This window comes from Paraburkholderia sp. RL17-347-BIC-D, from assembly GCF_046027915.1.
Classification (GTDB): domain Bacteria; phylum Pseudomonadota; class Gammaproteobacteria; order Burkholderiales; family Burkholderiaceae; genus Paraburkholderia.
This window is the reverse complement of the sequence record NZ_JARESS010000003.1, coordinates 341628-398784: the sequence shown is the minus strand read 5'-3', so window position 1 is coordinate 398784 and position 57157 is coordinate 341628. Positions and strand designations below refer to the sequence as shown.

Sequence of the window (57157 nt, the reverse complement as noted above, 5' to 3'; positions counted from 1 at the left end):
TTTACGGCGAGCGCCTGCTGCGTTACAAGGGCGTGCTGTATATGAAGGGCGTCGACCGCAAGGTGGTATTTCAGGGCGTGCATCAGATGATGGGCAGCGATCTGGCCGCGAAATGGCAGCCGATCGAGAAAAAGACCAACAAGATGGTGTTTATCGGCATCGAACTGCCGCAAGACCTGATCACCGACGGTCTGGACGCCTGCCTCGCGTGATGTGCGTGGCGCCCCGGCTTGTCCGGGGCTTGTCATTCAGTCGGAGCGACAGCCCGCTCGGCGCCGCGCGGCGCGGCATGCACCGTGCTGCCAGGCCCAAAATGGGTGTATTCGTAAAGCGCGCGGCCGCCAAATCATCTGCTGAATCCGCCCGCCGGCAGTCGAAAGCTGACTGAAAAGTCGCGCGTGTGAAAAGCACGTGAAAACCCTGCTGTATTAAAGCGTGCACGACCATCGCTTTTTGATCGTGCGCGCGTTATATTTTCGGGATATCGGGGTGCCGCACGGGGATTTTCACCACTTGCGGTGCTAGATTGTGATTCAGTTACAATACGTGCCCACTGGAGAATGACAACGAATTGCCCCGTCAGCGCGTATTCCGCGCCGGGCCTGAAAGGCGCCGGAAAATCTTATCCGGACGATACGCCGACAATGCCGGCTGGCAGCGCCTGAAAAGGCGCGCTGTCGGCAAGCAATGCCTCAGGAGCATCTGAGAATCGGTTTCCAGAGGAGTTCGGCCCCGCATTAGCGTTGCGACGCCCGGCGTGTGGGCGCCAAGCGCTTCGGCGTCACGACAGTCCATCGTCCGTGCCCGCCTTGGCGCTCCGCGTCCTCGAGGCGCATTTGCGGGCAATACGAAAGTGCGGGCACTATGTAAGAGTTTTGCCTCACATTGAAGAAGTAAGCCAGATGACGACGAAACGACTCTTGACCGAAGCCGAAATCCTGAAGATGAGCGACAAGGATTACATGAATGAGGATCAGCTCGCCTTCTTCAAGAACAAGCTCGAACAGCTGCAGGCGGACATTCTCCGCAATGCCGGCCAGACGACCGAAAACCTGCGCGAAACGGTAATCGTGCCGGACCCGGCCGACCGCGCGACGATCGAGGAAGAGCATGCGCTCGAACTGCGCACGCGCGACCGCGAGCGCAAGCTGCTGAAGAAGGTGCAGCAGTCGATCGCGCGCATCGATTCGGGCGACTACGGCTGGTGCGAAGAAACCGGTGAGCCGATCGGCATCCCGCGTTTGCTCGCACGGCCCACGGCCACCCTGTCGCTCGAAGCGCAGGAGCGCCGCGAACTGCGCCAGAAGCTGTTCGGCGACTGAAGGCTTGCGGCGCGGCTTCGGCTCCGCGCCCTGAAACGCTGCTTCGTCGAGAGGCGCACGGTGAGCCGTGCGCCTTTTTCTTTTGTGTGATGCTTTCTTTCGCGCCGCCTTGACGCTGGCTTTACGCGGCTTCCCGGCGAACGTCCGCTGCGGCTGTCTTTCTGTCTCTTCCCTTGCACGCGGTGCCCACTCTTGCGCGCGTCGTCCGCTCCTCGCACCAATTCGCGTGTTTTTTGTCTTATGCCATTTGCCGGCTCTTGATATGACCGCGCACGCCCTAAAATAAATCGGACATGCGCTGCACGAGCGCGCGCCGGCCGGTTCGTTTGTTAGCGTCGCGCGCCGTCCGCTTTCAGGATTCATGCGGTAGCGCAGTGCGCTGCCGCGTCCTACCCGTTTTGCAAAGAGGAACGCATATGGAGCAATTTCACGGCACGACGATCGTCTCCGTGCGCCGCGGCGATAAGGTCGCGCTCGGCGGCGACGGCCAAGTGACGCTAGGCAACATCGTCATGAAAGGCGGTGCGAAGAAAGTCCGGCGCATCTATAACGGCAAGGTGCTGGTCGGCTTCGCCGGCGGCACAGCCGACGCCTTCTCGCTGCTCGACCGCTTCGAAGCGAAGCTGGAAAAACATCAAGGCAACCTCACGCGCGCCGCCGTCGAACTCGCCAAAGACTGGCGCACCGACCGCATGCTGCGCCGTCTCGAGGCCATGCTGATCGCCGCGGACGCCACCACCACGCTGGTCATCACCGGCAACGGCGACGTGCTCGATCCGGAAGGCGGCATCTGCGCGATCGGCTCGGGCGGCGCCTATGCGCAAGCCGCCGCGAAAGCGCTCTCCGACAACACTGACCTGTCGCCCCGTGAAATCGTGGAGAAGTCGCTGGAGATTGCCGGCGACATGTGCATCTACACGAACCATAACCGCGTTATCGAGACGATCGAGTAAGGACCCACGATGAGCACCATGACCCCTGCCGAGATCGTCTCGGAACTCGACAAACACATCATTGGCCAAGGCCGCGCGAAAAAAGCGGTGGCCGTGGCGCTGCGCAATCGCTGGCGCCGTCAGCAGGTTGAAGATCCGCTGCGTCAGGAAATCACGCCGAAGAACATTCTGATGATCGGACCGACCGGCGTCGGCAAGACCGAAATCGCGCGGCGTCTGGCGAAACTAGCCGACGCGCCGTTCATCAAGATCGAAGCGACCAAGTTCACCGAAGTCGGCTATGTGGGCCGTGACGTGGACAGCATCGTGCGCGACCTGATCGAAATCTCGGTCAAGCAGACGCGCGAAACGGAAATGCGCAAAGTGCGGACCAAGGCCGAAGATCAGGCCGAAGACCGCATTCTCGACATTCTGCTGCCGAGCGCGCGCCCGGTCGGCTTCGGCGCAAGCTCGAGCGCGGCTGATACCGTCGACGAAGGCAGCACCACGCGCCAGACATTCCGCAAGCGCCTGCGCGAAGGCCTGCTCGACGACAAGGAAATCGAGCTCGACGTGGAACAGCCGCAAGTCGGCATGGACATCATGGGGCCGCCGGGCATGGAAGACATGACCGAGCAGATCCGTTCGATGTTCGCGAACATCGGCGGCGGCAAGAAAACGCGCCGCAAGATGAAGGTGAAGGAAGCGCTGAAAGTCCTCACCGACGAAGAAGCCGGCAAGATGCTCAACGACGAAGAGGTGAAAACCAAGGCGGTACAGAACGTCGAGCAGAACGGCATTGTGTTTCTCGACGAGATCGACAAGATCGCCTCGCGCAACGAAGCCGGCGGCGGCGAAGTCTCGCGGCAGGGCGTGCAGCGCGATCTGTTGCCGCTGGTCGAAGGCACCACGATCAACACCAAGTACGGCATGGTGAAGACCGATCACATTCTGTTCATCGCGAGCGGTGCATTCCACCTGGCCAAGCCGAGCGATCTGATTCCCGAACTGCAGGGCCGCTTTCCGATTCGCGTCGAACTGGACTCGCTCTCGGTGAACGACTTCGAATCGATCCTGGTGTCCACGGACGCGAGCCTCGTCAAGCAATATCAGGCACTGCTCGCCACCGAAGACGTGCACCTCGAATTCGCGGACGACGGCATTCGCCGGCTCGCCGAGATCGCGTACTCGGTGAACGAGAAGACCGAGAACATCGGTGCACGGCGTCTCTACACGGTGATCGAAAAGCTGCTCGAGGAAGTCTCGTTTGCGGCCGGTAATCACTCGGGCCGGACGGTGCAGATCGACGCGGCCTATGTCGATCGCGCGCTGAACGAAGTCGCGGAAGACGAGGATCTCTCGCGCTACGTGCTGTGATGTCGATGCTGAGATTGCCTCGAGCTGTTGTGTTCCCTGCTTGAGGCGAAACAGATGTGATGCGTATAAAAAACGGGCTGCCTTTTGATAAGGCAGCCCGTTTTTATTTGCTTACGACAAGCGGAACTAGAACTCCGCGCTTACTGTTTGACCGGCCGCTTCGCCAGCTTGCGTTGCAGCGTGCGTCGATGCATGTTCAACGCGCGCGCGGTAGCGGAAATATTGCCGCCGTGCTCGGCGAGCACGCGTTGAATATGCTCCCACTCCAGCCGCGCCACCGACAACGGCGTGGGATGCTCGATCGCCTCTTCTGCTTGCAGTGCGCTCGCCTCACTTTGCAGCGCCGACAGAATCGTCTCGACGTTGGCAGGCTTGGCCAGGTAATTATCGGCACCGTCTTTCACTGCCTGCACCGCGGTGGCGATGCTCGCATAGCCGGTCAGCACCAGCATGCGCGCGTCGGGCTGCAAATCGCGCAAGGGCGCGACGAGCGTCAGACCGGAGTCGTTGCCGAGATGCAGATCCACCGTGATCTGGCTGAACTTCTGCTGATTCGCCAGCTTGATCGCCTCATCAGCGTTGTGCGCTTCGCTCACCGTGTAACCGCGCCGGGTGAGACCGCGTGCGAGGATGCCGGAGAACACCTCATCGTCGTCGATCACCAGAAAATTCATATCGCTCATGCCTGTTTCTCCGTGTTGGATGGCGCAGCGCCTTGACGGCCTTTGCCAGAAAATTTGCGCCCGGCGAGCGGCAGCTTCAGGACCGCGCGCGTACCACGCGGCTTGATCGTGCTGACATCGGTCAGTTCGATCGATCCCTTCAGACGCGCCGCCGCCGAAAAAGCCAGATAGAGGCCCACGCCGTGTCCACCTTGCGTACTCTCGACCGGCACCGCGCCGAGCGAGCCACGCAACGTGGCCGGAATGCCCGGGCCCGCATCACATACTTCGAATACGATCTGGTCGCCGCGTGACGCCAGTGTGCAGGACAGCGTCACGTGATCGCGGCTTGCACGCGCGGCGTTGTCGAGCAAAATCGTGAGAATCTGGCTCACGGCCACCGTATCGTCAAGACTGACATCTTCCGGCGGCACGCCGATCCGCTCGAATTTCACATGCGGATGACGCAAGCGCCACTGCTCGCCGAACGATTCGAGCCACTCGCCGACCTGCTGCCGGTTGGTGGTTGTCGACGCCCGGCTGCGCAAGCGCGCAAGCGCCGACGTACACAATGTCATTTGTTGTTCGAGCAGTTCGAGATCGGCGCTATAAGCCGCAAGTCCCTTATCGGAACGCGCTGCATCTCGCAATTCTTCGGACAACATGGCAATTGTAGACAACGGCGTACCGATTTCGTGCGCAACGGTAGCGGCCTGCACACCCAGAGCGACCGCGCGTTCGTCGTGAAGCAAGCGCTGCTGCGCGTCTCCGAGCGCTGCGTCACGTAGCCGCAATGCTCGCGACATGCGCGCAACGAACCATGCAATGAGGCCGACGCTGACCATGAAGTTCACCCACATGCCCGCGCGGTAGTAGTCGAACAGGTTCGCGGGATTGTCGAGATTCAGCGGCACGGAATCGAAACCGAGGACCGCGTAGCAGGCCACGGCGAACGCCGCGAGCCATGCCATCAGATGCCACGGCAGCACGGCCGCGGCAATCGCGAGCGATGGCAGGTAGAGCGAAACGAAGGGATTGGTGGTGCCACCGGAGAGAAACAACAATGCCGACAACGCGCCCAGATCGACCCAGATCTGGCCGAACAATTCCATGTTGGATTCGGGGCGCTGCTGCGAGACGCGCCACCATGTAATCCCGTTGAAGATCACTTCGAGCGCGATCACGAGCAGCATGGCGGGCAACGGCAGGTGCACGCCGATGAAGATCTGCACGAACGCGATCGTCATCAACTGGCCAATGATCGCGAGACAGCGTAGCCAGAACAGATGTCCGAGATTGACGCGGCCGGTGTTGGTTATTCGATGCATGACTTTAATTTACCTGTTCGGACTAGTCCGACTTACCTCGCGGCTTCGCGCCGGTAACATGGAATTTTTGCGATAGCGCCTAATGGGGACGATCTTTTCTTCGATTCCTCCGTCGTGCAACCCATCCATGCTACCTACTTCCGACAACGAGGCCGATGCCTCCTCAGCTTTCCTGACTGTTCTGCGACAAGCCGCCGCAGCTCGGCAAAACGGCACGGCACAGGCCGAAGCTGAATGCCTCGACGCCGCGGCGCGAATTCATCCGCTCGACTATGCGTCGCTCGATTCGCTCATCGCCAGGCTACTCGAACAACACCGTTCCGGCGACGCAGTCGAACTCGCCGCCATTATTGCTCAACTCGATCCGCACAACGCGCTTGCGCACTTTCGTCTCGGCCACACGCTGCAGATGGCGAATCGGCATCACGAGGCCATTGCCCCGTACCGTCATGCACTCGCAATCGATCCGCGATTGCCGCGCCTACGCAACAATCTCGCCGCGGCACTGACGTTTACCGGCGGCGACCTGAACGAACAGATCGCGCTTCTGGAAAGCGCCGTCCGCGATGAGCCTCACGATGGCAACGGCTGGACCAATCTCACGCACGCTTACCGCACGAATATGGATCTGCCGCGCGCGCTCGAAGCCGGCGCAAAGGCCGTGCAATGCGCACCGCATAGCCCGCTGGCGCACAACAACTATGCGCTGACGCTGCGTGAGGCGCAACGCTGGGACGACGCGATGCAAGCCGCCCAAACCGCTTGCGCGCTGGCCCCCAACGACGCCTCCATGCACTCCAATCTCTCCATGCTGCAACTCGTGCGTGGCGACTACGCGCACGGCTGGGCATCGCACGAGGCACGCTGGGACGGCTCTTCGGAATTGGGCGGCAACCGTCCTGTGATGCCGGCGCCGCTTTGGCGTGGCGAACCGCTCGCGGGCAAGACGCTGCTCGTGTGGGGCGAACAAGGCATGGGCGACCTCCTGCAGTTCTGCCGCTATATCTCGATGCTGGCCGAGCGCGTACATCGCGAAGGCGGCCGTCTCATCTGGAATTCGTTTCCGCAGATGGGCGCGCTGCTTTCGCGCAGCCTGGGCGGTCATGCAGACGAGTTTTCGGCCGGCGGCGGTGTCGAATCGCTACCCGCGTTCGACTACGAGATTCCGTTGCTGAGCCTGCCGCTAATATTCGACACGCACGAGGAAACGATTCCGGCGGCACCCTATTTGCGAGCGGACCCGGCAGCCGCCAAGTCGTGGCAAAAGCGGCTTGCCGGCGAATCACGGCTCAAAGTCGGACTGACATGGACGGGCAGCCACGGCCATCAACGCAATCCGTTCCGGCGTGTCGGCTGGGAACGCTATGCGGCTTACTTCGGCGGCATGCAGGACATGGCGTTCTATTCATTGCAACCGGGCGCCGGCGCGGACGTGGTGGCAGCGCGCACGGCCGGCTTGCCGATGACCGACTACACCGCCGAATTCGCCACCTTCGACGACACCGCCGCGTTTGTGGGCGCGCTCGATCTTGTCATTACGGTTTGCACCTCTGCGGCGCATCTTAGCGGTGCAATCGGCCAGCGCACCTGGGTGTTGCTCGACGTCAACCCCCACTGGGTCTGGTTGCTCGACCGCGGCGACAGCCCGTGGTATCCAAGCGCCACGCTGTATCGGCAGCCGCAATTCGGTCGGTGGGAGCCGGCGCTGGAAGCCGTCGCGCGTGATTTGAGCGCGCTTGCGGCCCAGCACCGCCGTGCGGCTTGAGCCAGTGACGCTTTCGTGGCTGGTGGCGCTCGTGGCCGGCGCTTTCATGGCCGGTGGGGCGTCCGCGCGGGTCTAAGGCGCTCGCCAAGCCGGCGATGCTCGCGTAGGCCTATGGCGCTACCGTAAGCCGATGCCGCCCGAGTAGGCCGGCGGAGCCATCGTGACGCCTCCGTAAGCCGGCGGAGTCCCCATAAGCCCCTGATACTGCTCTCAAACAGCGCGGCTTCCGTCGGCCGCAACGCCGATCACGCACCGCGCGGCCGCCCCTGAGCCACCCGCGCAATCTCCGCCGCAAGACACTCCGGACACAGACAGCGCCCGCTCGAATCGAGCCGATCCGCCGGCAACGGCGGCATCTCACGGCACCAGCAGTCAAAGGGTTGCCCATGCATGGCGCAATCGAACGCGTTGCCGCAGCGCGGGCAGCGCGCGCTGCTTTCAGAGCGGGAAACGGACGGTTTCATGACGGGCCGGATACCCTCGCTTCAGCCTGGATCAGGAAATGATGCCACGACTGGCGAACCGTCGTGAGTCGTCCGTTCGGCTAGTTCACGGGTGCCTCCAAAGCGCGGTACGCTTCCTCGTCCGGTTGGTGTCCGTGACATGTCATTGCGCGGCGCGCAAACCCGGTAATGCCCGCCGCCCGCGCAACTATCGAAAACCCTGTTGCAGCGCGCCAGTCCTGTACAATTCGCCCTGTTTTAACTGTCCCGTGCCTGAGCCTGCCGCCATGTCCGAGCTTCCCGACCTTTCGCAGATCGCGCCCACCCTGAAGGCTGAAATCCTGGCCGAGGCGCTTCCCTACATTCGTCAGTATCACGGTAAGACCGTGGTGATCAAATACGGCGGCAACGCCATGACCGAAGAGCGGCTCAAGCAAGGCTTCGCGCGCGACGTGATCCTGCTCAAGCTGGTCGGCATCAATCCGGTCATCGTGCACGGCGGCGGTCCGCAAATCGACCAGGCGCTGAAGAAGATCGGCAAACAGGGCACGTTCATCCAAGGCATGCGCGTCACCGATGAAGAGACGATGGAAGTCGTCGAATGGGTGCTCGGCGGCGAAGTGCAGCAGGACATCGTCACGCTGATCAACCATTTCGGCGGCCACGCAGTCGGCCTAACGGGCAAGGACGGCGGCCTGATCCACGCACGCAAGATGCTGATGCCGGATCGCGACAATCCGGGCCAGTACGTCGATATCGGCCAGGTGGGCGAAGTCGAGGCGATCAACCCGGCGGTCGTGAAGGCGCTGCAAGACGACGCGTTCATTCCGGTAATCTCGCCGATCGGCTTTGGCGAAGACGGCCTGTCGTACAACATCAACGCGGATCTGGTCGCGGGCAAGCTGGCGGTCGTGCTGAACGCCGAAAAGCTCGTGATGATGACCAACATCCCTGGCGTGATGGATAAGGAAGGCAATCTGCTGACCGATCTGTCGGCGCGCGAAATCGACGGCCTGTTCGCCGACGGCACGATCTCCGGCGGCATGCTGCCGAAAATCTCGTCGGCGCTGGACGCGGCCAAGAGCGGCGTGCGTTCGGTGCACATCATCGACGGCCGTATCGAGCACTCGGTGCTGCTGGAAATTCTCACCGAACAGCCGTTCGGCACGATGATCCGTTCGCATTGATTCCTGCCTCAAACCCGGCACACGCGGCACGTCAACTCGGCGCGCCCTGTGTGCCGTGCCTTTGCGTCGGCCAGTCGTACGGCGCGCACAGCGTCTTCGGCGGCTCACAACGCGCAGCCATGGCGCGCCTACCCGCTCTCCCTCTTTTTTCATCAGCCGCACCGTGAACCGTTCGCGTTCGCCGCGTGAGGCAACTGTCCGCGCCTGAACGGCGCCCTCCATCATGCGCACTCCCACTTCCCGACGCCGCCGACCGCACATCGCAGGAGGCCGTCCGGTCTGGCTGTTCGATCTCGATAACACGCTGCATCACGCATCGCACGCGATCTTTCCGGCAATCAATCAAGGGATGACGCAGTACATCATCGACGCGCTGCAAGTGGACATCGACGAAGCCAACCGGCTGCGCACCGGCTACACGCAACGCTATGGCGCAACGCTGCTGGGCCTGACGCGCCACCATCCGCTCGATGCGAACGACTTCCTGAAGGTCGTGCACACCTTCCCGGATCTCGGCTCGATGATCCGCCATGAACGCGGCGTCGCACGCCTCGTGGCTGCCCTGCCGGGTCGCAAGATCGTGCTGACCAACGCGCCCGAAGCCTATGCGCGCGCGGTGCTCGCCGAACTGCGGATCGAGCGTCTGTTCGAACAGGTAATCGCCATCGAGCACATGCGCGATCGCCGCCGCTGGCGCGCCAAGCCCGACCACGCGATGCTGCGCAAGGCCATGCGCGACGCGCACGTTTCGCTGAAGGACGCGATCCTCGTCGAAGACACGCGCTCGCATCTGAAGAACTACCGGCGGCTCGGCATCCGCACCGTGTGGATCACCGGCCATCTGCCGCGCAAGCCGCACGCGGAAGGCGTGCCGACGCGCCTGCCGGGCACCGGCCGGCCGCACTATGTCGACCGGAGCATTCGTTCGTTAAAATCGCTACGACTGAGCACCCGCTCGGTTCGATTGAAAAGACAGCAGACGGGACGACAGCCATGCAGCCGATCGACAAGCCTGACGAAGTCTTAGCCGAACACGAACCGACCCCCACGCTCGCCGCGCCGCGCGCGCAGCGCCTGAAGCCGGGCGAGCGCCGCGTGCACATCCTCCAGACGCTCGCCGCGATGCTGGAGGCGCCCAAGAGCGAAAAGATCACCACTGCGGCGCTCGCCGCGCGGCTGGGCGTATCGGAAGCCGCGCTGTACCGTCATTTCGCCAGCAAGGCGCAAATGTTCGAAGGGCTCATCGAGTTCATCGAGCAGACTATCTTCGGGCTGATCAACCAGATCGCCGACAAGGAAAGCAACGGCGTGCTGCAGGCGCGCTCGATCGCGCTGATGCTGCTCAACTTCCCCGCGAAGAATCCCGGCATGACGCGCGTGCTGACGTGCGAGGCGCTGGTCGGCGAGCATGAACGGCTCACCGAGCGCGTCAATCAGATGCTCGAGCGCGTCGAGGCGTCGTTGAAACAATGTCTGCGCCTCGCGCAGATGGAGGCGAACACGGCTGAAAGCGCCGTCCCACTGCCCGCCGGCTACGATCCCGCGATCCGGGCGAGCCTGCTGCTGAGCTACATCATCGGCCGCTGGCACCGCTATGTGCGCAGCGGCTTTGCGCGGCCGCCCGCCGAACACGCCGACGCGCAACTGCTCCTGATTCTTCAGTAGTCCGCGTGGCATGCGCCGCGCCATGCTCTGCGCCCGCGACGTTGCCGCATGAAAATTTCCGCTATACTTTGCGCCTGACTGCGGCACCCCGATGCATGCGGGACCGCTGTCCGCAACACCTGAACACCTGCTTGAAAACCATATACGCGCCGATTTGCTGACTCGATTGCGGGCGCGCGAACTGCCGGGAACATTTCCGACAGTTCACTATAAATGCGGCTAAAGAGGTCGTCAGCCGCGCACACAGTCGTTCCTCCGTGCTTTTGCCGACGCCGTTTAGCCGCCCTGTTTTGATAAATGGCGGAATGAATGGAATCGATCGGTATCGTCGCTCCCCAAAAAATGCATTTCACCGAGCCGCTGCAGTTGCAGAACGGCAGCTCGCTCGCCGGTTACGACCTGATGGTCGAGACCTACGGCACGCTCAACGCCGCGCATAGCAACGCGGTGCTGGTGTGCCACGCGCTCAACGCCTCGCACCATGTGGCAGGCGTGTACGCCGACAATCCCAATGACATCGGCTGGTGGGACAACATGGTCGGGCCGGGCAAACCGCTCGACACCGACAAGTTCTTCGTGATCGGCGTGAACAACCTGGGATCGTGCTTCGGCTCGACCGGGCCGATGAGTATCGACCCGGCCACCGGCCATCCGTACGGCGCGACGTTCCCCGTCGTGACAGTGGAAGACTGGGTCAACGCCCAGGCGCGCGTCGCCGATCAGTTCGGCATCACGCGCTTCGCCGCGGTGATGGGCGGCAGCCTCGGCGGCATGCAGGCGCTCGCGTGGAGCATGATGTATCCGGAGCGCGTCGGTCATTGCATCGTGGTTGCGTCCACGCCCAAGCTGTCGGCGCAGAATATCGCGTTCAACGAGGTCGCGCGCTCGGCGATCCTGTCGGACCCGGATTTTCACGGCGGCAACTACTACGCGCATAACGTGAAGCCGAAGCGCGGCTTGCGCGTCGCGCGCATGATCGGCCACATCACGTATCTGTCGGACGACGACATGGCCGAGAAATTCGGCCGCTCGCTGCGCCGCGCGGAAGGCGCGCTGGACGCGTACAACTTCAACTTCGACGTCGAGTTCGAGGTGGAGTCATACCTGCGTTACCAGGGCGACAAATTCGCTGACTACTTCGATGCGAACACGTACCTGCTGATCACCCGCGCGCTCGATTACTTCGATCCCGCCAAGGCCTTCGAAGGCGATCTGACGGCCGCGGTCGCGCACACGACGGCGAAATACCTGATCGCCAGCTTCTCGACCGACTGGCGTTTCGCGCCGGCCCGCTCGCGCGAACTGGTGAAGGCGCTGCTCGACCACAAGCGCACGGTCACCTACGCGGAAATCGACGCACCGCACGGCCACGACGCCTTCCTGCTCGACGACGCGCGCTATCACAACCTGATGCGCGCCTACTACGAACGTATTGCAAACGAGGTGAACGCATGAACCAGCGAGCACTCGATTACCTGGCGCTGCGCCCGGACTTCCGCGCGATCGCCCGCTGGGTCGAACCGCGCGCCACGGTGCTGGATCTGGGCTGCGGCGACGGCTCGCTGCTCTCGCTCCTGACCGAGGAACTGGACGTGCAGGGCTACGGCATCGAAATCAACGACGCCGGCGTGCTGGCGTCGACGCAAAACGGCGTCAACGTAATCCAGCAGAATCTGGAAGACGGCCTGCGCCTGTTCGAAGACGCCAGCTTCGATTTCGCGATTCTGTCGCAGACGCTGCAAACCATTCATCAGACGGCCGCGATCCTGCGCGAGACCGTGCGGGTCGGCAAGGAATGCATTGTGTCGTTCCCGAACTTCGGCTACTGGGCGCATCGGCTCTCGGTGCTGCAGGGCCACATGCCGGTGTCGAAGTCGCTGCCTTATCAGTGGCACAACACGCCGAACGTGCGGGTGCTCACGATCGAGGATTTCGAGGCGCTGGCGCCGGAAGTCGGCATCGAGATTCTCGACCGCGTGGTGCTGCACGACGGGCAGGTGGTGCGGTGGGGCGTGAACTGGCGTGGTAGTCTTGCGGTCTATCGCGTCAAGAAAAGCTAACGCAAGTTATCCACATGTCGAACCCGCCGCACGAGGCGCCTGCACTTACCGCTCACGAAGAACATCCCGGCTGGCGCGCGTTCCTGAATACGCGCATGCTGATCTGCGTCTTTCTCGGCTTTACGTCGGGATTGCCGCTGTTCACGCTCGTCTATCTGGTGCAGGCGTGGTTACGCTCCGAAGGCGTCAATCTGAAGGAAATCGGCCTCTTTGCGCTGATCCAGTTCCCGTACACCTGGAAATTCATCTGGGCGCCGCTGATGGACCGCTACGTCCCGCGTTTTCCGGGCTGGCGTCCGGGCAGGCGACGCGGCTGGATGCTGGTCACGCAGATTCTGGTGGCCGGCGCCATCGCCACCTTGGGATTCGTGTCACCTAAAGATTCGATCTGGACGGTGGCGGCATTGACGGCGCTGGTCGCGTTTTTTGGCGCAAGTCAGGACATCGTGATCGACGCCTACCGGCGCGAGCTGCTGAGCGACACGCAGCAAGGGCTCGGCAACGCGGTGCATGTGAACGCGTACAAGATCGCGGCATTGGTGCCGGGCTCGCTCGCGTTGATTCTGTCCGATCATTTGCCGTGGACCACCGTTTTCATCGTGACGGCCGCGTTCATGTTGCCCGGCATGGTGATGACACTGGTGGTGCGCGAACCCGCGGTCCACGGCACGCCGCCCAAGAACCTGCGCGATGCGATCGTGCAGCCGTTCAAGGAATTCATTCAGCGCGACGGCTGGCGCGGCGCGCTGTTCGTGCTCGGTTTTATCTTTCTGTACAAGCTCGGCGACACGATGGCGACCACGCTGTCCACCTCGTTCTTTCTCGACATCGGCTTTTCGCGCACGCAGATCGGCGTGATCGCGAAGACCACCGCGTTCGGCGCGAGTCTGGCGGGCGGGATCGTCGGTGGGATCTGGCTGATGAAAATCGGCATCGGCCGCGGGCTGTGGATCTTCGGCGTCCTGCAGATGGTGTCGACGCTCGGCTTCGCGTGGCTCGCGCATCTCGGACCGGCTTCGCCCGGTCTCGTGGCGATCTACGACATCGCCGTCTGGCTGAGCGAGGGCACGACGAAGCTGCTCGCACTGGTGGGCGTCGATTGGGCCGTGCAGCTCGAGCCGCGTTCAGTCGCGCTGGCGCTCGTCTACGGCTTGGAAACCTTTGCCACCGGTCTGACGATGGCGGCGTTCACCGCCTATATCGCCAGCACCACCGATCCGCGCTATACGGCCACTCAGTTCGCACTCTTCACGAGCCTCGCTTCGGTGCCGCGCACGCTGGCTTCGGCGGCGAGCGGCTACGTGGTCGCGCAGATCGGTTGGTTCGATTACTTCATCGTCTGCACCGCGCTGGGGTTGCCCGGCATGTTGCTTCTGCTGCGCATCGCGCCGTGGAGGACGCGGCCGTGAAGACGCATCTTTCGAAGGGCGCGCTGCGCTCGACTACGTCCCGGCGTCCTGCGCTCAAAGCCAGCCGCGTCGTACCGCACGCAGTATGGGCGCTCGGCTGTGTGGGCCTGGCGTTGGCCACGCCATCGAGCGCCTACGCAGCGGCCGCGCCGGCAGCCGCTACCAGCGCGCCCGCAGCGGCTCCGGCGGCTGCGCAGGCCACGACGGCCGCGCCGACGGCGAAGTCCGCAGCGACTGCCGCGAGCCCGGAAAGCGCGACGTCGGCAGCGCAAGGCGCGAATAGCGCCACCAGCGCGCCGGGTGCCGGCAGCGCGCCCGCTGCTGCGACGCCGCCCTCGCCGCCGGCATCGCCCTCGTCACCTCAATCGACGCAGCCGCCGCCGGCCCCGGTCACGGCCAGAACGCCCGCTGCGACAGCTTCGCCTCCCGCGGCCGCCAAGGCGCCTGCCCTCCCGTCAATGCCCGCGCCGGCGTCCGCATCGTACAGCCCGAACACGCAGCTACGTTACGGCGGCTACCTGGTGTTCCGCAATCTGATCCCATCGCCGATGCTCGAGGCGCAAGCCGCCGCAGAGTTCGAACAGATCGCCTACGGCGCCGAACACGCGAACCGTCTGTACGGCGACACCGACGCGCACGTCACGCGCGTGCGGTCGACCGTCGACAAGATGATTCCGTACTCGCTGAAATGGAACGAGCGGGCCAAGAACTGGAAGTGGGATGTGGCAGTGGTGCGCTCGCCCGATATCCGCATGTACTGTCTGCCGGGCGGCAAGATCGTCGTCTACGGCGGCCTGCTGGATCGCGCGCGTCTGAACGACAACGAACTCGGCATGCTGATCGGCCATGAGATCGCCCACGCGCTGCGGGAGCATGCGCGCGAGCGGCTCGGCCAACTGCAGGCGAGCCAGCTCGACTCGTCCGGCACGATCCCGCAGCTGTTCGGGCTCGCCGATCTGGGCGCGGCCCCGCTCGGCATCGGTTCGCGCCTGCTGGAAATGAAGTACGAGAATACCGACGAGACCGAAGCCGACGTGATCGGCAGCGATATCGCGTCGCGCGCCGGCTTCGATCCGCGCGCGGCGGTCACGCTCTGGGACAAGCTGGCGCAGGCCACGCGCAGCAACCGTGATCAGGGCTTCATCTACGTGCATCCCTACACGCCGGCGCGCCGTCAGGACATCATCAAGCGCTTGCCCGACATGCTGCCGCTGTACGCCAAAGCGATTGGCAAAACGGTGGACGCGCTGCCGGACTACGCCGGCATGGGCCTTCCGCGCCGCAAACTGGTCCGCGATTGAATTGCGCGGGCCGAATGCGCCCGCGGATCTTCTCTGACGAGACAAATTCGGCGTTGATTTCAGCATCGCCTGCCACGCCGCGAGTTGTGCTTACTTCTTGACCTTGTGGTCGTAATCCACCGTCAGCGGCGCGTGGTCGCTGAACTTGATATCGCGGAACACGTCGGTGCGTTTCGCCTTGCTCGCGATACCCGGCGTCGCGATCTGATAATCGATCCGCCACCCGACGTTCTTCGCATACGCCTGACCGCGATTGCTCCACCACGTGTACTGTTCGGGCCGCTGGTCGAGCGTGCGGAACACGTCGACGTAACCCACTTCATCGAACAGTTTGGTGAGCCATGCGCGCTCTTCCGGCAGGCAACCTGAGTTCTTCTGGTTGCTCTTCCAGTTCTTGATGTCGATTTCCTTGTGGACGATGTTGACGTCGCCGCACACGATCACTTCACGCTCCTGAGACAGTTCCGCGAGATGCGGCATGAACTCGTCCATGAAACGGTATTTGGCCTGCTGGCGTTCGTCGCCGCTCGAACCCGACGGCACATACACCGAAATCACCGACAGCTTGCCGAAACGCAGTTCGACGTAGCGTCCTTCCGGGTCGAACTCCTCGCTGCCGAAACCGATCACCACTTCGTCCGGCTCGTGACGCGTGTACACGCCCGCGCCGCTATAACCCTTCTTCACGGCGTGCTGGAAATAGCCGGTGAAATTGTGCGGGGCCATGAATTCCGGCGTCATGTCGTCCTGCGAGCATTTGATTTCCTGCACGCACAGCACGTCGGCCTTCTGTTCGCCGAACCAGTCGAAAAAGCCTTTCTTCGCCGCTGAGCGGATGCCGTTCAGGTTCGCGGTAATCACACGCAACATGTCGTTCCTTTTATGTTCGATTCGTTGATGAAGCGAAAGGGCACGGTCACTCGACCTTGATGCCCTTCAGCGATTCTTTGGCAGGCGGATATTCGAGCTTGAGCGCTTCGAACGTGCGCAACAGCAACTCCGCGACCATCACATTACGATGCGTCTTCGAGTCGGCCGGGATCACATACCACGGCGCGTACTCCGTCGAAGTCGCGGCCAGCGCGTCCTGATATACCGCCTGATATTTGTCCCACTGCTTGCGCGCTTCGAGATCGGCGACGTCGAATTTCCAGTGTTTGCTCGGATCGTCGATGCGCGCCTGCAGCCGCGTACGCTGCTCGTCTTTCGAAATGTGCAGCATGCATTTGACGATGGCCGTGCCGCTATACGCCAGCAACTCTTCGAACTGGCGGATGTGGCAGCAGCGTTGCACGAACGCTTGCGCGTCTAGGGTGCCGAGCACGGTGGGCACCAGCAGATCTTCGTAGTGACTGCGATTGAAGATCGTCAGTTCGCCGGCGGCCGGCGCTTGCGAATGCACGCGCCAGAGAAAGTCGTGCGCGAGTTCAACAGGCGTCGGCGCCTTGAACGGCACGATGCGCAAACCGAGCGGATCGACTTCGTGAAACACCGCGCGGATCGTGCCGTCCTTGCCGCTCGTGTCCATGCCCTGCAGCACCAACAATACGCGGCGCGTCTGCTGCGCGTGCAAGCATTCCTGCAAGGTGTCGAGCTTCGCGCCGATCTCCGACAGACGCGCCCTGTCGATGTCTTTCGAACCGCTCGAAAATGGCTTGGCGGCCGGGTCGAAGTCGCTCAGCGAGAACTTGCTTTTTTTCTTGCCGTCGTCGAAATACGGCACGCGGAAATCGTCGAGTTCGGGTTGCTTGGCCATCCACACACTCCGTGATCTGCGTTTAAAAAGACCCGCAAATGAAACGGGCCGTTGCCCCACTTTCGTTTCCGGCAACAGCCCGCGGTGGCTGAAGCGTGACGCCTCAGCCGTGCTTCTCTAGTTCAGCTTCAACTCAGGACAGCTTCTTCTTCAGCAGTTCGTTCACCTGCGCCGGATTGGCCTTGCCCTTGGTCGCTTTCATTGCCTGGCCGATCAGCGCGTTGAACGCCTTTTCCTTGCCGGCGCGGAATTCTTCGACCGACTTCTGGTTCGCGGCGAGCACTTCGTCGATGATCGCTTCGAGCGCGCCGGTATCCGAAATCTGCTTCAGCCCCTTCGCTTCGATGATGCGATCGGCGGCGGCTTCGTCGGTGGCCTTTTCTTCCCAGATCGCGAGGAAAATTTCCTTGGCGATCTTGTTGGAGATCGTGCCGTCGGCGATACGTTGCAGCAGCAACGCGAGTTGCGCGGACGACACCGGGCTCTCAGCGAAGTCGAGACCTTCGCGATTAAGTTGCGACGACACTTCGCCCATCAGCCAGTTAGCCGCGGCCTTGGCGTTGGCCGGCCCGACTTTGCTCACTACCGCTTCGTAGTACGCGGCCATAGCTTTGCTCGATGTCAGCACGTTGGCGTCGTACGGCGTCAAACCGTATTGCGACACGAAGCGCTGTTGAATCGCCACCGGCAGTTCCGGCATCTCGCTCTTCACGCGCTCGACCCACGCCGCGTCGATCACGAGCGGCATCAGATCGGGATCGGGGAAATAGCGGTAATCGTGCGCGTCTTCCTTGCTGCGCATGGAGCGCGTTTCGCGCTTGTCGGGATCGTACAGACGCGTTTCCTGCACCACCGTGCCGCCGTCTTCAATCAGTTCGATCTGACGGCGCACTTCGTACTGGATCGCTTCTTCGAGGAAGCGGAACGAGTTCAGGTTCTTGATCTCAGCGCGCGTGCCGAATTCGGCCTGACCGACCGGACGCACCGACACGTTGGCGTCGCAACGGAACGAGCCTTCCTGCATGTTGCCGTCGCAGATGCCGAGCCACGTCACGAGCGTGTGCAGCGTCTTGGCGTAGGCGACCGCTTCCGCCGCGCTGCGCATTTCCGGCTCGGTGACGATTTCGAGCAACGGCGTGCCGGCGCGATTCAGATCGATGCCGGTCATGCCCGCGAAGTCTTCGTGCAGCGACTTGCCGGCGTCTTCTTCGAGGTGAGCGCGCGTGAGATTGACGACCTTCTCGTACGCTTCCTTGCCCGCCTTTTCATTGGCCGGAACCTGAATCGTCACCTGGCCGCCCTGCACGACGGGAATTTCGTACTGGCTGATCTGATAGCCCTTCGGCAGATCGGGGTAGAAATAATTCTTGCGCGCGAAGATGCTGCGCGGCGCCACCGTCGCGCCGATCGCGAGGCCGAACTGGATCGCGCGCTCCACAGCGCCGCGATTCATCACCGGCAACGTGCCCGGCAAGGCCAGATCGACCGGGCTGGCTTGCGTGTTCGGCGCGGCGCCGAATTGCGTCGCGGTACCGGAAAAAATCTTCGATTGAGTCGACAGTTGCGCGTGGGTCTCCAGACCGATCACGACTTCCCATTGCTTGGCCATGGTGCTCACACTCCTGCCGGTGCTTTGCGGTGCCAGTCGGTCGCACGCTGGAACGCGTCGGCCACCTGCAGCATCCGGGCTTCATTGAAATAGTTGCCGATGATCTGCAAACCCACCGGACGCTGCGCATTCGCGCCCGCGCCGAAACCGCACGGCACGCTCATGCCCGGCAAACCGGCGAGGCTCACCGACAGCGTGTAGATGTCGGCCAGATACATCTGCACCGGATCGTCGCCCTTCGCGCCGAGGTCCCACGCAACCGTTGGCGCGACCGGGCCCATGATCACGTCGCACTGCTTGAACGCTTCCTGGAAGTCCTGCGCGATGATGCGGCGGATCTTCTGCGCCTGCAGGTAGTACGCGTCGTAATAGCCGTGCGACAGCACGTACGCGCCGACCAGAATGCGGCGCTTCACTTCCGGACCGAAACCTTCGGCGCGCGACTTCTTGTACATGTCGAGCAGATCGCGATACTCCGCCGCGCGATGACCGAAGCGCACGCCATCGAAACGCGACAGGTTCGACGAAGCCTCAGCCGGCGCGATCACGTAGTACACCGGAATCGACAACTCCGTTTTCGGCAGCGAGACTTCGACCAGCGTGGCGCCGAGCGCTTCGTATTGCTTCAACGCGGCGTCGATCGAGGCGCGCACGTCGTCGGCAAGACCGGCGCCGAAATACTCTTTCGGCAGCCCGATGCGCAAGCCGGCGAGCGGCTTGCCGGCGCTATCTTCTTTCCACGGCTTGCCGAGGTAGCGCGTGTAGTCCTCGTCGTCGCGCACGAGGCTGGTCGAATCGCGTTCGTCGAAACCGGCCATGGCGTTGAGCAGCGTGGCGCAATCGGCGGCGCTTTGCGCCATCGGACCGCCCTGATCTAGCGACGAGGCAAACGCGATCATGCCGTAACGCGACACGCGGCCGTACGTCGGCTTGATGCCGGTGATGCCGGAGAACGACGCCGGCTGCCGGATCGAGCCGCCGGTATCCGTGCCGGTTGCGGCAGGCGCGAGGCGCGCGGCGACGGCCGCCGCCGACCCGCCCGACGAACCACCCGGCACAGCCTTAACATCCCACGGATTCTGCACGGGACCAAAGTACGAATTCTCGTTGGACGAGCCCATCGCGAACTCGTCCATATTGGTCTTGCCCACGCACACCATGCCGGCCTTCTGCAGACGCGCGACCACGGTCGCGTCGAACGGGCTCTCGTAGTTCGACAGCATTTTCGAGCCGGCGGTGGAGCGCCAGCCCTTGGTGACGAACACGTCCTTATGCGCGATCGGCAGGCCGACCAGCGGGCCGGCGTGGCCGGTATGCAGCAGCGCGTCCGCGGCTTTCGCCTGCGCGAGCGTCAGCTCCGGATCGACCTGGATGAATGCGTTCAGGCTGTTGGCCGCGTCAATCCGCTTCAAATAGAGCTGCGCCAGTTCGACTGCGGAGCATTCCTTGGCCGTCAGTGCGGCGCGCAGTTCGGTCAGACTTTTTTCATGCATTGCGTTTTATCCTGAAGAGCGCGGCAGCGTAGTCACGCTGCCGTGGAGGCGTTCGGCTGCCCGCCGGCAAGCCGAGCCGAGGAAGCCGGAGACGACGGTCATGCAAGCGCCGGAGCCACGAGGCGATATGCCGCTGGTGGCACATCGCCGGAAGGCTGGCTCGCGCGCCGCGCCCGGCTCGATGCGCGGGTTTTACTCGATCACCTTCGGCACGAGGTACAAGCCTTCCTGCACAGCCGGCGCCGGGCGCTGGAAAGCTTCGCGTTCGACCGTTTCGGTCACCGCGTCGTCACGCAGACGCAGCGCGACGTCTTCGATCTGCTCGATCGGATGGGCAAGCGGCGCGATGCCGGTGGTATCGACCGCCTGCATCTGCTCGACGAGGCCGAAAAAATCGTTGAGCTGGACAAGCGTGTGCTCAGCGTCGGCGTCGGCCAGTTCGAGCCGCGCAAGATGCGCGATGCGTTTTACATCGGTCAGGGTCAGAGCCATGCAGTCACCGGAAAATGTGGTGGACTGCCGCAGCACGGAAAAACAACGCTGCGACAGCGGGTTACGACGCTGGAGGAAGACCTCGAAAAAGGGGCCAGCGGAGGCAAAAAGTGCCGTCCGTTTCCTTCAAAACATCCAAAATTATAAGGTATCATTACGCGTTCGACCCAAACCCGGACCGACTTACCAAGGCCTTTCTGAACAATTCCCAAAGATAGTTCGGATTTTTCTGACCTGGCTTTGCACCGGCCTCCGGTAGACTCCCTCGCAGCTTCAAGTTCCTGTGGCGCCGCTTCCGCCCGGTTGAAGCTGTTATTTTTTCCGCTGCCGCCCTGCGCAACCATTGCGAGGCCCGGCTTCCAGCGAGACAGGATTTTGAATGTTCGGTTTTTTGCGCAGCTACTTCTCCAACGATCTGGCCATTGACCTCGGTACGGCCAACACGCTCATTTACATGCGTGGCAAGGGCATCGTACTTGATGAACCGTCGGTGGTCTCGATCCGCCAGGAAGGCGGACCCAACGGTAAGAAAACCATCCAGGCAGTCGGCAAGGAAGCCAAGCAGATGCTCGGCAAGGTGCCGGGCAACATCGAGGCGATCCGCCCCATGAAAGACGGCGTGATCGCCGACTTCACCGTCACCGAGCAGATGATCAAGCAGTTCATCAAAACTGCTCACGAATCGCGCATGTTCTCGCCGTCGCCGCGCATCATCATTTGCGTGCCGTGCGGTTCGACCCAGGTCGAGCGTCGCGCCATCAAGGAAGCCGCGCACGGTGCGGGCGCTTCGCAGGTGTACCTCATTGAAGAACCCATGGCCGCTGCAATCGGCGCCGGCCTGCCGGTGTCGGAAGCCACCGGCTCGATGGTCGTCGACATCGGCGGCGGCACGACCGAAGTCGGCGTGATCTCGCTCGGCGGCATCGTGTACAAGGGCTCCGTGCGCGTGGGCGGTGACAAGTTCGACGAAGCCATCGTCAACTACATCCGCCGCAACTACGGCATGCTGATCGGCGAGCAAACCGCCGAAGCCATCAAGAAAGAAATCGGTTCCGCCTTCCCGGGTTCCGAAGTCAAGGAAATGGAAGTGAAGGGCCGCAATCTGTCGGAAGGCATTCCGCGCAGCTTCACCATCTCCAGCAACGAAATTCTCGAAGCCCTCACCGATCCGCTGAACCAGATCGTGTCGTCGGTGAAGATCGCGCTTGAACAGACTCCGCCGGAACTGGGTGCGGACATCGCCGAGCGCGGCATGATGCTCACAGGCGGTGGCGCACTGCTGCGCGATCTGGACCGCCTGCTCGCCGAAGAAACCGGCCTGCCGGTGCTCGTCGCCGAAGACCCGCTGACCTGCGTTGTGCGCGGCTCGGGCATGGCGCTCGAACGCATGGACAAGCTGGGCAGCATCTTCTCGTACGAGTAAGCGAGCCCGTCTCCATGTCAGTAGCGCGGATCAGGCAAACGGCCCCTTGCGGGCCGGTTTGCCGTTGGCTGGGCCTACCAGCCTCCGCGTGCTGAACGCGCGTCCCTCGCGCGCCGCCGTCTCACCCAACCGCTCACGCCCCCGGCGCCGACCATGGAATACAGTCCGCCGCCCCTGTTCAAGCAAGGACCGTCCGCCCTCGCACGACTCGTGTTTTTCGTCGTGCTGGCGCTCGCCCTGCTGATCTCCGACGCACGCTTCAAAACGCTCGAAATCGTGCGTGGCGTGCTCGGCGCGGGTCTTTATCCGTTGCAACGCGCGGCGCTCGTGCCGCGCGACATGTTCGTGGGCGCCGCCGACCTGGCCGTGACCAGCGCCACCCTGCGCAGCGAAAACGACAAACTGCGCACCAAAGATCTGCAGCTTTCGCAGCAAGCCAATACGGCCGCCGAACTGGCTGCCGAGAACGCGCATCTGCGTGCGTTGCTGCAGCTGTCGCAGCGCTCCACCACGGAATCGCTGCCCGCCGAGATCCAGTACGACACGCGCGATCCGTTTACGCAGAAGGTCGTGATCGGCCGCGGTGCGCAGCAAGGCATCCAGAACGGTTCGCCGGTCGTCAATGAAGACGGCGTGATCGGGCAAGTGACGCGCGTGTTCCCGCTGCAAGCCGAGGTGACGCTGCTCACGGACAAGGATCAGGCGGTGCCTGTACAGATCGTGCGCACCGGCCTGCGCAGCGTGATTTACGGCACGCCGAAGGGCGACACGCTCGATCTGCGCTTCGTGCCGATCAGCGCCGACATTCAAACCGGCGACGAACTCGTCACCAGCGGACTCGACGGCGTGTATCCGCCGGGTCTGCCGGTCGCCAAGGTGGTGCGAGTCGACAAACAAGCCGACACGGCGTTCGCGCGCGTGATCTGCCTGCCGATCGCGCCGGTGCGCGGCGCACGCCAGTTGCTGGTGCTGCATTACGTGAACAATGTGCCGCCGCGTCCGGCCGAAGAGCCCGACGCAGCCACGGCCGCGAAAGACGCCAAAGCGAAAAAGGGCGGCAAACCGGCAGACGGCAAAGCTGCGGTGGACAAGTCTCCGGCAAAAGCAGGCGAAAAACCCGCCGCCGCCGAGAAACCTGCAGCCGCCAAGCCCGTCGAAAAAGCGCCGGCCAAACCGGCCGCCGCGGAGAAAAAGCCCGCCCCCGAAAAGAAACCGGCCGCTGAGAAGAACGCGAAGCCGCCAGCCAAGCCAGGGGCCCAGCCATGAACCGCCCGCAATACATTCTGCAGCCGGTCAATCCCTACTTCATCTCGTTCAGCCTCGCCGCGGCGTTCCTGCTGAACCTGATGCCGTGGGGACGCCTCCTCGGCGTGCCGGACTTCGTCGCGCTCGTGCTGCTGTTCTGGAACGTGCACCAGCCGCGCAAAGTCGGCATGGGCATCGCGTTTTCGCTCGGTTTGCTGATGGACGTGCATAACGCCAGCCTGCTCGGAGAACACGCGCTGGCGTACACGTTGTTGTCGTACGGCGCGATCACGATCCACCGCCGCGTGCTGTGGATGTCGCTCGGCGTGCAGACCTTCGCGGTCATGCCGCTGCTAGTCGTCGCGCAACTGGTGCCGTTCGTGATCCGTCTGTTGACGGGCGCGGCGTTTCCGGGTTGGGGTTATCTGATCGACGGCTTCGTCGAAGCCGCGCTGTGGCCGGTCACCAGCGTGCTGCTGCTGATGCCGCAGCGCCGCCCGGCCGATCCGGACGATACCCGGCCAATTTGATCCCGCATCGAGCCCGCCGGCCGTTCTGATGGAACCCACTTTGCCGGCCCGCTCGACGCGCATCGCTGTTCATGCCTTCCGGTTCCGGCCGGAAAAGGCGCACACTCATGATGGCCGTCAGCCGGCCTTTTGCAGAATCGCATGACCGAATTCAAGGACACTCAGCAACAGCTCTCGAAGTTCCGCCTGCGCGTCGCGGCGGCGGGCCTGTTCGTGTTCGTCTGCTTCGGGCTGATCGGCTTCCGCTTCCTGTTCCTGCAGGTCTGGCACTACAGCAAATACTCGCTGCAAGCCGATGAAAACCGCATCTCCGTCGCGCCGATCGTGCCGAACCGCGGCATCATCACCGATCGTAACGGCGTCGTGCTGGCCAAGAACTACTCGGCCTACACGCTTGAACTGACGCCCTCGAAACTGAACGACTCGCTCGAAAACGTGATCGACAACCTGGCCACGGTCGTCTCGATCGACGCGCGCGACCGCCGCCGCTTCAAGAAACTGCAGGAAGACTCGAAGAACTTCGAAAGCCTGCCGATCCGCACCCGCCTGACCGACGACGAAGTCGCGCGTTTCACCGCGCAGCGTTTCCGTTTTCCCGGCGTGGAAGTGCGCGCGCGCCTGTTCCGCCAATATCCGCTCGGCCCGACCGCGGCGCACGTGATCGGCTACATCGGCCGGATTTCGCAGCGCGACCAGGATCGTATCGACGACGCCAGCGACCAGAACGACAGCGATCCGGACCACTACGATCCGCGTCTGGACGCGAACAACTACAAGGGCACCGATTACATCGGCAAGATCGGCGTCGAGCAGAGCTATGAGACCGAGTTGCACGGCCAGACCGGTTTCGAGGAAGTGGAAGTGACCGCCGGCGGCCGTCCGGTGCGCACGTTGTCGCGCACCCAGGCAACGCCTGGGAACAACCTCGTGCTGTCATTGGATATCGGGCTGCAGCAAGTTGCCGAGCAGGCCTTCGCGGGCCGCCGCGGCGCGCTGGTTGCGATCGAACCATCCACGGGCGACGTGCTCGCATTCGTGTCCGCGCCGAGCTTCGATCCGAATTCGTTCGTCGACGGCATCGACCAGCAGACCTGGGACGATCTCAACAACTCGCCCGATCACCCGCTGCTCAACCGGCCGCTGCACGGCACCTATCCGCCGGGCTCGACCTACAAACCGTTCATGGCGCTCGCCGCGCTCACGCTGCATAAGCGCACGCCGGGCTGGGGCTTTCAGGATCCGGGTTCGTACACCTTCGGCGGCCACACGTTCCGCAACGACGTGCGCTCGGGCCAGGGCTGGGTCGACATGAACCGCGCGATCGTGGTGTCGAACGACACGTATTTCTACATGCTCGCGCACGATCTCGGCGTCAACAATATCGCCAACTTCATGAAGCCGTGGGGCTTCGGCCAGATCACCGGCATCGACATTTCGGGCGAGGCGCGCGGCATCCTGCCTTCCACGGAATGGAAGCGCAAGGCGTACCGAAAACCCGAACAGCAGCGCTGGTATGAAGGCGAAACGATCAGTCTTGGCATCGGCCAGGGCTACAACTCGTTCACCATTCTCCAGCTCGCTCACGCTACGGCCACGCTCGCGAACAACGGCGTCGTGATGAAGCCGCACCTCGTGCGCGACATCGAAAATCCGATTACGAAAGACACCCGGCCGGTCGTGCGCGACCCGAGCGACAAGATCGCGGTGAAGCAATCGGACATCGACATCATCAAGCGCGCGATGGAAGGCGTCGTGACCAACGGCACGGCGTCGAAGCTGTTCATTGGCGCGCAATACCAGGCCGCCGGCAAGACGGGGACGGCGCAGGTCTACTCGCTGCAGGGCGCGAACTACAAAGGCCACGCGATCGCCGAGCATTTGCGCGACCACGCGCTCTTCATCGCGTTCGCACCGGCCGAGCAACCGAAAATCGCGCTCGCGCTGATCGTCGAAAACGGCGGCTGGGGTGCGGAATCGGCGGGCCCGATCGCGCGCAAGGTGCTCGATTACTATCTCGTCGGCAAGGACAAGCCGGGCGCTCAGGCGGCGGCCATCGAGGCAGCGGCGTCGGCGACCGAAGATGCGTCCGCGCCCGAAGTCGGCGGCGCACCGTTGCCGCCGCAAGACGGAGTTCAGCCGGTCAAGGTCGCGGCGGGCTTCACGGCCCTGCCGATTCCCGGCGCGGCTTCGGCGGCAGCAGCGGCCTCCGCTGCGGCGGCCGCGAAAGCTGCATCCGCGGCAGCGCTTGCCTCCGCGCCGGCTGCTGCGTCGGCGCCCGTGGCCGCATCGACGTCCACCGCCGCAAAGAATCCAGCGTCGCGTAAATCCGGCGTCCCGCACAAACCCCGTCCGGCCAGCGCGCCGGCGCCGACTGCCGCCGCTCCGTCGCGCGATGACGGCATTCAGGCCACGTCGCCACGCCAGCCGGTTTCCGGCGGCATCGACGAGTAAGGAGAAAGGCATGCAATTCGACAAGCGCGCCTGGCTCGACCGCATCAAGCGGATGTTCGCGGGCTTCGACCGTCCGCTCGCACTGATCGTGTTCCTGCTGTTGTGCGTCGGCATCGTCACGCTATACAGCGCGAGTCTCGACGTTCCCGGCCGCGTGGAAGACCAGTTGCGCAACATCATGCTGACGTTCGTGCTGATGTGGGCGCTCGCCAATGTGCCACCCACCACGCTGATGCGCTTCGCGGTTCCACTCTATACATTCGGGATCGCGCTGCTGGTCGCGGTGGCGCTATTCGGCCTCACGCGCAAGGGCGCGAAGCGTTGGATCAATGTCGGCGTGGTGATCCAGCCGTCGGAAATCCTGAAGATCGCCACTCCGCTGATGCTCGCGTGGTACTACCAGCGGCGCGAAGGCGTGATGCGCTGGTACGACTTCCTGGTCGGTCTGTTGATCCTCGCCGTGCCGGTCGGCCTGATCGCCAAGCAGCCCGACCTCGGTACCGCCGTGCTGGTGTTCGCGGCCGGCCTCTTCGTGATTTACTTCGCGGGCCTGAGTTTCAAGTTGATCGTGCCGGTGCTGATTGCGGGTGTGATCGCGGTCGCTTCGATCGCGGCGTTTCAGGACAAGATCTGTCAGCCACAAGTGCAATGGCCGTTGATGCACGACTACCAGAAGCACCGCATCTGCACGCTGCTCGATCCGACCTCCGATCCGCTCGGCAAAGGCTTCCACACGATCCAGGCGGTCATCGCGATCGGCTCCGGTGGTCCGCTTGGCAAAGGCTGGCTGAAGGGCACGCAGGCGCATCTGGAGTTCATCCCCGAGAAGCACACCGACTTCATTTTCGCGGTGTTCTCCGAAGAGTTCGGGCTGGCGGGCGGCATCGTATTGCTCACGCTATACATGCTGCTGATCGCGCGCGGGCTGTATATCGCGGCGAATGGCGCGACGCTGTTTGGACGCTTGCTGGCCGGCTCGTTGACGATGGCGTTCTTCACCTACGCGTTCGTGAATATCGGCATGGTGAGCGGCATCTTGCCGGTGGTCGGCGTGCCGTTGCCGTTCATGAGTTACGGCGGTACTGCGCTGACGACGCTTGGTGTCGCCATCGGCCTGATCATGAGCGTCGCGCGACAGAAGCGGTTGATGCAGAGTTAGCGCCGCGAAGCCGCGCGCACGGCACCGACAACACCACAAGCAAAAGGGGCGCTCTTCACACACGGAGCGCCCCTTTTTGTATTCAGCGGCGTAATCAACCGCCTCGGGTTTACTGCGGCTTCACTTCCTTCTGATCCCGCAACTGCGCGCTGAGTTGCTGATACTTGAGCCGCGCCGCCGGATCGCCCTGCGCCGCCGCGGCCGCGTAATAAGCGCGCGCCACGTTGAGATTCTTCTCCACGCCGTCGCCGCCTCGCTCGTAGAACGAACCCGCTACGTATTGCGCGGTCATGTCGCCGCCCTCCGCCGCTTTCTTGTACCAGACGAACGCCTGCTTGTTGTCGCGCTCGGTGCCGCGTCCATCGAGGAACTGATTCGCCAGCGCCAACTCCGCCTGCACGTGCCCTTGCTGCGCCGCCTTCAGGAACCAGCGGTGCGCCTCGACCGGATCGCGCCCGACGAACTCGCCATCGTCGTACATCTTGCCGTACACGTATTGCGCATGCGACATGTTGGCGTCGGCGGCCTTACGCAGCCATTTCTTGCCTTCATCGATATTCGCGGGCGCGCCTTCGCCGTTGAGCAGCATCATCGCGTAGTTGAACTCGGCGAGCCGGCTGCCGCGCTCGGCGGCCTTGCGGAACTCGGCAAGCGCCGCGCCCAGATTGCCGGCGTTGTAGTCGGCGACCGCGGTTTGCGTCTCCGGATCGTTCGACTTCGCAACGCGGCTGTCTTGCGCATAGGCCACCACATTCGCCATCAATGCCGCTGTGACTGCCAGACGCACCACGACGCACTGCACCATCCCCTTCATGACCTCACCTCCTGCAGCGCCTGGCGAGTCGCGCGCAACATCCACATGACGTCCGCGGCCAGAGCGATGAAACGAAAACCGGCATCGCGATGCTGCTTGGCACCCGCGACGTCCATGGCAAAAATACCGGCGGCAATGCCCGCCTTGTCCGCGGCGCTGACGATGCGCGCCATCGCGGCCTGCACGTCGGCGTGCTTCGAATCGCCGAGATGACCGAGGCTCGCGGCGAGGTCGGCCGGTCCGACGAACAGGCAATCGACGCCCGGCGTCGCCGCGATCTTTTCCACCTCCTGCAAGCCGCGCGCCGACTCGATCTGCACGATGGTCGCGATCTGCGCGTTGGCCGTCTGCACGTAGTCGCGCCGCATGCCGTACCCCGCGGCGCGCACCGCGCCGGCGACGCCGCGCTCACCATCGAGCGCTCCGGCGGTCGGATATTGCGTGAGACGCACGGCACGTGCCGCCTCGTCCGCGGATTCGATATTCGGGAACATCAGCGTGCGCGCGCCGGCATCCAGCACGCGCTTGACGAGCCACGCCTCGCTGGACGGCACGCGCACCACCGGCTCGCTCGGCAGATGCGCGGCAGCGATCGCGCGCAATTGCGAGGCGACGTCGCCGCTATCGTTCGGCGAGTGCTCCATGTCGATCAGCAGCCAGTCGTAACCGGCGTGCGCGAGCGCTTCGGCGGCGGCGTCGCTGCCGAGCGAGAGCCATAGCCCGAACAGCGGATCGGTTTCTTTAAGGCGTAACTTGAGGGGATTGGTGAAGGTGCTCATCGCCGCGCTCCGTGACGATGAAGCGGCGCTTCGCCTGAACTGCGGGTAAGCATGCTGGCCTCGTGGGCCAGATGAGCGCGCGGGCCGTGGCGGCCCGGCTGCTTGCTGCGACGCAATGCGGTGACCGGCATGTCTCGCTCCGTGTGGTTGTCGGAGCGATCATACCGTGACAATAACGCGGGGGTTGGCGTTCCCCCGCGGAGTCTTCCTTCGGGGGACGAGGCGCCGCCGGGTTTAGTCGCGGACCACGTCGGCCCAGCAATTCGGCGTCTCGTACAGGCGCAGCTTGTGCAGACGCAGATTCACGCCGTAGTGCGCGTCGTAGACATTCGCGAGAATGTCGAACGCGACAGCGGCAAGATTTTCGACGGTAGGAATGCGATCGAGCACGACCGTCTTGTGGCCGGCCATCGTTTCCAGGAAACCGCGCACCTGCGTGTCGCCTTCATAGACGAGAAACGCATGGTCCCACTTGTCGACGAGATGCTCGACGGCGAGCGACTTCACGTCGGCGAAGTCCATCACCATGCCGCGATCGGGCGCGCCTTCGGTGTCGACCAGATCGCCTTGCAGCGTGATTTCGAGCACATAGCGATGACCGTGCAGATTACGGCACTGGCTGCGGTGATCAGGAATGCGGTGACCCGCGTCGAATTCGAGTTTTCGTGTAATCGTCAGCACGGCAAATCAGGGAATGTTCAGATACTTGTGGGTCTGCATCGACAGGCGCCATTGCGGATGGCGTTTGCACCAGTCGATCGCGAGCTTGGTGTTGATGTCGCGCGACGGACCGTCCATGGGCTGGACGAGGAAATACTCGAAGTCGAGCTTCGCATACTCGGACAAACGCTGGTTGTCCTGCGGAATCACGACCTTCAATTCGTTGCCCTTGGTCACGACGAGCGGCGCGTCGGCCTTCGGGCTCACGCAGATCCAGTCGATCGTCTCGAGCACCGGCAGCGAGCCGTTGGTTTCGATGGCGATTTCGAAGCCGGCGGCATGCAGCGCGTCGACCAACGGCGGGTCGATCTGCAGCATCGGCTCGCCGCCCGTGCACACCACGAAACGCTCCCCCTCGCCTGCCGGCCATTGCGACGCGATCATCTGCACCAGATCGTCAGCCGTGCGGTACTTGCCGCCGTTCTCGCCGTCGGTGCCGACGAAATCGGTATCGCAGAAGCGGCACACCGCCTCGGCCCGATCTTCTTCGCGGCCCGACCACAGATTGCAGCCGGCGAACCGGCAGAAGACAGCCGGACGCCCGGCATTCGCGCCCTCGCCCTGCAACGTGTAGAAGATTTCCTTGACCGCGTAAGTCATGCTGCTTTCTGCCCTGTGTTCCTGAAAATTATTGCCTGAGTTGCGCTGCTGCGCCGAGCGTCATCAGACCGGCGCCTCGGTGACCTTCTCACCCGAGAGATACGCTTCGTAGCCGCGCTTGCGCAAGCGGCACGCCGGGCACTCGCCGCAACCGAAGCCCCATGCATGCAATTCGGCGCGTTCGCCGACATAGCAAGTATGCGTCTCGACACGCACCAGCTCGACCAGTTCGTCGCCGCCGAGCTCGTGCGCAAGGCGCCACGTGTCGGCTTTATCGAGCCACATCAACGGTGTCTCGAGCAGGATGCGCGTGTCCATGCCGAGGTTCAACGCTACCTGCAACGCCTTCATCGTGTCGTCGCGGCAATCGGGATAGCCCGAGAAATCCGTCTCGCACATGCCGCCGACCAGCACCTGCAAACCACGGCGATATGCAATTGCCGCCGCGATGGTCATGAACATCAGATTGCGGCCCGGCACGAACGTATTCGGCAAACCGTTGGCCGTGGCTTCGATCTCGATCTCACGCGTCATGGCGGTATCGCTGATCGCGCCGAGCACCGACAGATCGATCATATGGTCGTCGCCGAGGCGGTCGGCCCACGCGGGGAATGCGCGCGCGACGGCGTTGCGAAACCCCTCGCGGCATTCCAGTTCGACGCGGTGCCGCTGACCGTAATCGAAGCCCAGCGTCTCAACCGTTTCATAACGTTCGAGCGCCCAGGCGAGGCACGTGGCGGAATCCTGGCCGCCGGAAAACAGCACCAGAGCGCTACGTTTAGCGTCGTTGCGGATCACCGTGAAACTCCGTGAATGAAGAGTGCCACGTCGCGCTGCGCGAGGTGCGCCATGCAAGCAACGCGGCGCGACGCGTGCCGGCACTGCTGCCGGCCCAAAGCAGTATAGGCCGCGCCTTCCGCATGCAGAGTCGCTGGGCGCTTATACCGTTAATCGTCGGGCGAAGGGTTCGGTGCTGGTGGCGGCGTTGCCGCGCGGCACTCAGGCGACGCACTCACGTGCAAGTCCTTGAACTGGCGCGATTTTATCACGCGACGCCGAATGCCGCCGAGCGCGCCCTGCCGCATGGCGCGCGAAAACCGAAGCAACGGATGCCCGTCACGCCCGTCACAATAGGGGCACAAAAAGGAAAAGCCCCAGGAATCTTGCGATTTCCTGGGGCTGAATCCTGGTGGCCTGGGACGGAATCGAACCATCGACACGCGGATTTTCAATCCGCTGCTCTACCAACTGAGCTACCGGGCCAACGAAGAACGAAATAATATCAAAGGGTCAGCAGCAGGGCAAGCCCCTCGTCGAAAAAATCTGCGGAAGTGACAACCGCGCGCGGAACGCCGGCTTCACTTCCGCTTGGTACTCACCTTCACTCGCCTTTGTTTTTGCCGAGATCGACGCCGAGTTGCTTGAGCTTGCGATACAAGTGCGTGCGCTCCAGCCCGGTCTTCTCCGCCACGCGCGTCATGCTGCCGTTCTCACGCGCGAGGTGATATTCGAAGTACGCGCGCTCGAACGCATCGCGTGCGTCGCGCAGCGGAATGTCGAACGAGATCGAGGCCGTTTGCGCAGCCAGCGCGCCGCTGCCCATGCCATCGGTCGAGAGCATCGGCAAGGCCGCCGCCGAAGCCACGGCCGAAGCACTCACCGGCAACACCGGCTTGGCTGCCGCGCCGCCGGGCGCACCCACCGCAGTTCCGCGCGCGAGCCCCTGCTCGACGGCCTTCAGCAGCTTCTGCAGCGCAATCGGCTTCTCGAGGAAATTGAGTGCGCCGATCTTGGTTGCTTCAACCGCCGTGTCGATGGTTGCATGCCCGGACATCATGATTACCGGCATGGTCAGCTGCCCTTGCGCGGCCCATTCCTTGAGCAAGGTCACGCCGTCGGTGTCGGGCATCCAGATGTCGAGCAGCACCAGGTCCGGCGCCTGGCGCAAACGGAACTCGCGCGCTTCCTGCGCGTTTTCCGCGGCCTCTACGACATGCCCTTCGTCGCTCAGGATCTCCGAGAGCAATTCCCGGATGCCCATTTCATCATCTACCACCAGGATGGTTGCCATTTACGCTGCCTTTGTCTGCACTGTTGCTTTTGTCTTTCCCTGCGACGCACCGCCGTGCGCCGGACGCGGCCCTGTTCCGGGTGCCGCGGCATCGTCTGCCAGTTGAAGGAAGAGAATCGAAATCTGCGCGCCCTCGATGACATCGCCCGCTTTCATACGATTGCGGATGTCGATGCGCGCGCCGTGTTCATCGACGATCTTCTTGACCATCGCAAGACCCAGGCCCGTACCTTTGGCCTTGGTCGTCACGTAAGGCTCGAATGCACGTGTGAGGATACGCGCGGGAAAGCCCGCTCCGTTATCCGACACCGTCAGACGTACCGCGACGTGTACTTTGCCTTCCGCGTCGGGGTCTCCGTATTCTACTGTCCTCGTCTCGAGCAACACATGTGGATGCTCGAGGTCCGCAACCGCATCCTGCGCGTTCTGCAGCAGGTTGTGAATCACCTGACGCAATTGCGTCGCGTCGCCACGGATCGCCGGCAAAGCAGCGAGCTCCACTTGAATAGCGCCCTTGCCCTCTTCGATACCGTACAGCGTGAGCACTTCGCTGACCAGATCGTTCAGTTGCAAATGCGCGAGCACCGCTGGCGGCGTACGCGCGTAGTCGCGGAAGTTGTCGACCATCTGCTTCATCGCGGCGACCTGGTTCACGATCGTGGTCGCGCCGCGCTTCAACACGTCGGCATCGGATGGCGACAGCTTGTCGGCGAGCTTCATCTGCAAACGTTCGGCCGAGAGCTGGATCGGCGTGAGCGGATTCTTGATCTCGTGTGCGAGCCGCCGCGCGACTTCACCCCACGCGATCGAACGCTGCGCGGAGATCACGTCCGAGATATCGTCGAACACCACGACGTAGCCGGAGGTCTGCATGTCTTCCGCATCGCGGTCAGTCGCGGAGACGAGCCGCGCGCCGCGCACGAGCAAGGTGAGCGGCTCGGTTTCGCCCGGCACCTGCACCGAGAACTGCTGCTGCCAGTGGCCGCGATCGTCGTGACCATCGCCACTCGCCGCTTCGCGATCGGCAAACGCCTTGCGGACCATACCGCCGAATTCGCTCAGCACGCCGATCTGATCCAGCGCCGAACCCATCACCGCCTGGAACGGCTGACGGAAAATCCGCTCGGCGCCGCGGTTCGCGGTGGTCAGCCTGAACTGGCGGTCGAACACGAACACCCCGGCGGTCAGGTTCGCGAGAATGCTTTCCAGATACGCCTTCGAATGTTCGAGCGCAATGCGATTGTTCTCGACCGCCGCGCGCGCTTCGGACAACTGCCGCGTCATCGCGTTGAACGACTGCGTGAGAAAGCCCAGTTCGTCGCGCGATTTGATTTCCCGCTTCGGCGTGTAATCGCCTTCCGTGATTTCCTTGGTGCCTTGCGCCAGCAGGAACAACGGCCGCGCGAGCTGGTTGCCAAGCGCGAGCGCCAGCATCATTGCGATGAAGGTGGCGAGGAACAGCGCGAGCGTCAGCGTGCCGATATACATCTTGCGCAGACCCGTGCGGCCGAGCGCCTTCTCCTGGTACTCGCGATAGGCGCGCTGCACCGCGTCGGCATTACGCGCGAGCGTGGGCGACACCGGCTGCGTGAGTTGCAGGAAGCGTTCGGTGGGCTGCAGCAGCGAGGCATTCGCATCGGGGATACGTTGCACCACGCGCAGCCGCAACACGCCCTTGCTGCCATGCGCGTGAGGATCGCCGTCCACTTCGCCTTCGATCGCCGCATAGCCGCGGCCGCGCGCCTGATCGATCATCAACGGCGTGGGCAAATCGTTCGGCACAAGCGTCGCGTAGTTGCCCGATGCCTGCGCGACCACGTGCATTTCGGGCGTCGCACCGGACATGCTGCGCGTGGGTTCGACGATCGTCGCATCCTGCACGCCGAACTGATCGCGCAGACGCAGCAGCGTAAGCGTGGTGCCGGCGGCATCCGCGCTCGCCAACTGTTCCGACATCAACCGGCCCTTGGTCTGCAGATCGGACAGTGACGCGTCGAGCATGCCGCGCCCGAGATTCAAACCGGACGTGAGCGCTGTTTCGACGTTCACATCGAACCACGACTCGATACTGCGCGACACGAACTGATACGACACGACGTAGATGATCCCGCCGGGCACCACGCCGACCAGCGCCATGAAGAACGCAAGTTTGGCCAATAGCCGCGTGCCGAACTTACCCTTCCTCAGCCGCGCGATGATGATGATGACGAGCGTCGCCACCACCAGCAAAAAGATCATCGCGACCACGAGGTTGGCCGCGTAGAGCCACTGGTAATAGCGGTCGAAGAATTCGGTGTTCGCGCTGGCCGCGGCCAGCAGCACGAGCAGCAACACGGCCGTGACGGCGACCGTCGACACCAGCACGCGCACGACGATGCTGCTGACACTGGTAGCGGAGCGCACTTTATTTAGCACGTTCGGTCACCGTGAAGGTAAAGCGCTTCCATTCGGACGCGAGGTTCCAGTCGCGGTTGTTCACCGCGTCGATCTGGAACGGCTTGGGCATCAGCGCGATGTCGAGTTGCATACGCACCGACGCGTTATAAGTCTCGCCGACACGCACTTCACTTCGGTCGATCACGTGCCACGACGTGATGTGCTTGATCACTGCGAGCGCATCCTTGAGCGTAGTGAAGCCGAGCTGCAAACCGCCGGACGACACGCTCGACACGCGATATTCGCGCGTGAGCGGCTGGAACGACAGGCGAATGCTTTGCGACACGCTCACCGGCTGCTCGTCGAACCAGTACCAGCGCGGCCGGCTCAGTTCGAAGTCGGTCGTGAAATAAAGCGGAATGCCTTTATTGACCGCGTCTTCGAGGTTGCTGTTCAGATCGAAGTCGAAACGCGCGTCGAGATTCCAGCCGGTGTTGTCGGATTGCAGCGACGCACGCTGGACCGCGATCGAGTCAGCGTGCGCCACGCCCGGCGCCGCCAGCCATACGGCCAGCGCGATCCAGAGCACGGCAGCGAGCCGAAGCGGGAAGAAGCGTTTGATGGTCACCGTTTCTGAAAGCGCGCGTAGAAAAATCCGTCGTGGTCTGAGTTCGCGCCGGCGCTGTCTTCAGCGGGCTGTCCGGCATGAGAACCGGCCGATGTGTCGGCGGGCGCGCGAGCGACTGAAGGCAACAGTTGCCCCGGCGCGTCCAATCGTACCGCATCCTGATACTTGTTTCCAAACCACTGCGCCTGCAACTCGCCTTCTTCCGGAAAGATCGAACACGTAACGTAGAGCAACTCGCCGCCTGGCTTCACGAGCGGCCACAGGGCGTCGAGAATGCGGCGCTGCTCGGCGACCAACGCGGGAATGTCCGACGCGCGGCGCAGCCAGCGGATATCCGGATGGCGCCGCACGATGCCCGACGCCGAGCACGGCACGTCGGCCAGAATGCGGTCGAACGGCTGGTCGATGTCGTCGTGCCATTTCGCCGGCGCGCCCGCGTCGCCGATCCGCACTTCCGCTTCGAGCTTGAGGCGCTGCAGATTTTCACCGATACGACGCGCGCGCGACGCATCGCTTTCGAGCGCGACGAGCTGGAGTTTGGCGAGTTCGAGCAGATGGCCCGTCTTGCCGCCGGGCGCCGCGCAGGCGTCGAGCACGCGCATGCCGTCGCGCACGCCGAGCAATTGTGCGGCGAGTTGCGCGCCGGCGTCCTGCACCGAGACGACGCCGTCGTTGAAACCCGGAATGCGGTCGACCGGCATCGGCATGACGAGCTTGACGGCGTAGTCGCCGGCCTTGCTCGCGGCAATGTGATGGTTTTGCAGCACTTGCAGATAGGCGTCGACTGTCGAGTGACGCGCGTTCACCCGCAGCGTCAGCGGGCCTTGCGTGTTGCCGGCGGCGAGCACCGACTGCCATGCGTCGGGCCACGCGCGTTTGACCGCGTCGATCCACCATGCCGGGTAGTTCCAGCACGCCACGTCATCGGCCTGTGCGGCGTTCAACAGCGTTTCGCGCTCGCGCAGAAAATTGCGCAGGACGGCGTTGACGAGGCCCTTCGCAAAGGCGAATTCACGACGTGCGCCGATCGCGTTCACCGCCTGATCGACCACCGTGAACGGCGCGTAGGCAGCGTTCGCTTCGTCGTCGACGAGCAGGGCCAGCGAGCAGGCGAGCACATGGCCGACGTGCGGCGGAGGCGCCTTTTTCACCAGCTTCGCGATCAGCCACTCGGCGGTCGCGAGACGCCGCATGGTGCGGTACGCGATGTCCTGCACCGCGCCACGCGCGGCGGCGGCGTTGCCCTCGGGCGCGGACACGAAGACGGATTGCAGCGCGGCCGGCAAGGCTGCGCCGAGACGCACGGCGCCGACCGCCTGGCCCGCGCAGTCGAGCGCGAAACCGAGCGATTCCGGCGCGAGATGCAGCATCGACAAACGTGATTCGCGCGGACGCGCCGATGAGGAAGCAGTACGCGAAGAAGGCTTTGTGGTCATGAAGAAGGCTAAAGCGGGCCGCGCGGGAGCGCGCGACACAATCAGCACACATTGTAGCGTGGCGCGGGGAGCGGGCCGGCGGGCGGTCTATGAGCGAGCCGACCGCGGATCTGCGACGAACGGGAAAGTGTGGGGCTGGAGGGCGGGTTCTGCGATTTGGTGCGAACTTGGGATGGCGCGACGCACCGGCCCGCGGGCAGTCCATAAGCGTAGCGATTGCAAATCCACGGCAGGCGGGAAGACCGGCATTTGAAGCGCAGGGTCAAAGATCCGGTGCGGACCTTCAGACGCCGGTGACGGGAATGATGTTCACGTGATCCGCAGCGCCATCACTAGCTCACGCTCCGTCGCGCCGGAATAAAAAAGGCGAGTCAGCCGACTCGCCCTTCCTCACACCGCGCGAGTGCCGCGCGGCGTTATTCGAAGCGCCCCGTACGCGCCATTTCCATCAAACGCGCGATGCGCTCTTCGGTGGCCGGGTGCGTGGAGAACAGATTCGCGATGCCGCCGCCCGACAGCGGATTCATGATCATCATTTGCGCGGTGGCCGGATGCTGCTCGGCCGTGGGGAACGGAATCCCGCTCGCGTAACGATGGATCTTGTCGAGCGCCGAAGCGAGCGCTTGCGGGTCGCCGGAAATCTGCGCGCCGGCACGATCCGCTTCGAATTCACGTGCCCGCGAAATCGCCATCTGGATCAACGCACCGGCGATCGGCGCCAGCAGCGCTACGGCGATGCCCGCGATCGGGTTCGTGGAACGGCCGTTTTCGTCGCGGCTGCCGAAGAACATCGCGAAGTTCGCCAGCGCGGAAATGGCGCCGGCCATGGTGGCCGAAACGGTCGAGATCAGAATGTCGCGATGCTTCACGTGCGCGAGTTCGTGCGCCATGACCCCGCGCATTTCGCGCTCGGACAGCACGCGCAGAATGCCGGTTGTGGCAGCGACCGCCGCATGCTCCGGATTGCGGCCTGTGGCGAACGCGTTCGGCGCGTCTTCATTGATCAGGTAGACGCGCGGCATGGGCAGTCCGGCGCGCGTGGAGAGCTCGCGCACCATGCGATAGAACTGCGGCGCACTGGTTTCGTCGACTTCCTGCGCGTTGTACATGCGCAAGACCATCTTGTCGGAGAACCAGTACGAAAAGAAATTCATCCCAAGGGCGATCACGAGCGCGATCGTCATGCCGCGCGACCCGCCGATCATCCCGCCGATCACGATGAAAAGGGCCGTGATCGCGGCCATCAACATCGCGGTTTTGACCCAATTGAACATGTCTGCAACTCCTTGCCCTAACGCGGGGTTCAAATCTGCACCGCGTGATCGCGGCGCTCGATTGTAAGCGAAATGTTAGATATGGGCGCGCAGGGAAAATTCAATCATCTTGATGCGGTGGCGAGCTTGAGGCCCAGGCCGACGAAAGCGCTGCCGACACCGCGATCCAGCCACTTCTTCACCGACGGCCGGCCCGAAAAGCGCCGCGTCACACTGCCCGCGATCCACGCGACAAAACTGTTCCAGAGCATGCTCATCACGACGAACACCGCTCCGAGCGTGAGGAAGGCAAGCGCTTTGTGGTCGCTGCCGGTCGTCACGAACTGCGGGAAGAACGACACGAAAAACAGTACCACCTTGGGGTTCAGCACGTTGGTCCAGAAGCCTTGCAGGAAAAGCTGGTGCAGCGATTTGGGCGCGCCGGCCGCGCGCGCTTCGCCCGCAGCCTGGTTGGCGGCTGGCTTGGCGAAGAGCAGGCGCACGCCGAGATACATCAGATAAATAGCGCCGACGAACTTGATGACCGTGAATGCGGTGGCCGACGCGGCCAGCAGCGCGGTCAAGCCGAACGCGCAGGCGAGCGAGTGAACGCAGCAGCCGGCGGAAATGCCAAGCGCCGACATGAGACCCGCGCCACGGCCTTGAGCGACACTGCGCCCGACGATATAAGCCGTATCGGGACCGGGCGTCACGTTCAGGAGAAAGACCGCGGCGACGAAAAACTCGAAATGGGTGATGCCGAACATGGAAATCCTCGAAATCCGGGCTATTGCATGGAGGATTCTAACGCGCGGCAGGCCTGTCCAGCGGGGTCTTGAACATCGTCCGAATGGACGATGTTCAGGTCGTGCGCGACGGTGTTACTTTGCTTCGGGAAGTTGAAAGCGCTGCCCCACAGCCAGCGTCGAGCCGGCCAGGAATTCGCGCACCGGCAGGCGTTTGCCGCCGGGTTTCTGCAATTGCGTGAGACGCAGCGCACCTTCGCCGCAGGCTACGACCACGCCGTCGGGAGAGATGTCGGTGATCGTGCCCGGTGCGCTCCTGGCTTGCGCGTCGCTGGGAACCGCAGCCCAGAGCTTGATCGACGTGCCGTCTTCAAGCGTGCCGACACCGCCAGGGAACGGGTCGAACGCGCGCACCTGGCGCGCGAGCACCGCCGCCGGGCGGCGCCAGTCGAGCGCGGCTTCCTGCTTGCCGATCTTTTCCGCGTAGGTCACGCCGTCCGCGGGCTGCGGGGTCGCCGCCAGTTTGCCTGTGCGCTCGAGTTCGATCAGCGCCTCGACGATCAGCTTCGCGCCGTCTTGCGCGAGACGGTCGTGCAAGGTGGCCGTCGTGTCGTCGACGGAAATCGCGGTGCGCGCTTCGGAGATCATCGCGCCGGTGTCGAGGCCGACATCCATCTGCATCAGCGTAATGCCGGTTTCGGCGTCGCCCGCTTCGATCGCGCGATGAATCGGCGCTGCGCCGCGCCAGCGCGGCAACAACGATGCGTGAATGTTGATGCAGCCAAGCGGCGCAATATCGAGCACTTCCTGCGGCAGGATCAGGCCGTAAGCGGCCACCACCATGACGTCGTGCGGCGTGGCGCGCAATTGATCGATCGCGGCGGCGGCTTCGGCTGGATATTTGCCGGCGCGGCGCAGCGAAGGCGGCTGGGCGACGGTCAAGCCATGCTCCTGCGCATAGCGCTTGACCGGACTCGCCTGCAATTTCATTCCGCGTCCGGCGGGCCGATCCGGCTGGGTCAGCACGAGCGGCACCGGGAAACCGGCGCTGTGAATCGCGGCCAGCGCGGCCGCGGCGAACTCCGGCGTACCGGCAAAGATAACGCGCAACGAATGACTCATGAACGGGAGTGGTAGGCGAGGTGAACGCGAATTACATTGCGTGGGCGAGTTTCTTCATCTTGCTCTTGATGCGCGTCTGCTTCAGCGACGACAGGTACTCGACGAACACGCGGCCCATCAGGTGATCCATTTCGTGCTGGATGCACACCGCGAGCAGGCCTTCACAGTCCATCTCGAAGGTTTCGCCCTTCTCGTTGAGCGCCCGCACGCGCACTTTCTCGGCGCGCTCGACATTGTCGTAAATGCCCGGCACCGAGAGACAGCCCTCTTCCGACAGCTTCCTTTCGTCGCTCGACCAGATGATTTCGGGGTTGATGAAGGCGAGCAGTTCGTTGTGGTCGTCCGACACGTCGATCACGATCACGCGCTCGTGCACGTCCACCTGGGTCGCGGCCAGCCCGACGCCGGGCGCGCCGTACATGGTTTCGGCCATGTCCTTGACGAGGCGGCGGATGCGGTCGTTGACCTCCGCGACCGGCTTCGCGATCTTGTGCAGCCGTTTGTCCGGGTAGTTGAGGATATTCAGTAAAGCCATGATCTCGAGTGTGATTTTCGGGCGCCGCTGACCGTGGGAAGGCCCGCGTTGGCCTTTCGGCCAGGTTGTGAGCCCGTCGCGTTACGCAGAGGATAGATGGTGTCGAACCGGTTCGATTCAACGCGCCTCGTGCGCCAAACGACGAGCCCGCGCGGGTGGGCGCGGCGCCGCAGTTATTTCGGATGATGAAAATTTTAGCATGGCGCCCGCCTGCCCGCTGGCCCTGCAGGAGGATCGACACGTAATGCACACCTTGCCCGCAACCGAAATTGAACTCGCCGCATGGCTGCGGCTTGCGCTCGCGCCGGGGCTGAAACCCGCTGCGCTGCGCCTACTGCTGGGCGCGTTTGGATTGCCGAAAGCGATTTTCGATCAAACGCCCGAGGCGCTCGCCGAGATTGCTGGTGAAGCCGCGGCACGCGCGGCGCTGGCGCCGACGGGCCCCGGATTCGAGGCCCAGCTGGACGCGGTGATCGCGTGGCGCGAGCAACCCGGCAATCAGGTCGTGACGCTCGACGACCCCGCTTACCCGCCGGCGCTGCTGACCATGCCCGATCCGCCGCCGCTGCTATATATAAAGGGCCGATTGAAACTGTTGCATACGCGAGCAGTCGCCCTCGTGGGAAGCCGCAGCGCTACACCACAAGGCGTCGAAGACGCGGAGCGGTTCGCGCGCGAGCTGTCGGTGGCCGGTGTCACCGTCGTCTCGGGGCTCGCGCTCGGCATCGACGGCGCCGCGCATCGGGGCGGGTTAGAGGGCGTCGGCGGCACCGTCGCCGTGATCGGTACCGGCGCGGACCTCGTGTATCCGGCGGCGCATCACGCGCTGGCGCGCCAGATCGCGGTACAGGGCGCGATTCTCTCCGAATGGCCGCTCGGCACGCCCGCGCGCGCCGCCAATTTCCCGCAGCGTAACCGTCTGATCGCCGGGCTCGTCAGCGGCGTGGTGATCGTCGAAGCGGCGATGCGCTCCGGTTCGCTGATCACGGCGCGGCTCGCCAATGAGATGGGACGCGATATCTTCGCGCTGCCCGGCTCGATTCACGCACCGCTCTCGCGCGGGTGTCATCGAATCATCAAGCAGGGCGCGAAGCTGGTGGAAACGCCGGATGAAGTGCTGGAGGAGCTGGGCTTTGCGCGGCGGGCAGCGCCGCGGGTGGCGTCGGGGTCGGCGCATGCCGTTCTTTGGGGCGGTGTCGATTCACCGAATACATCAGCGGTCAGCGGGACGGTAGCAGGCGAGCCCAAGTCGGCTGGAGCACAGACGGCAGAACCATCTCCGACCGAAGCAGCAGCGGCAGGTTCTGCGACGCCGGTCGCCGCGCCGCCTTGCCCACCGGTCGCCCCGGAAGCACAGCGCCTCCTCGCCGCGCTCGGTCATTCGCCCACCACGCTTGAAATTCTCGCCACCCGCACCGAGATGGAGGACGCGGCACTGCAAACCACCTTGCTGCAACTCGAACTCGCCGGCCAGGTGAGCGTGCTGCCCGGCGGCCGCTTCATGCGGACGAGCCACGGCTGACCTCGCATTGATCAGAGTTGACCACCATTCGGGATCGGCCATGCTACATTCGCGCCAAAGCACCTGACAAAAGTACGCAAGGAACCACCATGCCCGCGCTAAACCTCGACACCGACCAAGACCGGATCGCCGAGCGCGTCAACGAATCCGAGACGCTGTTCGTTGCCTGCCTGTGCGCGGAATGGTGCGGAACCTGCCGGGAGTATCGAGACGCTTTCGACAAGCTGGCCGACCGGCACCCGGAAATCTGTTTCGCATGGATCGATATAGAGACCCATGCGGACCGTTTCGAGGATCTGGATGTGGAGAATTTTCCGACCATCCTGATCGAAGACTCGGTAACGACACGATTCTTCGGCACCGTTTTGCCGCAGGCGGCGATTGTGGAACGGATGTTGTCTGATTTGACGGCCGTGCCCGGCGTCAGCGGCGCGCCGAAACTGCGGCCCGCGCTGGCTGTCGCCTGATTCAGGCTCGCCGGTTTGCGAGCCCAGCGGCCCGGGCGTTGCGAGCGGTGCACAAGGTGTTTGTCGCAGCTTGCCTGATGCCTGAGCACGCAATTATGATTTCGCGCTTTTATCGCACTTGACACGCCGGTCTCGCGCCGTGTGCTATAAAGCGGTCGTTAATGGGTCGCAAAGGTCGCAAACGAGGGTCGCGCTAACAGAAGCGCACTCACGGCCATCAACCCTGATCTACCAACCTCACATCGAGTCATGTCCAAAGCACTGATCATCGCCGAAAAGCCTTCCGTCGCGAACGACATCGCGCGCGCTTTGGGCGGCTTTACCAAGCATGACGAATACTACGAGAGCGACGACTACGTCCTTTCCTCGGCAGTCGGCCATCTGCTGGAAATTGCCGCGCCCGAAGACTATGAAGTCAAACGCGGCAAGTGGAGTTTCGCCAATCTGCCCGTCATTCCGCCGCACTTCGATCTCAACCCGATCGCCAAAAGCGAGTCGCGCCTGAAGGTGCTGACCAAGCTGCTCAAGCGCAAAGATGTCGACCGCCTGATCAACGCATGTGACGCGGGGCGCGAGGGCGAACTGATCTTCCGACTGATCGCGCAGCACGCGAAAGCCAAGCAGCCGGTGCAGCGCCTGTGGCTGCAATCCATGACGGCGGGCGCAATCCGCGACGGCTTCGCCCGTCTGCGCAGCGACGAAGAGATGCAGCCGCTCGCGGATGCGGCGCGCTGCCGCTCGGAAGCGGACTGGCTGGTCGGCATCAACGGCACGCGCGCAATGACCGCGTTCAACAGCAAGGGCGGCGGCTTTTTCCTGACTACGGTCGGGCGGGTGCAAACGCCGACGCTGTCGATCGTGGTCGAGCGCGAAGAGAAGATTCGCCGCTTCGTGCCGCGCGATTATTGGGAAGTGAAAGCGGAGTTCGTCTGCTCGGCCGGCTTCTACGAAGGCCGCTGGTTCGATCCGAAATTCAAGCGCGACGAGTTCGATCCGGAAAAACGCGATTCGCGTCTGTGGGCGCTGCCCGCGGCTGAGACGATCGTCGCCGCCTGCCGTGGCCAGATCGGCACGGTGACCGAGGAATCGAAGCCGTCCACGCAGCTCTCGCCGGCCCTGTTCGACCTGACCAGCTTGCAGCGCGAGGCCAACGGCCGCTTCGGCTTCTCGGCGAAGAACACTTTGGGCCTCGCCCAGGCGCTGTACGAAAAGCACAAGGTGCTGACCTATCCCCGTACCGACGCGCGCGCGCTGCCGGAAGACTATATGGATACGGTCAAAGAGACGCTCGGCATGCTCAACGAGAGCAACAACTATCTGCCGTTCGCCAAGCAGGTGCTCGACAAGGGCTGGGTGAAGCCGAACAAGCGCATCTTCGATAACTCGAAGATCAGCGACCACTTTGCAATCATCCCGACGCTGCAAGCACCGAAGAATCTGTCCGAACCGGAACAAAAGCTCTACGACCTCGTCGTGAAGCGCTTCCTCGCGGTGTTTTTCCCGGCTGCCGAATTCAAGGTGACGACACGCATCACGGAAGTGGTCGGGCATCACTTCAAGACCGAAGGCAAGGTGCTGGTCGAGCCGGGCTGGTTGCAGGTTTATGGCCGCGAGATCAGCGGCGAAGACGCCAACCTCGTGCCGGTGCAAAAAGACGAGAAGGTCAAGACGGACAAGATCGCCGCCCAGCAACTGGTGACGAAACCGCCCGCACGCTACAACGAAGCCACCTTGCTGTCGGCCATGGAAGGCGCGGGCAAGCTCGTCGAAGACGACGAACTGCGCGAAGCGATGGCGGCCAAGGGGCTCGGCACGCCGGCCACGCGTGCGGCGATCATCGAAGGGTTGCTGGGTGAAAAATATCTGATTCGCGAAGGCCGCGATCTGATTCCGACCGCCAAGGCTTTCCAGCTCATGACGCTCTTGCGCGGCCTCGGTGTGAAGGAACTGACGGCGCCGGAATTGACCGGCGAGTGGGAATATAAGCTGTCGCAAATGGAACGTGGCAACCTGCCACGTGACGCGTTCATGCAGGAAATCGCCCGCATGACGCAGACCATCGTCAAGCGCGCGAAAGAGTACGATTCCGACACGATCCCGGGTGATTACGCGACGTTGCAGACGCCATGTCCGAATTGCGGCGGTCAGGTGAAGGAAAACTACCGGCGCTTTGCCTGCTCGAAATGCGAGTTCTCGATCTCGAAAATCCCGGGCGGACGTCAGTTCGAAATCCCGGAAGTCGAAGAGCTGCTGCAGAACAAGACGATCGGGCCGCTGTCGGGCTTCCGCAGCAAGATGGGCCGGCCGTTCTCGGCAATCCTGAAGCTCTCGCTCGACGACGAAATCAAGAACTACAAACTCGAATTCGACTTCGGCCAGGACGCGGGCGGCGAAGACGGCGAACCGCCTGACTTCTCCGATCAGCAACCGGTGGGCGCGTGCCCGAAGTGCAAGGGCCGCGTGTTCGAGCACGGCATGAGCTACGTCTGCGAGAACTCGGTCGCCAATCCGAAGACTTGCGATTTCCGCTCTGGCAAGGTGATCCTGCAGCAGGAAATCGCCCGCGAACAGATGGCCAAGCTGCTCGAAGAAGGCCGCACGGATCTGCTGACGAACTTCAAGTCGTCGCGTACCGGCCGTAACTTCAAGGCCTTCCTCGTCAAGCAGAACGACGGCAAGATCGGCTTCGAGTTCGAGAAGAAGGAGCCGTCGGCAAAGACTGCCGCGAAGACCGCGGCGGCCAAGGCGGCGGCCAACGCAGCGTCGGAATCGGAATCCGAGGACGGTGAAACGCCGGTGGCGGTAAAGGCCGCGCCAGCAGCCAAAAAGGCCGCAGCGAAAAAAGCACCGGCGGCCAAGAAAGCCCCCGCCAAGAAGGCGGTGGCGCGTAAAACCGGCTCGTAATTCGAACCGGCTGCCGGAAGAAGATTCTCTTCCGGCTTGCTTCATCTGGACTTGCCATGAAAAAAGGCGCGATCACATAACGTGACCGCGCCTTTTTGTTTGTCCGCCGGCAAGCGCCTAGCGGCGGCTTTCCCGGCTTGATCGATCCAATACTTACAGCGGCGACAAAGCCGTGGGCCGTGTACGAGGCGTCGTCTTGGCCAGCGTCTTCGGCAGCGGCGATAACTCGCTGTCCAGCAGGCGTGAGAGCGGCTCAGCGCCGTCAAATGCTTCCGGCGGCATGGATTCCGCGGAATCGAGCGCCGTCGTCGTGGCGGCCCGGCCGAGGCCGTCCTCCTTGATCCACTGTTCACCCAGCAGGCTGTTCGGCGTCTGGCTGAAATGCTCGACCAGATGGTCGATGAACGTGCGCACTTTCGCCGGCAAGTGACGGCGGCTCGGATACGCGATGTTGATCTCGACCTGCGGCAACCGGTAATCGCCGAGCAGGCGTACGAGCCTGCCGCGCGTCATGTCACGGCCGATCAGATAGCTCGGCAGAATCGCGATGCCCATGCCCAGCAACGCAAACTGACGCAGCATTTCCGTGTTGTTCGCAACGATCACGTTCGACGGACGCACGCGCACTTCGCCTTCCGGCCCGGTGAACACACGCTCGTCGCCCCAATATTCGGAGGGCAGGCTCAGGCACGGATGCTCGAGCAGATGCTCCGGACGCGTGGGCATGCCGTGCTTCTCCAGATATGCCGGCGTAGCGCACACCGTCATGCAACCCGTGGTGAGACGCCGCGTGACAATGCTCGCGCTGCGCATTTGCCGCGCGATCACCACACCCACGTCGAAGCCTTCTTCGACCAGATCGACCTGGCGGTCGACCAGCGTGACGTCGGGGATGACTTTCGGATAGCGCTCCGCGTACGTCTGGAGCACGGGCGCCAGATTGTGCAGCCCGAACACGACCGGTGCGACGATCCGCAACGTGCCGACGGGCTCGTGATTGCGCGCGACCACCATCTGCTCGACGTCTTCCAGTTCGTCGAGAATCTGGCGCGCGCGCTCGAGATAAACCTGGCCTGATTCGGTCAGAGACAGGCTGCGGGTGGTGCGATTGAGCAGTCGCGTACCTAGACGGCCTTCGAGGTCGGCAACGTGACGGGTGGCAACTGCGTTGGAAATATCCATCGCGCTCGCAGCGCGGGCAAAACTGCCGAGATCCGCCACTCTGACGAAAACTCGCATCGACTGCAAATGATCCATAAGACAACTCCTGCCGTGTTACTGCTTCCTGACAATTAGTGAAAACCAGTGAAGCGAACTTGGAATTCTCCTACGACTCGCGAAATCGTGCAGAAGTTGCCCGCGAAAGCGGAAATATTGTCGATATTTGTGCGACTGTCTTCACCAATGTGGGGCGTGACCATCGATTGTTCCTTGAAGGGAAACAATCTGCTGCAGTGCAGCTTGAACTGTCATTTTTGTTCGAACAGACGCAACAGCCCTTCCGGCATTGCGAAATCAGAAAAAATCGCAGTGCGACGTGGACCGCAAAGAAAAAACCGCCCGAAGGCGGTTTTCGTGCGGAGTGAATACTCACCTGATCACGCGGCAAGTTTCCCTTCGAGCGCGCGTTTGGCCTCCGTTAGCGCCGGCGGCAGGCCTTGCTGCAATGTGTCAAACAGCTCGGCGTGCAGCGCGAGTTCCGCGCGCCAGGCTGCGTCGTCGACGGAAATGACCTGCTCGAACTGTTCGCGGCTGAAATTCAGCCCGCTCCAGTCGATGTCCTCGTAGTGCGGCGACACGCCGAAAGCATGTTCCTCGCCTTGAGCCGAGCCTTCGATCCTGCCGACCATCCAGCTCAACACCCGCATGTTCTCGCCGAAGCCCGGCCAGACGAATTTGCCGTCCGCGCCCTTGCGGAACCAGTTGACGCAGAAGATTCTCGGCAGCTTCGCGTTCAGTTCCTCCAGACGCTCGCCGGTCTTCAGCCAGTGACCGAAATAGTCGCTCATGTTGTAGCCGCAGAACGGCAGCATCGCGAACGGATCGCGACGCACCACGCCCTGCTGGCCGGCCGCGGCGGCAGTCGTTTCGGAACCCATGGTCGCCGCCATGTAGACGCCTTCCACCCAGTTGCGCGCCTCGGTGACGAGCGGCACGGTGGTGGAGCGGCGCCCGCCGAAGATGAACGCGTCGATCGCGACGCCCGCCGGATTTTCCCAGTCGGGGTCGATGGACGGGCATTGCGAGGCCGGCGCCGTAAAGCGCGCGTTCGGGTGCGCCGCCTTGCGGCCGCTTTCCTTCGCGCCGGCCGGCGTCCAGTCCTTGCCTTGCCAGTCGATCAGGTGCGCGGGCGCTTCGTCGGTCATGCCTTCCCACCAGACGTCGCCGTCGTCGGTGAGCGCGACGTTCGTGAAGATCACGTTTTCCTTCAACGTGGCCATCGCGTTGAAGTTGGTCTTTTCGCTCGTGCCCGGCGCCACGCCGAAGTAGCCGGCTTCCGGGTTGATCGCGTACAGGCGCCCGTCCTTGCCCGGTTTGATCCACGCGATATCGTCGCCGATCGTGGAGATTTTCCAGCCGTTCAGGCCTTCCGGCGGGATCAGCATTGCGAAGTTGGTCTTGCCGCACGCCGACGGAAACGCCGCCGCGACATGATGCTTGCGCCCTTCCGGCGAGGTCACGCCGAGAATCAGCATGTGCTCGGCGAGCCAGCCTTCGTCGCGGCCCATGGTCGACGCGATGCGCAGCGCGAAGCACTTTTTGCCCAGCAGCGCATTGCCGCCGTACCCCGAGCCGTAGCTCCAGATTTCCCGCGATTCAGGGAAGTGGACGATGTATTTGGTTTCGTTGCACGGCCACGGCACGTCTTTCGCGCCGGCCGCGAGCGGCGCGCCGACCGAATGGACGCACGGCACGAACTCGCCGTCTTCGCCGAGCACGTCGTAAACCTTGCGGCCCATGCGCGTCATGATGCGCATGTTGGTGACCACGTACGGGCTGTCGCTCAATTCGACGCCGATATGCGCGATCGGTGAACCGAGCGGGCCCATCGAAAACGGCACCACGTACATGGTGCGGCCGCGCATCGCGCCTTCGAACAGGCCGTCGAGCGTCGAGCGCATTTCGGCCGGAGCGATCCAGTTATTGGTGGGACCCGCGTCTTCGCGGCGCTGCGAGCAGATGAAGGTGCGGTCTTCGACGCGCGCCACATCGGACGGATCGGACCATGCGAGATAAGAATTGGGACGTTTGGCGGGATTGAGTTTCTTGAGCGTGCCGGCTTCGACCATCTGCGCGCAAAGCCGGTCGTATTCCTCCTGCGAACCGTCGCACCAGACGATCCTGTCCGGCTTGGTCTTCGCGGCAACGCGCTGGACCCAGTCGAGCAGCTTTCGGTGTTTGACCCACGCGGGCGCCTCGATAGTGGGCTGTCCTTCGAATGAGGGGTGGTTCATCGACTTGTCTCCGTTTTGAAAAAGCAATAGAAAAAACGGTACAAGCCCAGAGACGCTGCATGCGAGAGGCATTCAATTCTTCACGCCGGGTTCCTGCTACCCGACGCACAATTGTGCAGGTCGTTCCGGGCTACACAGCCTGTTGAGCGGAGACGCCAGCCGACGGGCTTCTGCAACCGTCTGTAAAGCGGCTTGCCTCAACACGCAACAAACTGTTAAAAACGATGTCAATCCGCCTTGCCGTGGCGCTGCCATTCTGTGCGGTAGCTACTACGGTAAGGCATTCAGCCAGACCGGCATGTGACCTAGGTCACATGGTGGGACAGTCAGCATAACACTCCGTTCCGCACCACCAAGGTGCGTCGCAAGACACATACCATGAAGATTGCCATCCTCGACGATTACCAGGACGCCGTTCGCAAGCTCGACTGCTTTCAATTGCTGGCCGACCATGAGGTCAAGGTTTTCAACAACACCGTCCGCGGTCTCGGCCAGTTGGCAAGCCGTCTTTCCGAAGTCGACGCCCTCGTCCTGATTCGCGAACGCACCCGCATCAGCTCACAACTCCTCGATAAATTGCCGCGTTTGCGCATGATCAGTCAGACCGGCAAGGTCTCGAGCCACATCGATCTGAACGCGTGTACCGAGCGTGGCATTGCCGTGCTGGAAGGCACCGGCTCACCGTTCGCGCCTGCCGAGTTGACGTGGGCTCTCATCATGGCCGCCCAACGGCGGATTCCGCAATACGTAGCAAACCTTAAGCAAGGAGCCTGGCAGCAGTCCGGCCTGAAGACATCGGCGCTGCCGCCGAACTTCGGTTTGGGCCAGGTATTGCGTGGCCAGACGCTGGGGATCTGGGGTTATGGCAAGATCGGCCGGCTGGTGGCCGGTTATGGCAAGGCGTTCGGCATGAACGTCTTGATCTGGGGCCGCGAGCATTCGCGCGAAGCCGCTCGCGCTGATGGTTTCGGCGTAGCGGAGAGCCGCGAGGCACTGTTCGAGCAAAGCGATGTGCTGTCGCTGCACTTGCGCATGCACGACGACACGCGCGGCATCGTCAAACAGGAAGACCTGATGCGGATGAAGCCGACCGCGCTGCTCGTGAACACGAGCCGGGCCGAACTGCTCGACGAAAACGCGCTGGTGAACGCGCTTTCGCACAACCGTCCGGGCATGGTCGCGATCGACGTCTACGAAAGCGAGCCGATTCTGCAGGGCTACAGCCTGTTGCGCATGGAAAACGTGATCTGCACGCCGCATATCGGCTATGTGGAACGCGAAAGCTACGAGCAGTATTTCACCGCGGCATTCAAGAATATTCTGGCCTTCGACGCTGGCGAAACGGCCAGCGTGGCAAATCCGGAAGCTTTGCAGGGCGGCCGCCGGCGTTAAAAACGCCAGGGCTTCGCGGCGCGAGGAGCGCCGAGCGGATTCATGCGGCGCGGTTGTCGCCGTTTGGATCAGCGCCGCCGCCACTCAACTCATCGCGCTGCTTCGTGCGCACCGGCTTCCAGCAGATCGGGCATGCGTTCCAGGAAAGTCTCGCCGTCGGCACGGCCGAGGTTGTACGCGTGCACCATCTGCGAAGGGCTCGTGTAATCCCAACTCGAAATCGGCACTTTGCGCGACGGCTGCACATAGAGCCGTTGCTGTACGCCGTGCGGCACGACGAACATCTGCGGCCGCGGATAGAGGCGCGTGACCATCACCAGCACGTTGCCCGGCGCCTCGGCATCGAGCGCGCCGACCGGCACGTTATCGACCATTCCGCCATCCAGCACCGGCCGGCCGTTGCGCCGCAGAACCGGCGTGAAAGGCGGCGTACTCGACGATTGCAGGATCAGATCCGCCAGATCCTCGACGCTCGCGCAATCCTGCGCGCGCACGAATTCCGGGTGAAAGCCGAGCGTCTGACCGAGCGTCGGATGCAGCGTCTTGCGCACGTATTTTTCGATGTTGTACGCGATCAAGCCAGCGGCAACCGCGCTACGCGCGCCGAGCCAGCGCGGCAGATGCGATACGCCGATGCGGATTTCCGGCGCGTCGGCGAGCGTCGAAAACTTCTCGCCGTAGATGTCGAGCAGCGCCTGACGGTAGATGCGGTAATGCGGAAACACCGACTCGCCGCACAGCAAATTGCCCCAGTAGGCGTTGCGGGTGTTGTGGCGCAGCGCGTCTTCGTAATAGCGCATGACCCAGTCGGAATCGCGCGTGTAGAGCATGCACGCGGTGGCGGCGCCGGCCGAAATGCCGGTGATGACGCGCGGCCGGATCCGCAATTCCGGCTGGATCACGTCCCAGAAACCCGCCTGCCACCAGCAGCGATTGCCACCGCCGGCGAATACGACCTGATCGAACATCCTGGTTTTTCCTCTAATGCGGCTCTCTGGCCGGTTTTAGTCGAGCAGCGCGTAGGTGGTGGTGGCGTGGACGGCCATGTTGCCGGATTCGTCGAATAATTCGACTTCGCCGAACACCAGATTGCGGCCCATGCGCAACACGCGGGCGGTGATCAGCACGTCGCCCTTGCGCACCGCGCGCATGAAATTGATGTTGAGCGAGACGGTGGTCATCGGTTTGAAACCGCCGAGCGCGGCTGAAATGGCGACGATCATGGCCGTGTCCGCCGCGGCCATGAATACCTGGCCGCAGATCACACCGCCCGCATGACGCAGCCCGCCCGAGAACGGCAGACGCAGCGTGGCGCCCTCCTCATCGACCTTGACCGGCGTCAGCGTGAGCGCACGGACCCATGGCGCGAGGATGCGGTCGAGCAACTCGATAATCTCTTTGTCATCCATGGCAATCCCCGGTCGAAAGCCGCGCGAGGCTTCGTGCGGCAAGGTGTCCGCGACATGATACCGGCACGATGCAGGCAGCGCCTTTTTCACGACAACGCGTCCGTCGAGGAATGCCTCGGGGCCGCGGATGCAAATATTTTTAAGAAATCTGCTAAAGGGACTTGGCAAGCCAAAAAAGTTACTGCATAATTTCGCTTCTGTTGGGGGCGTTAGCTCAGTTGGTAGAGCAGCGGACTCTTAATCCGTAGGTCGAGTGTTCGAGTCACTCACGCCCCACCAAAGAATCAAAGCAAAAAGCCCGGTCCTTGCGACCGGGCTTTTTGCGTTCTGGGCGCCAAGCAGGCACTGTTTAGGCCGCCCCTTGCGCAGCCGGCTTCCGATATCGTGTCGGCTGGCATCGCCATCAACTCGATCGGCGCAAAGCTTTGGCTTCTCAAGCAACGATAAAAACATGAACACAACCGACCGTCCTGCCCGCTCCCGCTCACTCTGGCGGCGGGCTTTGTCATGGGATCTCAACGACCCTCGCCTGACAGCCGCCGCGCGCGTGTGGGTGCCGATCCTATTCGGCCTGTGGTCGCTTTTTCTCGGCCAGGACCGCAATTGGGACGGCTTCAACTACCACCAGTACAACGGCTTCGCGTTCCTGAACGACAAGCTGCATACCGACTTCGCGGCGGCCGGTATGCAGACCTACTTCAATCCAATGCTCGATGTCTTCTACTACGCGTTGAATCGGGCTTTTCCCGCGCCGCTGGCGGGCTTCATCATGGGCGCGCTGCACGGCCTCAATTTCGTGCTGCTGTTGTCGATCATCCGACGAACGCTGCCGGAGCTCGCACCCGAAGATGCGAACCGCACGCCTTTGCTGCTTGCCGCAGCGGGCATTCTGACGGCGAATTTTCTCTCCGGTTTGGGCAATTCCATGGGCGACGACACGACCACGCTATTCGTGCTCGCCTCACTGCTGCTCATCCTGCATCTGTGGGACAGGTTGACGGCGTGGTCGGCGGCCACCGCCGCAGCTCTGGTCGGCGGCGGGCTCATCGTCGGGCTGGGCATGGGCCTCAAGCTGACCAATGCGCCGTTTGCTCTCGCCCTGTGCGCAGGGCTGCTGCTGTTGCCGGCAGGTCCGTTCGCACGCGTGCGCGCCGCGTTCCTGTTCGGTGTTGGCGCGCTCGCCGGCTTGCTTGCTGCGAGCGGTTACTGGATGGCCGTAATGTGGCACACGTTCGGCAACCCGTTCTTTCCGCAGTTCAGCTCGATCTTCCCCAATCCGCTCACTCCGCCAGGCGGCGTCGCAGATCAATCGTGGCTGCCGAAAAGCGCGCTCGAATACGTTCTTTGGCCGTTCATATTTGCGCTCGATTCGAAGCGCGTCGGACAAGCGCGCCTGCATCAGATCATCTGGCCGATCGTGTACGTGCTGTTCTGGATGCTTGCCGCTACCCGGTTCGCGGAACTGGTGCGCAGACGGGTCCCATCGCGCCGATTGAATCTGCGAGCGGTCTATGTCATCACCTTCGTGGCGTTGGGCTACTTCCTGTGGATGATCGTTTTCAGCATCTACCGCTACGTCGTTCCGATCGAAACGCTGACTCCGCTCGTCGCGTATCTGCTGCTCAATCGGCTTTTGCCGTATCTGACCGCGCGGCGGGTGGCCGCATGGTTGCTTAGTGTCACGACGTTGGCTGTCGTGGCCGGCGGTGTCGAGACATGGGGGCACGAGCACTGGGCAAGGGCGGGCTACCGTGCCGACGTGCCCGCGCTCGACAGTCCGCAGAACACGACGGCGGTTATCGTCGGCGGGAATCCGCCTTGGGGTTGGATCGTGCAGTTCTTTCCCGCGTCGGTCGCGTTCACGCAGATCGACGGCAGCTTTCCGTTCTCTCCTCAGTTCGATCAGCACATAGCGGACATCGTGCGTTCTCGCGGTGGTCCTACATACGCGATCATCGAAGGCCGCTACAACTGGCGCGTCGACAACGTAGCGAAGATGGATCAGATCGCAGACGCTCTCGGCCTAACGGAAGGCGTGAAGGGCTGCAACGCGATGCAAGCTGCGCTTGATCGCCTGCACCTTCACGCGAGCCTGCGATGGACGCCCAACGCTACCGACAAGCGCGTGTGCCGGCTCGACATCCGGCAGGATGATGTGCGCGATGTGGCCGGCGAGAATGCCCAATTGATCGAACAGGCGCGACCCGCGTTAGAGCGGCATGGTTTCGTCATCGACGCCGGCTCCTGCACCGCTTACAGAGCCTATGTCGGCCAAGGCGTCTTCCCTTATCAGTGGTGCCGCATCACCCCTCGCTAAGGCGACGAGGCCCGGAATCGCAACGATACGGGCCCGCCATAGCAATTTCCTTCAATACACCACGCCCCTTCGCCCGATACCGTTGACCGTCGCAAATCCTGCGCGCATCCGTATCGAGGCATCCGATGACCGCTTTACTCTCCATGGCCGCCTTTGCGCTGGCCAGCTCGATTTCTCCGGGCCCGGTGAACATCGTCGCGCTCAGCGCCGGCGCCCAGCACGGGCTTGTCGCGAGCATGCGACATGTCACCGGCGCGACCGTCGGTTTCACCGTCCTGCTTCTGCTGATCGGCCTGGGACTGCATGAACTGCTCGCCCACTTCCCCAACCTGATCATCGTCGTCAAATGGGCGGGCGTGGGCTTCCTGCTCTATATGGCCTACAAACTCGCCGTCGACGACGGCCAACTCGGCGCCGACAAACCGGCTCGTGGACCGTCGTTCGCTTATGGCGCGGCGATGCAATGGCTCAATCCGAAAGCCTGGCTCGCGTCGCTGGCCGGCATGGGCGCCTATGCAGCCGACGGCGACGGCAGGCTCGTCTGGCAATTCACCGTCGTGTACTTCGTGATCTGTTACGTGTCGATCGCCAGTTGGGCGTATGCCGGCACGTTCCTGCGCAAATACTTGCAGCAAGCGCGGCGCGTGAGGTTTTTCAATCGTGTGATGGCAGCATTGCTCGCGGCGAGTGCGCTTTATCTGCTTGTAGCGTGAGGACGCCGCGCAGCCCACGGATTCAACTGCGATACTGCCCCGGCGTCGCCGCGACCAGCCGCTTGAAGATCCTCTGCAAATGCGCCTGGTCGGCAAAACCGGCGTCGAGCGCAACATCCGCGATCACGCGCCCGCGCCTGAGTTGCGCTCGGCTGTACTGAATACGCCGGTTGATCAGGTAAGCGTGCGGCGTCATGCCGTAGCGTTGCTTGAAAGCGCGAATCAGATGCGACGCGGACAGATCAGCCGCCTCGCAAATATCCTCCAGCTTCAGCGACCGCGTGCAGTTTTCAGCGATGAATTCGGCTGCGCGCGTGAGCTGGCGGCTCGCGTCGTGATCCGGCAAGACCGCCGGATTCAGCTTGTTTTGTACTTCGGAGAAAAAGGTGATGGCCGCGCTTTGCTTGCGCAATGTGTCGGTGTCATCGTCGACGAGAATCGCATGCAGCCGGTTTAATCCGTCGAACAATTCCGCGTCCGTGGACAGGGTCTGCGAGAACGCGCGAAACGCGTGGTTCTCGCTGAAACCCAACTCGTGTTGCAAGCCCGTGAGCCATGCCACGTCGACATGCATCATGCGATATGACCAGCGCTCGTCAGCGACTGGATTGCACGCGTGCACGTCGTCGGGGTTCATCATGACGACTGCGCCCGCGCCGATCCATTCACGCGCGTGGCGATTCAGATACTCGCTGCGTCCACCCGTGACGGCGCCGATAGAAAACGTTTCGTGCGAGTGTTTGGCGTAGCAGACGTCGCGACCGTCTTCAATGGAGCGCACCTCGATAAACGGCAACGCATCATCGCGCCAGAACCGCGGCGCGGAAGCGCTTTTCGCTCGAAGTGCCGCCTCCGTGATCTCGTTCATCCGCGCGTTCTCCGATGGTTGCGTAGACCTCGCCGCAGCAAGGCCTACGTATCGTAGCCGTCAAACGCACCATCAACAAGCAGACTCACGAGCAACCTGGATATCGCGGCGCGTGCGGACACGCGCGACAAATTACTTCGCCGTGACGTCGATATTGCCCAGATATTTCGCGGCCAGCGTCTTCACGGTGCCATCGGCCTGCACCTTCGCAATCGCCGCATTCAGGCGGTCACGCAGCGCCGTATCGCCCTTGCGAATCCCGTATGCAATGCCGCTGCCGAGGATCTTGTCGTCGCGTACCGGTTCACCCACGAAGGCGTAACCACTGCCGCTCGGCTTCGATAGAAAACCTGTCTGGCCGGCCGGCGCCAGCACGAGCGTCGCGTCGAGACGGCCCGCCACGAGATCCGTATAAACCTGGTTCTGGTCCTGATACGGCACGACGCTCACGCCCGCCGATTCCCAATGCGTCTTCGCGAAGGTTTCCTGAATCGACGCCTGCAATACACCCACGCGCTTGCCCTTCAGCGAGGCCGGCGTCGGCAGCAGACCGCTGTCGCGTTTGGCGATCAACTGCGTCGGCACGCGATACACAACGGTGGTGAAATCGATCGCCTGACGGCGTTGTTCGGTCGCGTTCATCGCCGAATTGATCGCGTCGAACTTGCGGCCTTGCAGCGCGGGAATCAGCCCGTCGAACGAGGTCTCGACCCATTTGCACGTCATCTTCGCGGCGACGCAAACCGCGTTGCCGACGTCGATATCCAGACCCTGCAACTCTCCGTTCGGGCCTTTCGATTCGAACGGCGGATATTGCGCTTCGAGGCCGAAACGCAACGTATCGGCAGCGTTTGCACCCGACGACGCCGCGAGCGACGCGAATGCACAGGCCAGCGCCAAAAGAGGCTTGAGCAATTTCATAGCAGATCCCTGTCCCTTCGAATTTGTTGTCACGCCGTCCCGCGGCGCGCTGATGCGTGCCCGCGCGACGATCATACTGCGTTCAAAAATGCAGCCGTCGCGTGTTGCCGTTGCCTATCCGATCAGATCTCGCACAGACGCCGCGCGCCTTCGATCAAGGTCGCATCATCCTTCGAGAAGCTCAGGCGGATCAAGCCGGAGTCCGTACCATCGGTATAAAACGCCGACAGCGGAATGGTCGCAACCCGTGCATCGCGAATCAACCGCAGCACGAAATCGCTGTCGCTTTCTTCGGAGAAACCACGAAAACGCGCGAGCATGAAGAAGCTGCCTTCGCTCGGCAACAACTCGAAGCGCGAATCGCGCAGTGCCTCCGTGAGCAGATCGCGCTTCTTCTGATAGAACGCGGACAAGCCGAGATAGCTTTCGCGATTGGCCAATGCGTCGACGAACGCGTACTGCATCGGCGTATCGGCGGAAAACACCATGAACTGATGGAC

Annotated in this window: 52 protein-coding genes and 2 tRNA genes (2 of these 54 only partly in view); 25 read left to right on the top strand and 29 right to left on the bottom strand. The window is 62.9% G+C overall.

Going from position 1 to position 57157, the window contains the following annotated elements; translation table 11 throughout:
* The 4 genes from P0D96_RS07255 to hslU all read left to right on the top strand — a co-directional run.
* Positions 1-212 carry the final stretch of a CobW family GTP-binding protein gene (locus P0D96_RS07255; RefSeq protein ID WP_132376392.1) on the top strand. It extends 877 nt beyond the left edge of the window, so the window shows 212 of its 1089 coding nt (coding positions 878-1089); its start codon lies beyond the left edge, outside the window; it ends in the stop codon at positions 210-212.
* Between the two features lie 690 nt (positions 213-902).
* Positions 903-1322, top strand: coding sequence for an RNA polymerase-binding protein DksA (gene dksA, locus P0D96_RS07250; protein ID WP_012431412.1), 420 nt, complete (start codon positions 903-905; stop codon positions 1320-1322).
* Between the two features lie 416 nt (positions 1323-1738).
* Positions 1739-2275 (top strand): ATP-dependent protease subunit HslV, encoded by a 537-nt coding sequence (gene hslV / locus P0D96_RS07245; RefSeq protein WP_132376393.1) that lies wholly within the window; start codon positions 1739-1741, stop codon positions 2273-2275.
* Between the two features lie 9 nt (positions 2276-2284).
* Complete coding sequence (hslU, locus tag P0D96_RS07240; RefSeq protein ID WP_132376394.1) at positions 2285-3631, top strand: ATP-dependent protease ATPase subunit HslU; 1347 nt, start codon at positions 2285-2287, stop codon at positions 3629-3631.
* A 140-nt stretch (positions 3632-3771) separates the two neighbouring features.
* Here hslU and P0D96_RS07235 read toward each other — a convergent pair whose 3' ends face one another.
* Positions 3772-4314 carry a response regulator transcription factor gene (locus P0D96_RS07235; RefSeq protein WP_012431409.1) on the bottom strand — a complete coding sequence of 181 codons (543 nt, stop codon included), beginning with the start codon at positions 4312-4314 and terminating at the stop codon, positions 3772-3774.
* Complete coding sequence (locus P0D96_RS07230; RefSeq protein ID WP_408284410.1) at positions 4311-5621, bottom strand: ATP-binding protein; 1311 nt, start codon at positions 5619-5621, stop codon at positions 4311-4313. The genes P0D96_RS07235 and P0D96_RS07230 overlap by 4 nt, the downstream gene beginning before the upstream one ends.
* Positions 5622-5748: 127 nt before the next feature.
* Between P0D96_RS07230 and P0D96_RS07225 the strand changes: the two genes are divergently transcribed.
* Entirely contained in the window at positions 5749-7386 is a 1638-nt protein-coding gene (locus tag P0D96_RS07225; RefSeq protein WP_408312683.1) for a tetratricopeptide repeat protein, read from the top strand.
* Positions 7387-7631: 245 nt separating this feature from the next.
* Here P0D96_RS07225 and P0D96_RS07220 read toward each other — a convergent pair whose 3' ends face one another.
* Positions 7632-7850, bottom strand: coding sequence for a cysteine-rich CWC family protein (locus P0D96_RS07220; RefSeq protein WP_408176229.1), 219 nt, complete (start codon positions 7848-7850; stop codon positions 7632-7634).
* A gap of 266 nt (positions 7851-8116) precedes the next feature.
* On the opposite strand from P0D96_RS07220, the gene argB reads away from it, so the two are divergent.
* The 7 genes from argB to P0D96_RS07185 all read left to right on the top strand — a co-directional run bounded on the left by argB (position 8117) and on the right by P0D96_RS07185 (position 15451).
* Positions 8117-9016, top strand: a complete 900-nt coding sequence (gene argB, locus P0D96_RS07215) for an acetylglutamate kinase (protein ID WP_007179687.1) — start codon at positions 8117-8119, stop codon at positions 9014-9016.
* A gap of 223 nt (positions 9017-9239) precedes the next feature.
* Positions 9240-10043: a pyrimidine 5'-nucleotidase gene (locus P0D96_RS07210; protein WP_408176230.1), complete on the top strand. Its 804-nt coding sequence runs from the start codon at positions 9240-9242 to the stop codon at positions 10041-10043.
* Entirely contained in the window at positions 10010-10681 is a 672-nt protein-coding gene (gene slmA / locus P0D96_RS07205; protein WP_408284419.1) for a nucleoid occlusion factor SlmA, read from the top strand. Before P0D96_RS07210 ends, slmA begins: the two co-directional genes overlap by 34 nt.
* Positions 10682-10990: 309 nt before the next feature.
* The gene (gene metX / locus P0D96_RS07200; RefSeq protein WP_408176233.1) at positions 10991-12136 is read left to right on the top strand and encodes a homoserine O-succinyltransferase MetX; all 1146 of its coding nucleotides are present in this window, start codon (positions 10991-10993) and stop codon (positions 12134-12136) included.
* Positions 12133-12741 carry a methionine biosynthesis protein MetW gene (gene metW, locus P0D96_RS07195; protein WP_408176235.1) on the top strand — a complete coding sequence of 203 codons (609 nt, stop codon included), beginning with the start codon at positions 12133-12135 and terminating at the stop codon, positions 12739-12741. Before metX ends, metW begins: the two co-directional genes overlap by 4 nt.
* A gap of 14 nt (positions 12742-12755) precedes the next feature.
* Positions 12756-14150 carry an AmpG family muropeptide MFS transporter gene (locus tag P0D96_RS07190; protein WP_408312679.1) on the top strand — a complete coding sequence of 465 codons (1395 nt, stop codon included), beginning with the start codon at positions 12756-12758 and terminating at the stop codon, positions 14148-14150.
* On the top strand, positions 14147-15451 hold the full coding sequence (locus P0D96_RS07185; RefSeq protein ID WP_408312676.1) for a M48 family metallopeptidase: 1305 nt from the start codon (positions 14147-14149) through the stop codon (positions 15449-15451). The genes P0D96_RS07190 and P0D96_RS07185 overlap by 4 nt, the downstream gene beginning before the upstream one ends.
* Positions 15452-15541: 90 nt before the next feature.
* Here the strand turns inward: P0D96_RS07185 and P0D96_RS07180 are convergent, their stop codons facing one another.
* The 5 genes from P0D96_RS07180 to gatC all read right to left on the bottom strand — a co-directional run bounded on the left by P0D96_RS07180 (position 15542) and on the right by gatC (position 20801).
* Entirely contained in the window at positions 15542-16321 is a 780-nt protein-coding gene (locus tag P0D96_RS07180; RefSeq protein ID WP_012431400.1) for an exodeoxyribonuclease III, read from the bottom strand.
* Positions 16322-16367: 46 nt separating this feature from the next.
* On the bottom strand, positions 16368-17207 hold the full coding sequence (locus tag P0D96_RS07175) for a PPK2 family polyphosphate kinase (RefSeq protein ID WP_408176237.1): 840 nt from the start codon (positions 17205-17207) through the stop codon (positions 16368-16370).
* Between the two features lie 133 nt (positions 17208-17340).
* On the bottom strand, positions 17341-18816 hold the full coding sequence (gene gatB, locus P0D96_RS07170; protein ID WP_408312673.1) for an Asp-tRNA(Asn)/Glu-tRNA(Gln) amidotransferase subunit GatB: 1476 nt from the start codon (positions 18814-18816) through the stop codon (positions 17341-17343).
* Between the two features lie 5 nt (positions 18817-18821).
* Positions 18822-20309, bottom strand: a complete 1488-nt coding sequence (gatA, locus tag P0D96_RS07165) for an Asp-tRNA(Asn)/Glu-tRNA(Gln) amidotransferase subunit GatA (RefSeq protein WP_408312670.1) — start codon at positions 20307-20309, stop codon at positions 18822-18824.
* 192 nt (positions 20310-20501) lie between these two features.
* Entirely contained in the window at positions 20502-20801 is a 300-nt protein-coding gene (gatC, locus tag P0D96_RS07160; protein ID WP_132376407.1) for an Asp-tRNA(Asn)/Glu-tRNA(Gln) amidotransferase subunit GatC, read from the bottom strand.
* A 379-nt stretch (positions 20802-21180) separates the two neighbouring features.
* Between gatC and P0D96_RS07155 the strand changes: the two genes are divergently transcribed.
* The 5 genes from P0D96_RS07155 to rodA all read left to right on the top strand — a co-directional run bounded on the left by P0D96_RS07155 (position 21181) and on the right by rodA (position 27609).
* Entirely contained in the window at positions 21181-22224 is a 1044-nt protein-coding gene (locus P0D96_RS07155) for a rod shape-determining protein (protein ID WP_004189550.1), read from the top strand.
* 153 nt (positions 22225-22377) lie between these two features.
* Complete coding sequence (mreC, locus tag P0D96_RS07150; protein WP_408312667.1) at positions 22378-23490, top strand: rod shape-determining protein MreC; 1113 nt, start codon at positions 22378-22380, stop codon at positions 23488-23490.
* Positions 23487-23999, top strand: a complete 513-nt coding sequence (gene mreD / locus P0D96_RS07145) for a rod shape-determining protein MreD (RefSeq protein ID WP_132376409.1) — start codon at positions 23487-23489, stop codon at positions 23997-23999. The genes mreC and mreD overlap by 4 nt, the downstream gene beginning before the upstream one ends.
* A gap of 141 nt (positions 24000-24140) precedes the next feature.
* Positions 24141-26450: a penicillin-binding protein 2 gene (gene mrdA, locus P0D96_RS07140; RefSeq protein ID WP_408312664.1), complete on the top strand. Its 2310-nt coding sequence runs from the start codon at positions 24141-24143 to the stop codon at positions 26448-26450.
* Positions 26451-26460: 10 nt separating this feature from the next.
* Positions 26461-27609 (top strand): rod shape-determining protein RodA, encoded by a 1149-nt coding sequence (rodA, locus tag P0D96_RS07135; protein WP_132376411.1) that lies wholly within the window; start codon positions 26461-26463, stop codon positions 27607-27609.
* 109 nt (positions 27610-27718) lie between these two features.
* Here rodA and P0D96_RS07130 read toward each other — a convergent pair whose 3' ends face one another.
* The 14 genes from P0D96_RS07130 to def form a co-directional block, all read right to left on the bottom strand.
* Positions 27719-28423 (bottom strand): tetratricopeptide repeat protein, encoded by a 705-nt coding sequence (locus tag P0D96_RS07130; protein ID WP_408284435.1) that lies wholly within the window; start codon positions 28421-28423, stop codon positions 27719-27721.
* Positions 28420-29202, bottom strand: a complete 783-nt coding sequence (locus P0D96_RS07125) for an HpcH/HpaI aldolase family protein (protein WP_408176242.1) — start codon at positions 29200-29202, stop codon at positions 28420-28422. Before P0D96_RS07125 ends, P0D96_RS07130 begins: the two co-directional genes overlap by 4 nt.
* A 234-nt stretch (positions 29203-29436) precedes the next feature.
* Positions 29437-29880, bottom strand: a complete 444-nt coding sequence (gene queD, locus P0D96_RS07120) for a 6-carboxytetrahydropterin synthase QueD (protein WP_090518804.1) — start codon at positions 29878-29880, stop codon at positions 29437-29439.
* A gap of 9 nt (positions 29881-29889) precedes the next feature.
* Entirely contained in the window at positions 29890-30522 is a 633-nt protein-coding gene (gene queE / locus P0D96_RS07115; protein ID WP_132376414.1) for a 7-carboxy-7-deazaguanine synthase, read from the bottom strand.
* 63 nt (positions 30523-30585) lie between these two features.
* Positions 30586-31320: a 7-cyano-7-deazaguanine synthase QueC gene (gene queC / locus P0D96_RS07110; protein ID WP_132376415.1), complete on the bottom strand. Its 735-nt coding sequence runs from the start codon at positions 31318-31320 to the stop codon at positions 30586-30588.
* Between the two features lie 389 nt (positions 31321-31709).
* Positions 31710-31785 (bottom strand) — tRNA-Phe (locus P0D96_RS07105).
* Between the two features lie 118 nt (positions 31786-31903).
* Entirely contained in the window at positions 31904-32593 is a 690-nt protein-coding gene (esaR, locus tag P0D96_RS07100) for a response regulator transcription factor EsaR (RefSeq protein ID WP_132376416.1), read from the bottom strand.
* Positions 32594-35008 (bottom strand): sensor histidine kinase, encoded by a 2415-nt coding sequence (locus P0D96_RS07095; protein WP_408176245.1) that lies wholly within the window; start codon positions 35006-35008, stop codon positions 32594-32596.
* Positions 34998-35597 (bottom strand): DUF4390 domain-containing protein, encoded by a 600-nt coding sequence (locus tag P0D96_RS07090; protein ID WP_408176246.1) that lies wholly within the window; start codon positions 35595-35597, stop codon positions 34998-35000. Before P0D96_RS07090 ends, P0D96_RS07095 begins: the two co-directional genes overlap by 11 nt.
* Positions 35594-37033 (bottom strand): 16S rRNA (cytosine(967)-C(5))-methyltransferase RsmB, encoded by a 1440-nt coding sequence (rsmB, locus tag P0D96_RS07085; RefSeq protein ID WP_408312660.1) that lies wholly within the window; start codon positions 37031-37033, stop codon positions 35594-35596. The genes P0D96_RS07090 and rsmB overlap by 4 nt, the downstream gene beginning before the upstream one ends.
* Positions 37034-37449: 416 nt before the next feature.
* Positions 37450-38307 (bottom strand): zinc metalloprotease HtpX, encoded by an 858-nt coding sequence (htpX, locus tag P0D96_RS07080; protein WP_132376420.1) that lies wholly within the window; start codon positions 38305-38307, stop codon positions 37450-37452.
* Between the two features lie 104 nt (positions 38308-38411).
* The gene (locus tag P0D96_RS07075) at positions 38412-39053 is read right to left on the bottom strand and encodes a LysE family translocator (RefSeq protein WP_408312657.1); all 642 of its coding nucleotides are present in this window, start codon (positions 39051-39053) and stop codon (positions 38412-38414) included.
* Between the two features lie 114 nt (positions 39054-39167).
* On the bottom strand, positions 39168-40154 hold the full coding sequence (gene fmt / locus P0D96_RS07070; protein WP_408284445.1) for a methionyl-tRNA formyltransferase: 987 nt from the start codon (positions 40152-40154) through the stop codon (positions 39168-39170).
* Between the two features lie 31 nt (positions 40155-40185).
* A complete protein-coding gene (gene def, locus P0D96_RS07065; protein ID WP_132376423.1) occupies positions 40186-40689 on the bottom strand; it encodes a peptide deformylase in 504 nt (167 codons plus the stop codon).
* A gap of 244 nt (positions 40690-40933) precedes the next feature.
* On the opposite strand from def, the gene dprA reads away from it, so the two are divergent.
* The 3 genes from dprA to P0D96_RS07050 all read left to right on the top strand — a co-directional run bounded on the left by dprA (position 40934) and on the right by P0D96_RS07050 (position 45582).
* Entirely contained in the window at positions 40934-42211 is a 1278-nt protein-coding gene (gene dprA, locus P0D96_RS07060; protein WP_408312654.1) for a DNA-processing protein DprA, read from the top strand.
* 89 nt (positions 42212-42300) lie between these two features.
* A complete protein-coding gene (locus tag P0D96_RS07055; RefSeq protein WP_132377009.1) occupies positions 42301-42678 on the top strand; it encodes a thioredoxin family protein in 378 nt (125 codons plus the stop codon).
* A 249-nt stretch (positions 42679-42927) separates the two neighbouring features.
* Positions 42928-45582, top strand: coding sequence for a DNA topoisomerase III (locus P0D96_RS07050; protein ID WP_408312651.1), 2655 nt, complete (start codon positions 42928-42930; stop codon positions 45580-45582).
* A gap of 153 nt (positions 45583-45735) precedes the next feature.
* Here P0D96_RS07050 and gvmR read toward each other — a convergent pair whose 3' ends face one another.
* A complete protein-coding gene (gene gvmR, locus P0D96_RS07045) occupies positions 45736-46839 on the bottom strand; it encodes a transcriptional regulator GvmR (protein WP_408176254.1) in 1104 nt (367 codons plus the stop codon).
* A gap of 59 nt (positions 46840-46898) precedes the next feature.
* Here gvmR and P0D96_RS07040 point away from each other — a divergent pair, with 59 nt between their 5' ends.
* Positions 46899-47168 carry a hypothetical protein gene (locus P0D96_RS07040; protein ID WP_408312648.1) on the top strand — a complete coding sequence of 90 codons (270 nt, stop codon included), beginning with the start codon at positions 46899-46901 and terminating at the stop codon, positions 47166-47168.
* Between the two features lie 12 nt (positions 47169-47180).
* Here the strand turns inward: P0D96_RS07040 and P0D96_RS07035 are convergent, their stop codons facing one another.
* Entirely contained in the window at positions 47181-49037 is a 1857-nt protein-coding gene (locus P0D96_RS07035; RefSeq protein ID WP_408312645.1) for a phosphoenolpyruvate carboxykinase (GTP), read from the bottom strand.
* A gap of 378 nt (positions 49038-49415) precedes the next feature.
* Here P0D96_RS07035 and P0D96_RS07030 point away from each other — a divergent pair, with 378 nt between their 5' ends.
* Positions 49416-50429, top strand: a complete 1014-nt coding sequence (locus tag P0D96_RS07030; RefSeq protein ID WP_132376428.1) for a D-2-hydroxyacid dehydrogenase family protein — start codon at positions 49416-49418, stop codon at positions 50427-50429.
* An 89-nt stretch (positions 50430-50518) separates the two neighbouring features.
* Here P0D96_RS07030 and P0D96_RS07025 read toward each other — a convergent pair whose 3' ends face one another.
* The gene (locus tag P0D96_RS07025; protein WP_408312642.1) at positions 50519-51397 is read right to left on the bottom strand and encodes a patatin-like phospholipase family protein; all 879 of its coding nucleotides are present in this window, start codon (positions 51395-51397) and stop codon (positions 50519-50521) included.
* A gap of 36 nt (positions 51398-51433) precedes the next feature.
* Positions 51434-51838 carry a PaaI family thioesterase gene (locus P0D96_RS07020; RefSeq protein WP_310813407.1) on the bottom strand — a complete coding sequence of 135 codons (405 nt, stop codon included), beginning with the start codon at positions 51836-51838 and terminating at the stop codon, positions 51434-51436.
* A gap of 203 nt (positions 51839-52041) precedes the next feature.
* Here P0D96_RS07020 and P0D96_RS07015 point away from each other — a divergent pair.
* The 3 genes from P0D96_RS07015 to P0D96_RS07005 all read left to right on the top strand — a co-directional run bounded on the left by P0D96_RS07015 (position 52042) and on the right by P0D96_RS07005 (position 54868).
* A tRNA-Lys gene (locus P0D96_RS07015) sits at positions 52042-52117 on the top strand.
* A gap of 172 nt (positions 52118-52289) precedes the next feature.
* Entirely contained in the window at positions 52290-54155 is a 1866-nt protein-coding gene (locus P0D96_RS07010) for a hypothetical protein (protein WP_408312639.1), read from the top strand.
* Positions 54156-54280: 125 nt separating this feature from the next.
* Positions 54281-54868 (top strand): LysE family translocator, encoded by a 588-nt coding sequence (locus P0D96_RS07005; protein WP_408312636.1) that lies wholly within the window; start codon positions 54281-54283, stop codon positions 54866-54868.
* 22 nt (positions 54869-54890) lie between these two features.
* On the opposite strand, the gene P0D96_RS07000 is transcribed toward P0D96_RS07005, so the two are convergent.
* The 3 genes from P0D96_RS07000 to P0D96_RS06990 form a co-directional block, all read right to left on the bottom strand.
* Positions 54891-55736: a helix-turn-helix transcriptional regulator gene (locus P0D96_RS07000; protein WP_408312633.1), complete on the bottom strand. Its 846-nt coding sequence runs from the start codon at positions 55734-55736 to the stop codon at positions 54891-54893.
* A 132-nt stretch (positions 55737-55868) separates the two neighbouring features.
* On the bottom strand, positions 55869-56657 hold the full coding sequence (locus tag P0D96_RS06995; RefSeq protein ID WP_408312630.1) for an ABC transporter substrate-binding protein: 789 nt from the start codon (positions 56655-56657) through the stop codon (positions 55869-55871).
* 122 nt (positions 56658-56779) lie between these two features.
* Positions 56780-57157, bottom strand: partial view of a pyridoxal phosphate-dependent aminotransferase gene (locus P0D96_RS06990; protein WP_132376435.1) — the final stretch only. It continues 777 nt past the right edge of the window; only the last 378 of its 1155 coding nucleotides appear in the window; its start codon lies off the right edge, out of view; the stop codon is at positions 56780-56782.

What these genes read in the sequence shown, in the direction of transcription:
- P0D96_RS07235 (WP_012431409.1), bottom strand. Translation starts at nt 4,314, where the DNA reads ATGAGCGATATGAATTTTCTGGTGATCGACGACGATGAGGTGTTCTCC.
- def (WP_132376423.1), bottom strand. Translation starts at nt 40,689, where the DNA reads ATGGCTTTACTGAATATCCTCAACTACCCGGACAAACGGCTGCACAAG.
- metW (WP_408176235.1), top strand. Translation starts at nt 12,133, where the DNA reads ATGAACCAGCGAGCACTCGATTACCTGGCGCTGCGCCCGGACTTCCGC.
- P0D96_RS07055 (WP_132377009.1), top strand. Translation starts at nt 42,301, where the DNA reads ATGCCCGCGCTAAACCTCGACACCGACCAAGACCGGATCGCCGAGCGC.
- P0D96_RS07220 (WP_408176229.1), bottom strand. Translation starts at nt 7,850, where the DNA reads ATGAAACCGTCCGTTTCCCGCTCTGAAAGCAGCGCGCGCTGCCCGCGC.
- P0D96_RS07075 (WP_408312657.1), bottom strand. Translation starts at nt 39,053, where the DNA reads ATGTTCGGCATCACCCATTTCGAGTTTTTCGTCGCCGCGGTCTTTCTC.
- argB (WP_007179687.1), top strand. Translation starts at nt 8,117, where the DNA reads ATGTCCGAGCTTCCCGACCTTTCGCAGATCGCGCCCACCCTGAAGGCT.
- mreC (WP_408312667.1), top strand. Translation starts at nt 22,378, where the DNA reads ATGGAATACAGTCCGCCGCCCCTGTTCAAGCAAGGACCGTCCGCCCTC.
- fmt (WP_408284445.1), bottom strand. Translation starts at nt 40,154, where the DNA reads ATGAGTCATTCGTTGCGCGTTATCTTTGCCGGTACGCCGGAGTTCGCC.
- P0D96_RS07175 (WP_408176237.1), bottom strand. Translation starts at nt 17,207, where the DNA reads ATGGCCAAGCAACCCGAACTCGACGATTTCCGCGTGCCGTATTTCGAC.
- gatC (WP_132376407.1), bottom strand. Translation starts at nt 20,801, where the DNA reads ATGGCTCTGACCCTGACCGATGTAAAACGCATCGCGCATCTTGCGCGG.
- P0D96_RS07035 (WP_408312645.1), bottom strand. Translation starts at nt 49,037, where the DNA reads ATGAACCACCCCTCATTCGAAGGACAGCCCACTATCGAGGCGCCCGCG.
- slmA (WP_408284419.1), top strand. Translation starts at nt 10,010, where the DNA reads ATGCAGCCGATCGACAAGCCTGACGAAGTCTTAGCCGAACACGAACCG.
- P0D96_RS06995 (WP_408312630.1), bottom strand. Translation starts at nt 56,657, where the DNA reads ATGAAATTGCTCAAGCCTCTTTTGGCGCTGGCCTGTGCATTCGCGTCG.
- P0D96_RS07210 (WP_408176230.1), top strand. Translation starts at nt 9,240, where the DNA reads ATGCGCACTCCCACTTCCCGACGCCGCCGACCGCACATCGCAGGAGGC.
- mreD (WP_132376409.1), top strand. Translation starts at nt 23,487, where the DNA reads ATGAACCGCCCGCAATACATTCTGCAGCCGGTCAATCCCTACTTCATC.
- hslU (WP_132376394.1), top strand. Translation starts at nt 2,285, where the DNA reads ATGAGCACCATGACCCCTGCCGAGATCGTCTCGGAACTCGACAAACAC.
- queE (WP_132376414.1), bottom strand. Translation starts at nt 30,522, where the DNA reads ATGACTTACGCGGTCAAGGAAATCTTCTACACGTTGCAGGGCGAGGGC.
- gatA (WP_408312670.1), bottom strand. Translation starts at nt 20,309, where the DNA reads ATGCATGAAAAAAGTCTGACCGAACTGCGCGCCGCACTGACGGCCAAG.
- htpX (WP_132376420.1), bottom strand. Translation starts at nt 38,307, where the DNA reads ATGTTCAATTGGGTCAAAACCGCGATGTTGATGGCCGCGATCACGGCC.
- P0D96_RS07025 (WP_408312642.1), bottom strand. Translation starts at nt 51,397, where the DNA reads ATGTTCGATCAGGTCGTATTCGCCGGCGGTGGCAATCGCTGCTGGTGG.
- P0D96_RS07190 (WP_408312679.1), top strand. Translation starts at nt 12,756, where the DNA reads ATGTCGAACCCGCCGCACGAGGCGCCTGCACTTACCGCTCACGAAGAA.
- mrdA (WP_408312664.1), top strand. Translation starts at nt 24,141, where the DNA reads ATGACCGAATTCAAGGACACTCAGCAACAGCTCTCGAAGTTCCGCCTG.
- P0D96_RS07230 (WP_408284410.1), bottom strand. Translation starts at nt 5,621, where the DNA reads ATGCATCGAATAACCAACACCGGCCGCGTCAATCTCGGACATCTGTTC.
- P0D96_RS07005 (WP_408312636.1), top strand. Translation starts at nt 54,281, where the DNA reads ATGACCGCTTTACTCTCCATGGCCGCCTTTGCGCTGGCCAGCTCGATT.
- P0D96_RS07225 (WP_408312683.1), top strand. Translation starts at nt 5,749, where the DNA reads ATGCTACCTACTTCCGACAACGAGGCCGATGCCTCCTCAGCTTTCCTG.
- P0D96_RS07030 (WP_132376428.1), top strand. Translation starts at nt 49,416, where the DNA reads ATGAAGATTGCCATCCTCGACGATTACCAGGACGCCGTTCGCAAGCTC.
- P0D96_RS07020 (WP_310813407.1), bottom strand. Translation starts at nt 51,838, where the DNA reads ATGGATGACAAAGAGATTATCGAGTTGCTCGACCGCATCCTCGCGCCA.
- P0D96_RS07130 (WP_408284435.1), bottom strand. Translation starts at nt 28,423, where the DNA reads ATGAAGGGGATGGTGCAGTGCGTCGTGGTGCGTCTGGCAGTCACAGCG.
- hslV (WP_132376393.1), top strand. Translation starts at nt 1,739, where the DNA reads ATGGAGCAATTTCACGGCACGACGATCGTCTCCGTGCGCCGCGGCGAT.
- metX (WP_408176233.1), top strand. Translation starts at nt 10,991, where the DNA reads ATGGAATCGATCGGTATCGTCGCTCCCCAAAAAATGCATTTCACCGAG.
- dksA (WP_012431412.1), top strand. Translation starts at nt 903, where the DNA reads ATGACGACGAAACGACTCTTGACCGAAGCCGAAATCCTGAAGATGAGC.
- P0D96_RS07180 (WP_012431400.1), bottom strand. Translation starts at nt 16,321, where the DNA reads ATGTTGCGTGTGATTACCGCGAACCTGAACGGCATCCGCTCAGCGGCG.
- P0D96_RS07010 (WP_408312639.1), top strand. Translation starts at nt 52,290, where the DNA reads ATGAACACAACCGACCGTCCTGCCCGCTCCCGCTCACTCTGGCGGCGG.
- gatB (WP_408312673.1), bottom strand. Translation starts at nt 18,816, where the DNA reads ATGGCCAAGCAATGGGAAGTCGTGATCGGTCTGGAGACCCACGCGCAA.
- rsmB (WP_408312660.1), bottom strand. Translation starts at nt 37,033, where the DNA reads ATGACCACAAAGCCTTCTTCGCGTACTGCTTCCTCATCGGCGCGTCCG.
- rodA (WP_132376411.1), top strand. Translation starts at nt 26,461, where the DNA reads ATGCAATTCGACAAGCGCGCCTGGCTCGACCGCATCAAGCGGATGTTC.
- esaR (WP_132376416.1), bottom strand. Translation starts at nt 32,593, where the DNA reads ATGGCAACCATCCTGGTGGTAGATGATGAAATGGGCATCCGGGAATTG.
- dprA (WP_408312654.1), top strand. Translation starts at nt 40,934, where the DNA reads ATGCACACCTTGCCCGCAACCGAAATTGAACTCGCCGCATGGCTGCGG.
- gvmR (WP_408176254.1), bottom strand. Translation starts at nt 46,839, where the DNA reads ATGGATCATTTGCAGTCGATGCGAGTTTTCGTCAGAGTGGCGGATCTC.
- P0D96_RS07125 (WP_408176242.1), bottom strand. Translation starts at nt 29,202, where the DNA reads ATGAGCACCTTCACCAATCCCCTCAAGTTACGCCTTAAAGAAACCGAT.
- P0D96_RS07000 (WP_408312633.1), bottom strand. Translation starts at nt 55,736, where the DNA reads ATGAACGAGATCACGGAGGCGGCACTTCGAGCGAAAAGCGCTTCCGCG.
- P0D96_RS07155 (WP_004189550.1), top strand. Translation starts at nt 21,181, where the DNA reads ATGTTCGGTTTTTTGCGCAGCTACTTCTCCAACGATCTGGCCATTGAC.
- P0D96_RS07050 (WP_408312651.1), top strand. Translation starts at nt 42,928, where the DNA reads ATGTCCAAAGCACTGATCATCGCCGAAAAGCCTTCCGTCGCGAACGAC.